Annotated in this window: 54 protein-coding genes and 1 riboswitch (1 of these 55 cut by a window edge); of the genes, 28 read left to right on the forward strand and 26 right to left on the reverse strand. The window is 52.7% G+C overall.

The annotated features are described in order from the left end of the window. Nucleotides 1-233, forward strand: a 233-nt coding sequence (locus ACFR81_RS04365) for a hypothetical protein (protein ID WP_377148652.1), incomplete at its 5' end; no start/stop codon positions are given. Nucleotides 234-493: 260 nt separating this feature from the next. Next, nucleotides 494-955 (forward strand): GyrI-like domain-containing protein, encoded by a 462-nt coding sequence (locus tag ACFR81_RS04370; RefSeq protein ID WP_343874647.1) that lies wholly within the window; start codon nt 494-496, stop codon nt 953-955. A gap of 36 nt (nt 956-991) precedes the next feature. Here the strand turns inward: ACFR81_RS04370 and ACFR81_RS04375 are convergent, their stop codons facing one another. Continuing rightward, nucleotides 992-1,243 carry a hypothetical protein gene (locus ACFR81_RS04375; RefSeq protein ID WP_151146111.1) on the reverse strand — a complete coding sequence of 84 codons (252 nt, stop codon included), beginning with the start codon at nt 1,241-1,243 and terminating at the stop codon, nt 992-994. A gap of 137 nt (nt 1,244-1,380) precedes the next feature. Here ACFR81_RS04375 and ACFR81_RS04380 point away from each other — a divergent pair, with 137 nt between their 5' ends. The 6 genes from ACFR81_RS04380 (at nt 1,381) to ACFR81_RS04405 (ending at nt 5,746) form a co-directional block, all read left to right on the forward strand. Further along, a complete protein-coding gene (locus tag ACFR81_RS04380; protein WP_343874651.1) occupies nt 1,381-1,605 on the forward strand; it encodes a helix-turn-helix domain-containing protein in 225 nt (74 codons plus the stop codon). A gap of 210 nt (nt 1,606-1,815) precedes the next feature. Further along, complete coding sequence (locus ACFR81_RS04385; protein WP_343874653.1) at nt 1,816-2,193, forward strand: hypothetical protein; 378 nt, start codon at nt 1,816-1,818, stop codon at nt 2,191-2,193. Between the two features lie 73 nt (nt 2,194-2,266). Next, on the forward strand, nt 2,267-2,893 hold the full coding sequence (locus ACFR81_RS04390; RefSeq protein WP_343874655.1) for a DJ-1/PfpI family protein: 627 nt from the start codon (nt 2,267-2,269) through the stop codon (nt 2,891-2,893). A 158-nt stretch (nt 2,894-3,051) separates the two neighbouring features. Then, the gene (locus ACFR81_RS04395; protein ID WP_343874657.1) at nt 3,052-4,428 is read left to right on the forward strand and encodes an NAD-dependent succinate-semialdehyde dehydrogenase; all 1,377 of its coding nucleotides are present in this window, start codon (nt 3,052-3,054) and stop codon (nt 4,426-4,428) included. Nucleotides 4,429-4,462: 34 nt separating this feature from the next. Next, nucleotides 4,463-5,236, forward strand: a complete 774-nt coding sequence (locus ACFR81_RS04400) for a nuclear transport factor 2 family protein (RefSeq protein WP_343874659.1) — start codon at nt 4,463-4,465, stop codon at nt 5,234-5,236. Nucleotides 5,237-5,464: 228 nt separating this feature from the next. After that, nucleotides 5,465-5,746 carry a VOC family protein gene (locus ACFR81_RS04405; protein ID WP_343874661.1) on the forward strand — a complete coding sequence of 94 codons (282 nt, stop codon included), beginning with the start codon at nt 5,465-5,467 and terminating at the stop codon, nt 5,744-5,746. A gap of 106 nt (nt 5,747-5,852) precedes the next feature. On the opposite strand, the gene ACFR81_RS04410 is transcribed toward ACFR81_RS04405, so the two are convergent. Next, nucleotides 5,853-10,745, reverse strand: a complete 4,893-nt coding sequence (locus tag ACFR81_RS04410; RefSeq protein WP_343874664.1) for an NAD-glutamate dehydrogenase — start codon at nt 10,743-10,745, stop codon at nt 5,853-5,855. Nucleotides 10,746-11,036: 291 nt separating this feature from the next. Continuing rightward, nucleotides 11,037-11,987: a ketopantoate reductase family protein gene (locus tag ACFR81_RS04415; protein ID WP_343874666.1), complete on the reverse strand. Its 951-nt coding sequence runs from the start codon at nt 11,985-11,987 to the stop codon at nt 11,037-11,039. A 292-nt stretch (nt 11,988-12,279) separates the two neighbouring features. Between ACFR81_RS04415 and ACFR81_RS04420 the strand changes: the two genes are divergently transcribed. Further along, nucleotides 12,280-14,319, forward strand: coding sequence for a GDSL-type esterase/lipase family protein (locus ACFR81_RS04420; protein WP_343874670.1), 2,040 nt, complete (start codon nt 12,280-12,282; stop codon nt 14,317-14,319). A gap of 81 nt (nt 14,320-14,400) precedes the next feature. Here ACFR81_RS04420 and ACFR81_RS04425 read toward each other — a convergent pair whose 3' ends face one another. The 5 genes from ACFR81_RS04425 to ACFR81_RS04445 form a co-directional block, all read right to left on the reverse strand. Then, on the reverse strand, nt 14,401-15,438 hold the full coding sequence (locus ACFR81_RS04425) for a glycosyltransferase family 2 protein (protein WP_343874673.1): 1,038 nt from the start codon (nt 15,436-15,438) through the stop codon (nt 14,401-14,403). Beyond that, a complete protein-coding gene (locus ACFR81_RS04430) occupies nt 15,435-16,742 on the reverse strand; it encodes a polysaccharide biosynthesis protein (protein WP_343874676.1) in 1,308 nt (435 codons plus the stop codon). Before ACFR81_RS04430 ends, ACFR81_RS04425 begins: the two co-directional genes overlap by 4 nt. Before the next feature lie 111 nt (nt 16,743-16,853). Beyond that, the gene (locus ACFR81_RS04435; protein WP_068167836.1) at nt 16,854-17,234 is read right to left on the reverse strand and encodes a DUF2304 domain-containing protein; all 381 of its coding nucleotides are present in this window, start codon (nt 17,232-17,234) and stop codon (nt 16,854-16,856) included. Beyond that, entirely contained in the window at nt 17,235-17,975 is a 741-nt protein-coding gene (locus ACFR81_RS04440; RefSeq protein ID WP_068167835.1) for a glycosyltransferase family 2 protein, read from the reverse strand. Nucleotides 17,976-18,075: 100 nt separating this feature from the next. Next, the gene (locus tag ACFR81_RS04445; RefSeq protein WP_343874682.1) at nt 18,076-20,187 is read right to left on the reverse strand and encodes a DUF6541 family protein; all 2,112 of its coding nucleotides are present in this window, start codon (nt 20,185-20,187) and stop codon (nt 18,076-18,078) included. A gap of 250 nt (nt 20,188-20,437) precedes the next feature. Between ACFR81_RS04445 and ACFR81_RS04450 the strand changes: the two genes are divergently transcribed. From ACFR81_RS04450 to ACFR81_RS04470, 5 genes are all read left to right on the forward strand, one after another. After that, complete coding sequence (locus ACFR81_RS04450) at nt 20,438-22,102, forward strand: alpha-keto acid decarboxylase family protein (protein WP_343874684.1); 1,665 nt, start codon at nt 20,438-20,440, stop codon at nt 22,100-22,102. Nucleotides 22,103-22,250: 148 nt separating this feature from the next. After that, nucleotides 22,251-23,123, forward strand: coding sequence for a low temperature requirement protein A (locus tag ACFR81_RS04455; RefSeq protein WP_343874685.1), 873 nt, complete (start codon nt 22,251-22,253; stop codon nt 23,121-23,123). A 126-nt stretch (nt 23,124-23,249) separates the two neighbouring features. After that, nucleotides 23,250-23,813 (forward strand): flavin reductase family protein, encoded by a 564-nt coding sequence (locus ACFR81_RS04460; protein ID WP_343874687.1) that lies wholly within the window; start codon nt 23,250-23,252, stop codon nt 23,811-23,813. Between the two features lie 16 nt (nt 23,814-23,829). Then, on the forward strand, nt 23,830-25,062 hold the full coding sequence (locus tag ACFR81_RS04465; protein ID WP_343874689.1) for an acetylornithine deacetylase: 1,233 nt from the start codon (nt 23,830-23,832) through the stop codon (nt 25,060-25,062). Between the two features lie 232 nt (nt 25,063-25,294). Continuing rightward, nucleotides 25,295-26,314: an MIP/aquaporin family protein gene (locus tag ACFR81_RS04470; RefSeq protein WP_343874691.1), complete on the forward strand. Its 1,020-nt coding sequence runs from the start codon at nt 25,295-25,297 to the stop codon at nt 26,312-26,314. A 5-nt stretch (nt 26,315-26,319) separates the two neighbouring features. On the opposite strand, the gene ACFR81_RS04475 is transcribed toward ACFR81_RS04470, so the two are convergent. The 3 genes from ACFR81_RS04475 to ACFR81_RS04485 form a co-directional block, all read right to left on the reverse strand. Next, nucleotides 26,320-26,946, reverse strand: a complete 627-nt coding sequence (locus ACFR81_RS04475) for a VanZ family protein (RefSeq protein ID WP_343874693.1) — start codon at nt 26,944-26,946, stop codon at nt 26,320-26,322. A gap of 54 nt (nt 26,947-27,000) precedes the next feature. Continuing rightward, nucleotides 27,001-28,176, reverse strand: coding sequence for an MFS transporter (locus tag ACFR81_RS04480; RefSeq protein WP_343874695.1), 1,176 nt, complete (start codon nt 28,174-28,176; stop codon nt 27,001-27,003). Between the two features lie 222 nt (nt 28,177-28,398). Further along, nucleotides 28,399-29,427: an ornithine cyclodeaminase gene (locus ACFR81_RS04485; RefSeq protein ID WP_068169737.1), complete on the reverse strand. Its 1,029-nt coding sequence runs from the start codon at nt 29,425-29,427 to the stop codon at nt 28,399-28,401. A gap of 141 nt (nt 29,428-29,568) precedes the next feature. On the opposite strand from ACFR81_RS04485, the gene ACFR81_RS04490 reads away from it, so the two are divergent. Continuing rightward, on the forward strand, nt 29,569-30,000 hold the full coding sequence (locus tag ACFR81_RS04490; protein ID WP_343874698.1) for an Lrp/AsnC family transcriptional regulator: 432 nt from the start codon (nt 29,569-29,571) through the stop codon (nt 29,998-30,000). Here the strand turns inward: ACFR81_RS04490 and ACFR81_RS04495 are convergent, their stop codons facing one another. The 4 genes from ACFR81_RS04495 to ACFR81_RS04510 form a co-directional block, all read right to left on the reverse strand. Next, nucleotides 30,001-31,551, reverse strand: coding sequence for an amino acid permease (locus ACFR81_RS04495; RefSeq protein ID WP_343874700.1), 1,551 nt, complete (start codon nt 31,549-31,551; stop codon nt 30,001-30,003). Nucleotides 31,552-31,710: 159 nt separating this feature from the next. Beyond that, on the reverse strand, nt 31,711-32,121 hold the full coding sequence (locus ACFR81_RS04500) for a hypothetical protein (RefSeq protein ID WP_343874702.1): 411 nt from the start codon (nt 32,119-32,121) through the stop codon (nt 31,711-31,713). 26 nt (nt 32,122-32,147) lie between these two features. Beyond that, a complete protein-coding gene (locus ACFR81_RS04505) occupies nt 32,148-32,540 on the reverse strand; it encodes a fluoride efflux transporter FluC (protein ID WP_343874704.1) in 393 nt (130 codons plus the stop codon). Next, nucleotides 32,537-32,971, reverse strand: a complete 435-nt coding sequence (locus ACFR81_RS04510; RefSeq protein WP_343874707.1) for a fluoride efflux transporter FluC — start codon at nt 32,969-32,971, stop codon at nt 32,537-32,539. The genes ACFR81_RS04505 and ACFR81_RS04510 overlap by 4 nt, the downstream gene beginning before the upstream one ends. 153 nt (nt 32,972-33,124) lie before the next feature. Here ACFR81_RS04510 and ACFR81_RS04515 point away from each other — a divergent pair, with 153 nt between their 5' ends. Continuing rightward, nucleotides 33,125-34,105, forward strand: a complete 981-nt coding sequence (locus tag ACFR81_RS04515) for a sugar-binding transcriptional regulator (RefSeq protein ID WP_343874709.1) — start codon at nt 33,125-33,127, stop codon at nt 34,103-34,105. A gap of 21 nt (nt 34,106-34,126) precedes the next feature. Here ACFR81_RS04515 and ACFR81_RS04520 read toward each other — a convergent pair whose 3' ends face one another. The 4 genes from ACFR81_RS04520 to ACFR81_RS04535 form a co-directional block, all read right to left on the reverse strand. Then, entirely contained in the window at nt 34,127-35,077 is a 951-nt protein-coding gene (locus tag ACFR81_RS04520) for a carboxylesterase family protein (protein ID WP_343874712.1), read from the reverse strand. 22 nt (nt 35,078-35,099) lie between these two features. After that, entirely contained in the window at nt 35,100-35,984 is an 885-nt protein-coding gene (locus tag ACFR81_RS04525) for an alpha/beta hydrolase (protein WP_343874714.1), read from the reverse strand. A 307-nt stretch (nt 35,985-36,291) separates the two neighbouring features. Next, nucleotides 36,292-37,800, reverse strand: a complete 1,509-nt coding sequence (locus ACFR81_RS04530) for a sensor histidine kinase (protein ID WP_343874716.1) — start codon at nt 37,798-37,800, stop codon at nt 36,292-36,294. A 1-nt stretch (nt 37,801) separates the two neighbouring features. Then, on the reverse strand, nt 37,802-38,545 hold the full coding sequence (locus ACFR81_RS04535; RefSeq protein WP_343874718.1) for a response regulator transcription factor: 744 nt from the start codon (nt 38,543-38,545) through the stop codon (nt 37,802-37,804). Between the two features lie 388 nt (nt 38,546-38,933). Next, nucleotides 38,934-39,030, forward strand: a riboswitch (SAM riboswitch). A gap of 94 nt (nt 39,031-39,124) precedes the next feature. Between ACFR81_RS04535 and ACFR81_RS04540 the strand changes: the two genes are divergently transcribed. Together ACFR81_RS04540 and metE are read left to right on the forward strand one after the other, a co-directional pair. Next, entirely contained in the window at nt 39,125-40,084 is a 960-nt protein-coding gene (locus ACFR81_RS04540) for a methylenetetrahydrofolate reductase (protein ID WP_343874721.1), read from the forward strand. A gap of 35 nt (nt 40,085-40,119) precedes the next feature. Further along, the gene (metE, locus tag ACFR81_RS04545; RefSeq protein WP_343874723.1) at nt 40,120-42,453 is read left to right on the forward strand and encodes a 5-methyltetrahydropteroyltriglutamate--homocysteine S-methyltransferase; all 2,334 of its coding nucleotides are present in this window, start codon (nt 40,120-40,122) and stop codon (nt 42,451-42,453) included. 365 nt (nt 42,454-42,818) lie between these two features. On the opposite strand, the gene brnQ is transcribed toward metE, so the two are convergent. Continuing rightward, the gene (gene brnQ / locus ACFR81_RS04550; RefSeq protein ID WP_190617549.1) at nt 42,819-44,189 is read right to left on the reverse strand and encodes a branched-chain amino acid transport system II carrier protein; all 1,371 of its coding nucleotides are present in this window, start codon (nt 44,187-44,189) and stop codon (nt 42,819-42,821) included. Between the two features lie 181 nt (nt 44,190-44,370). Between brnQ and ACFR81_RS04555 the strand changes: the two genes are divergently transcribed. From ACFR81_RS04555 to ACFR81_RS04585, 7 genes are all read left to right on the forward strand, one after another. Continuing rightward, nucleotides 44,371-45,228 carry a PRD domain-containing protein gene (locus tag ACFR81_RS04555; RefSeq protein WP_343874726.1) on the forward strand — a complete coding sequence of 286 codons (858 nt, stop codon included), beginning with the start codon at nt 44,371-44,373 and terminating at the stop codon, nt 45,226-45,228. A 297-nt stretch (nt 45,229-45,525) separates the two neighbouring features. Beyond that, the gene (locus ACFR81_RS04560) at nt 45,526-46,524 is read left to right on the forward strand and encodes a mannose/fructose/sorbose PTS transporter subunit IIA (protein ID WP_343874728.1); all 999 of its coding nucleotides are present in this window, start codon (nt 45,526-45,528) and stop codon (nt 46,522-46,524) included. After that, nucleotides 46,521-47,324, forward strand: a complete 804-nt coding sequence (locus tag ACFR81_RS04565) for a PTS mannose/fructose/sorbose transporter subunit IIC (protein WP_068169793.1) — start codon at nt 46,521-46,523, stop codon at nt 47,322-47,324. The genes ACFR81_RS04560 and ACFR81_RS04565 overlap by 4 nt, the downstream gene beginning before the upstream one ends. A 9-nt stretch (nt 47,325-47,333) precedes the next feature. Continuing rightward, the gene (locus ACFR81_RS04570; protein ID WP_083147174.1) at nt 47,334-48,227 is read left to right on the forward strand and encodes a PTS system mannose/fructose/sorbose family transporter subunit IID; all 894 of its coding nucleotides are present in this window, start codon (nt 47,334-47,336) and stop codon (nt 48,225-48,227) included. A 113-nt stretch (nt 48,228-48,340) separates the two neighbouring features. Continuing rightward, a complete protein-coding gene (locus ACFR81_RS04575) occupies nt 48,341-49,117 on the forward strand; it encodes an HAD-IIB family hydrolase (protein WP_145175894.1) in 777 nt (258 codons plus the stop codon). Further along, nucleotides 49,107-49,541: a hypothetical protein gene (locus tag ACFR81_RS04580; protein WP_083147175.1), complete on the forward strand. Its 435-nt coding sequence runs from the start codon at nt 49,107-49,109 to the stop codon at nt 49,539-49,541. Before ACFR81_RS04575 ends, ACFR81_RS04580 begins: the two co-directional genes overlap by 11 nt. Before the next feature lie 159 nt (nt 49,542-49,700). Then, on the forward strand, nt 49,701-51,434 hold the full coding sequence (locus ACFR81_RS04585; RefSeq protein WP_343874734.1) for a hypothetical protein: 1,734 nt from the start codon (nt 49,701-49,703) through the stop codon (nt 51,432-51,434). A 139-nt stretch (nt 51,435-51,573) separates the two neighbouring features. Here the strand turns inward: ACFR81_RS04585 and ACFR81_RS04590 are convergent, their stop codons facing one another. Next, entirely contained in the window at nt 51,574-51,975 is a 402-nt protein-coding gene (locus ACFR81_RS04590) for a hypothetical protein (RefSeq protein WP_343874736.1), read from the reverse strand. 32 nt (nt 51,976-52,007) lie between these two features. Further along, the gene (locus tag ACFR81_RS04595; RefSeq protein ID WP_145175906.1) at nt 52,008-52,430 is read right to left on the reverse strand and encodes an Ohr family peroxiredoxin; all 423 of its coding nucleotides are present in this window, start codon (nt 52,428-52,430) and stop codon (nt 52,008-52,010) included. A 218-nt stretch (nt 52,431-52,648) separates the two neighbouring features. Between ACFR81_RS04595 and ACFR81_RS04600 the strand changes: the two genes are divergently transcribed. From ACFR81_RS04600 to ACFR81_RS04610, 3 genes are all read left to right on the forward strand, one after another. After that, complete coding sequence (locus ACFR81_RS04600; RefSeq protein ID WP_343874808.1) at nt 52,649-53,785, forward strand: LLM class flavin-dependent oxidoreductase; 1,137 nt, start codon at nt 52,649-52,651, stop codon at nt 53,783-53,785. A 25-nt stretch (nt 53,786-53,810) separates the two neighbouring features. Further along, the gene (locus tag ACFR81_RS04605; RefSeq protein ID WP_343874740.1) at nt 53,811-54,572 is read left to right on the forward strand and encodes a CE1759 family FMN reductase; all 762 of its coding nucleotides are present in this window, start codon (nt 53,811-53,813) and stop codon (nt 54,570-54,572) included. A 207-nt stretch (nt 54,573-54,779) separates the two neighbouring features. After that, a complete protein-coding gene (locus ACFR81_RS04610; RefSeq protein ID WP_151147097.1) occupies nt 54,780-55,268 on the forward strand; it encodes a MarR family transcriptional regulator in 489 nt (162 codons plus the stop codon). Between the two features lie 77 nt (nt 55,269-55,345). On the opposite strand, the gene ACFR81_RS04615 is transcribed toward ACFR81_RS04610, so the two are convergent. The 4 genes from ACFR81_RS04615 to bioB all read right to left on the reverse strand — a co-directional run. After that, complete coding sequence (locus tag ACFR81_RS04615; RefSeq protein ID WP_145175915.1) at nt 55,346-55,693, reverse strand: ATPase; 348 nt, start codon at nt 55,691-55,693, stop codon at nt 55,346-55,348. 9 nt (nt 55,694-55,702) lie between these two features. After that, nucleotides 55,703-56,095: a hypothetical protein gene (locus tag ACFR81_RS04620; RefSeq protein ID WP_343874743.1), complete on the reverse strand. Its 393-nt coding sequence runs from the start codon at nt 56,093-56,095 to the stop codon at nt 55,703-55,705. 196 nt (nt 56,096-56,291) lie between these two features. Further along, the gene (locus ACFR81_RS04625) at nt 56,292-57,239 is read right to left on the reverse strand and encodes a serine hydrolase (protein ID WP_151147100.1); all 948 of its coding nucleotides are present in this window, start codon (nt 57,237-57,239) and stop codon (nt 56,292-56,294) included. 134 nt (nt 57,240-57,373) lie between these two features. After that, a protein-coding gene (bioB, locus tag ACFR81_RS04630; protein WP_343874747.1) for a biotin synthase BioB crosses the window boundary here: on the reverse strand, nt 57,374-57,671 show its 3' portion. 875 nt of this gene lie beyond the right edge of the window; 298 of the gene's 1,173 nt are visible here — the last part of the coding sequence; its start codon lies off the right edge, out of view — the gene reads right to left on this strand; it ends in the stop codon at nt 57,374-57,376.

Raw genomic sequence — 57,671 nt, forward strand, 5'->3', positions numbered from 1 at the left:
TGGGGCTGGCCACCCCAGTAAGACGCAGCAAAGCCCGCAGGATGCCTGCAGATGTGAAGGTGGTGAACAGGTTCATTAATTCACGCCGATCGGTGGTGGAGCGGGTTATCGCGCAGGTCAAGACGTGGCGGGTTTTGCATACAGGTTTCCGGCGGCCGCTGAGCGTGTATGGGCGGGTGTTTGCGGTGGTTCGGGGGTTGGTGTTTTATGCGGCTGGGAGGACTTTTGAATAAGCCTCATGTTCTTCATGAAAAGCATTTCTTGCAAATTTTTAGAAAAATATGAGAATTATCACCGTAAAGAAAATTACGTACAATGGATAACACTTTTAGAATCAAAACGGAATTTACAATAAAATTTGGTCAATTTTGAGGCGTTTTGGGCGTCAAAACGCCTCAAAATTGACCAAAGTTGTGTGCGGGCGCAGGAGCTCACGCGCGTGGCGGGTTTTCTGAGATGATTAATGCTCAACCCGCTCGTTTCAAGGAGTTTTATGTCTGATTTTGCCCGCGTGGAACACAAACCCGCTCTCGTCGTTGCCGGATTGCGAGAAACTGTCGATCAGTTTGAGGGCCGCGCCACTCTATGGACGAAGGTAGTTGACTCGACAACTTTAGCTGGCGCCAACGTTGCTCATGCCCAGCAAATAGCTATTATTTTTGGGGCTAATAAGAACCAGGAATTCGACTACATGGCGGGGCTGGTAGTCGATTCACGCGAGAGCGCCGGCAAGCTAGGACTCAACGCGGCGGAAGTTCCTGCCGGCGAATACGCGATTGTGGACGTGCGCGGCCCCGCTCCCCTGGCGTCGTCGACCGGACTGGAATACCTGGTGAGCACTTTCCTGCCCGAGCACGGACTCAAACCCAACGGCCCCGCCATGGAGATTTTCGGCCCCGGCGACACCGGCGCAGAGGATTATGCGATGCAGGTGTGGCTACCGGTGAAGGCATAGGGCTTATTGAGAAAATCGGTGGGAATGCTTCAACGATTACACCAACATTTCTCCCAGCGCGGCAATGAGCAACAGCGCGGGCACCGAAATCACCATGCAAAGCAGAGATGTTGAAAAGAGTCTTTCTTTCTTGTGGGGAGCGGCTAGAAAAGCAGCCAGACCAAACAAAACGACGAGCGCGCCAAAAGTAACCCAGGTTGTCGCAGGCGAAGCCGTACCGACAAAGGCGGTGTATACAAAGAGTGCTACCGCAAGGGCGAATACGGCTAGAGCGAGAGGTTGGCGCATAGCTCTCCTTCGTCGCAGGGGCTGGGACAGCCATTTTTGTCTTCTTTTCCTGTACGTGGTGTTTGACCATTCTCTAGCATATCGAAAATCGATATGCTTTAATCAGAATCAGAACATCCTAGGAAAAGGTTCCACACATGCCACCCGTTGAAGAACATCGGATTCGATGCCATCTTGAACATCTTCTGGAAGAGAAAGAGCTTACCCTTGTTGAGCTTTCCACTCTCGTTGGAATTTCGGTGGCCAATCTATCCATTTTGAAAAATAATCGAGCAAAAGCAGTCCGCTTTTCGACCCTCACCGCACTTTGTGAAGTATTGGAATGCACCCCGGGCGAGCTGTTCGGCTTAGATAAGGATTGATAAGGAAAATAACAATGAACGAACCTGCCCAGAGCTCATATCAACTCTCCCGAGCGGAGCTTTAAGTCTCCCCTCATCGGCTTTATTAGCCTTTCCATCCTTATCCCAATAACAGCCTTTCTCTACTGGCCTTACCCTTCACGAGAACCATTATGGGTCACTTCTTACGATATAGATAAAGCAGTTCGAACAACTCTCGATACTTCAGAGTTGCCGGGTCACATCCTCGCCCTGGCGTGGAGCTACCACCTTCTCCCCCTCGTCGTCGCAACTGCATTTTGCGTACTCATGGCACTGGTATGTGCAGCCTTCAACGAGCGGGCTCATTTCACACGCAAATCAATTAAATATTTCTCCTTTATTCGGTGGATTCTTATCATCGGACTTATCGCTTACTGGGCACTTGATTTTATTCTTGACTCGCAAATTCTCGCTATTTTCCAGAGCTATCCTCATGTCACCATCAATCAAGAATGGGCGAACGTTCCGTTCTTGAGCGGATTTCTGCTCCTCATGATTATCTATTTCATTGAAGGTGCACTACGCCGAGGCCTCGCTCTCCAAGAGGACGTCGACGCCACGATTTAGCTTCGGTATTTCGCTGCCGTCATCCAGGGCCAAACCCCTCAGATAGCCCAGCACTTTCTTATAAGCTGACCTCATGCGCATCTCCATCGTCCTTTTTCAGGGTTTCGAGCTCCTCGATGTATTTGGACCCGCTGAGCTTTTTGGTTTTGTTGAGGGCTGGCAGGTTGAGTATCTGGCACCCACTATTGAACCAGTAGAAAGTGCGCAAGGTGTGCGCGTGGTACCAGACCGAACATACGCAGACTTTCTCAGTCAGAAAACTCATTCCACCCAGTTGCTCATGGTTCCCGGCGGACGGGGCACACGCCCGCTTACCGCTAATACAGGCTTTCTCGCCTGGCTCAAGACTGCCAGCGCGCAAGTAGATATTGTGAGCTCAGTCTGCACAGGGGCCGCCCTCCTTGCTTGCACTGGAATTCTCAACGGCCACCGAGCTACCAGTAATAAACGCGCCTTCGAATGGGTCAAATCATGCGGTCACAATATCCAATGGGAGCGCTCTGCTCGATGGGTGCATGATGGCAACCTCTGGACATCCTCCGGTATTGCAGCTGGCATCGACATGGCTGCTGCACTCATCGCAGAGTTAGTGGGGGAAGATGAACGCGATCGCATCTGTAGTCGCGCAGAAATTGTAATTACAAAGAACTCCAAGGATGACCCATTTGCGGGGGAGCCTACCGCTCTCGCATACAGCTAGGAAAACAACACCCCTCACACCTTTTTACTTTGCACATTTTTCACCCTCTCTAAATGCGACCCCACGCGCGTAACTGCAAAAACTTTCCTTGACTCTGTGACTTACATCATAAATGATAAGAGTTAACCCTGTCACGTTAAGCGAATGGAGAGCCAAAGATGAAAACCTACCGTGTAGAGAACCCCACCACTGGAGAAGTCGCTGAGACCTTTGATTTCGCCACCGATGCAGACATAAAGGTAGCAGCCGAAACCGCCGATAAAGCCTTCAAAACCTGGCGTGAGACCCCTATCGAAGACCGGGCAAAGATTGTTACTCGCGTTGCAGAACTTTTCGAGGAACGCAAAGATAAGCTCGCTGAAATTATCTCTCTAGAAATGGGTAAGCCCCTTGCAGAGGGTGTAGAAGAAGCAGAGTTCTGCGCCGCTATCTTCAACTACTACGCTGACCACGGCCCCAAGTTCGCTGCAGATGAAGAAATCCCCGTTGAGATGGACGGCAAAGCCTACATCCAACGCCGTCCTGTGGGTGTGCTTCTGGGAATCATGCCCTGGAACTTTCCCTACTACCAGGTTGCCCGCTTTGCTGCGCCCAACCTAATGCTAGGCAATACGATTCTTTTGAAACACGCGGAGATTTGCCCGCGCTCGGCTCTAGCTATCCAAGACATCATGAAAGAAGCGGGTGTCCCCGAGGGCGTCTATAAAAATATTTTCGCTACCCATGACCAGATTGCAGACCTCATTGCTCACCCCGCCGTACGAGGAGTCTCGTTGACGGGTTCCGAACGCGCTGGTTCTGCTATTGCCGCTATAGCCGGTGAGAACCTCAAAAAGGTCGTCCTGGAGCTGGGCGGTTCTGACCCCTATATCATCCTTGATACCGCCGACGTTAAACAGGCAGCTAAAGATGCCTGGGCAACACGCATGTACAATACCGGGCAGGCATGTAATTCCAACAAGCGCATCATCGTGATGGAAGATATCTACGATGAGTTCGTAGATGAGCTCGTCAAACTTGCAGAAGCTATGAAACCCGGTAAACCGGCAGAGGCTTCGGAGACGGTTTTCACGCCACTTTCCTCTCGTTCAGCGGCAGAAAACCTCAAGGCCCAGATGGACAAGGCCGTAGAAGCGGGTGCCAACTTGCGCACCGGCGGCACCCTCCTCGACGAAAACTCCTCCTACTTCGCACCCGCGGTTATCACCGACATCCCCGTAGGCTCAGAAATCTACTACGAAGAGTTCTTCGGTCCAGTAGCTACCGTCTTCAAGGTTTCCTCTGATGAAGAAGCCGTTGAGCTTGCCAATAACTCCCAATATGGGTTGGGTGGTTGCGTCTTCAGCGAAGACGTCGCTCGCGCCGGAAAGGTGGGCCAGCAGCTCGAAGTGGGAATGGCGAATGTCAATACCTACGCCGCCGAAGGCGCAGAGGTACCTTTTGGCGGGGTCAAAAACTCCGGCTACGGCCGCGAACTTGGCCCGTATGGCATGGATGAGTTCGTCAACAAGCGGATGTATTTCGTAGCAGACTAGAACCTCTCGCCACACCAGAGTTAGGGAGAAAACAATGGCAGATATTGGTCAACTCGTTCTTGAAGCACATACCCGGCTATTTGATCAGCATGATACCTCGGTGTTGGATGAATATTTCGCTGAGGATTTTGTTGAGCATTCACCCCTGATTGCTGACGATGCCGCAGGTTTGCGAGCTTTCGTCGAAGACCTCGGTGAGAGCCTTAAGTACACCAACGCCCGGGTCATTACGGATACCGCGAATCATCTCGTAGCACTTCACGGACGGTTCGAAGGAATTGAGGAGACCCCATTTGTTGGCTTCGATATTTATCGGGTCCACGATGGAAAAATAGTGGAGCATTGGGACAACCTTGTTCCCGAGGCGGCGCCGAATCCAAGCGGACGAACCCAGCTCGATGGCACTACCGATCCTGGCGATGAAAGCCAGACTGAAGATAATCGTAAGACCGTAATAGAGTTCTTTACACGCACGCTCATCGGCGGCGACTATTCAGGTTTTATTGATTACACCCAGAACGATCGGTTTTTTCAGCACTCTCCCGATATTGCCGATGGCTCGCAAAATTGCGTGGATTTTCTCCGCAAAATCCGGGAGGACGGCGAAGGTCTTGTCTACGACCGGATTCATCGCACCGTTGCGCAGGGTCAGTTTGTTCTGACTCATTCCGAAGGAAGCATCGGCGGAGTAAGGCATTCATACTGCGAGCTGTGGCGCGTAGATAACGGAAAGATTGTTGAACTGTGGGACGCCATTGGAGAAGTTCCTGCTGATTCGGAAGCCCTGCATCAGCACGGTATTTTCTAAATTTCTCTAACATTTTAAGCGAAAACTGGTCTCGGAACATTTTGTTCTGAGACCAGTTTTATAAAAAGGGTCTTGTAGAAAGAACACCAAGAATGTAGAGGTGGCCTCTCACTCTGAACCCGTCGCATTGCACGCCAATAGATAAACTACGCCACCCTCTATCCTTCGTACATCTGGCTAATTTCTCGCTCAAACCGTTCGTAAAATGCGCCTCGGCGTAGCTTTTGCGTGGGAGTCACCAATGCGGCATCGGTAGCATCGATGGCCACCACCCTAAATTTCTTCACCTGCTCGCTCCGCGCCATTCAGCACATCGGCGTCACCGTTCCCGATCTCGACGCCGCCACCCAGTTCTTCAAAGATGGACTAGGCGCGAAGGTCGCCTACGATGGCCTCACCAAAGACGACGAACCTCGCCAGGGCACCGACGTCGAACGTCAGCTTGGTCTGCCCAGTGGAGCAGCGATTCATAAGCAGAGGTTCTTGGTTATTGGCGCTGGCCCAGGCTAAAGCATGGGTGCCTGAAAAGCGATAAGTCGCCCCCTCTGGGATGCAAGAAAGGGTCAACTTTCCGTCAAAAAGTTGACCCTTTCTTGCACCTCAACGTAGAGGAGAACTAGGAGACCGCTCCACGCAAGGCGCGCAACGCTACCGAGAGCACTGCCAGTCGGGGGCGCCCGTCCTCACCGGGGGCAGCCTCAGCAATCTGAGCCAGCGTGGAGTCCACACGTTCCATACGAACGGGGTGTTCATTGACCCAGGTAGTGAGAATACCGTCGGCCTCTTCGGCAGATGCGGGAGTACGCTCCACGTTCTGGTCGCGTACGACGGCGAGCGCCAAAGCAGCAGCAATCTCGTAGAGGTCATCTCTCAGCGCCGAGCGTGCCAGGGTTTCCCAGCGGTCGTTGCGCGGCAGGTGGGAGATAGAGGTGAGCAGCTCATCTACTCCAAAGCGGTCGTAGACCGAGAAGTAGATGTGCGCTACCTTATCGACGTCGAGGTCATTGGCAGCGGCTATGCGAGCTACGTCCATGAGAGCGAAGCCTTCAAAGCTACGAATCCAGATGACCAGGAGGTCCTCGGGGATTCCCCATTCTTCCGCCTGGGTGCGCAGTACGTTTAGACGTGCGCGAGACTCGTCGGAGAGGTACTGAGGCAGGTCGCGGCGGAGATCCCGCACCTGGGAGTATTTCTGGATGAGTTCCTCAATAGGAGTTCCCACCACAACCGAGCGCTCGGTAATGAACCAGCGGACCAGACGGTCAAGTACACGCTGCCAATCGCGGATGATGGACTGCCATGCTTCCAACGGAGTGGAGGCGGGCAGGTCGCGGTGCATCTGCGCGGCGTATCCGATGTCGAACAGTTCGCGGGAGACGATGAAGGCGCGGGCAATGGCGTCTACCCCTGCACCGGTTTCTTCCTGTGCGCGGAATACGTGGGTGATTCCGGCAGTTTCTACCAGCTCGTTAGCGACGCGTGTGCAAATAATTTCCTGACGCAGCGGGTGGGATTCCAGGTGCTCGCCGAATCGCTCCACTAGAGCTGGCGGGAAGTATTCGCGTAGAACGCCCTCTAGGTAGGGGTCATCGGCAAAGGTGGTTTTCTCTAGCTCTTCGGTGAGGTGAATCTTCACGTAGGCAGCAAGAACGGACAGCTCGGGGCTGGTGAGCGTGATGCCGGTTTGGGCATAACGTTCTTCAATTTCTTGGTCGCTGGGGATGAATTCCACCTCGCGCACTAGACCTGCGTTTTCTTCGAGGTCATGAATCAAACGGATGTAGGCGCTGACACCGGGGATAACGCCGTGGCGTTCTGCCTGTAGTAGCACGTTCTGCTTAATGTTGGTTTCGAGAACCTGATGCCCAACATCCTCGCGGTGCGATTCGATGAAGGCGGCGCGCTCGTTAGCATCAAGAAGTCCGCGAGAGACCAGGCGGTCCACGAGAATCTTAATGTTGACTTCGCGGTCAGAGGTTTCCACGCCGGCGGAGTTATCGATGGCGTCGGTGTTGAGAATGACACCGTTTTCTGCGGCTTCGATACGCCCCAGCTGGGTCATACCCAAGTTGCCGCCTTCGCCAATGATGGTGGCGCGAACGTCGGCACCGTTAATGCGCAGCGAGTCGTTTGCTTTGTCGCCAACCTGCTCGTTAGTTTCGGTGGATGCCTTGATATAGGTACCGATACCGCCGTTGTACAGCAAATCTACGGGTGCTTTGAGGATGGCGGAGAGCAAGTCTGCCGGAGCCAGCTCGGTCACCGATTCATCCAGGCCCAGCACTTCGCGTACCTGCGGGGTGATTTCGATGGACTTTGCTCGGCGGGAGTACACGCCACCACCCTCTGAAATGAGTTCGGGGTTGTAGTCTTGCCACGAGGAACGGGGCAGGTTGTAGAGGCGCACACGCTCATCGAAGGCCGCGGCGGCATCGGGGTTGGGGTCCAGGAAAATGTCGCGGTGGTCGAAGGCTGCAACCAGGCGCGCTACCTTCGAGCGCATCAGTCCGTTACCGAAGACGTCACCTGACATATCGCCAATACCGACGACGGTGAACGGGTCGGTCTGGTCATCACGGCCCAATTCTGCGAAGTGGCGTTTGACCGATTCCCAGGCACCGCGTGCGGTAATGCCCATTGCCTTGTGGTCGTAACCTACCGAACCACCGGATGCGAAAGCATCTCCTAGCCAGAAGCCAAATTCTTCGGAAATGGCGTTGGCGGTGTCTGAGAACGCTGCGGTTCCCTTATCGGCGGCAACCACCAGGTAGTAGTCGTCGCCGTCGCGGGCAATAATGCCCTCACGGCACACAACGGTTTCGCTTCCGTCTTCACCCACCGAGAGGTTATCGGTAACGGAAAGCAGCGAGCGGATGAAAATCTTATAAGACTCGCGGCCTTCGGTGATCCAAGCATCGCGGTCCTGTGCGGGGTCGGGGAGCTGCTTGGGGAAGAAGCCGCCCTTAGCGCCGGTGGGAATGATGACCGAGTTCTTCACCATCTGAGCTTTTACCAGGCCAAGAACTTCGGTGCGGAAATCTTCACGGCGGTCAGACCAGCGCAAACCGCCGCGAGCTACTGAACCGAAGCGCAGGTGAACACCCTCGACGCGCGGTGAGTACACAAAAATTTCGAACTTGGGTCGGGGCAACGGTGCAAAGTCGATTTCCTGAGGAGCTACCTTGATAGCCACACCGTAGTCGTTCAAGAAAGCGTTGGTGCGCAGAGTTGCCGCCATAACGGTTGCCATAGAACGCAAGAAGCGGTCGGCGTCCAGCGTAGGAATTTCCCCTAAAGCTTCCTGAATCTTTGCCGAAATATCCTGACGGGTGCTTTCACGCTCGTCCTCGGAGAGGTTCTTCTCGGGGTCAAAGCTGGTTGCAAAGAAGTCCACCAAAAGTCCGGTTACGGCGGGGTATGCCAGCAGGGTGTCCGACATAAATTCGGGGGTGAACCCGCGGCCCAACTGACCCAGGTAGTGGGTGTAGGTACGCAGAACCGCAACGTGCTTCCAGTCGAGCTTTTCGGCGAGCATCAACCGGTCGAGTGAATCTGACTCACGGCGCTGTTGTAGGTAAGCGTTCAGGGCATCCTCGTACACATCGGCTACTTCTGCGGGGTTGACGCCGGCGGGGAACTTCACGCCGAAGTCGTAGAGCAAGAAAGAGCGACCATCAGAAGGCTTGATTTCGTAAGGCTTCTGGTCAATAACGGTCAGACCCATATTTTGCATAACCGGGAGTAACTCGGTCAGAGTATGTGCCTGTGAGAGGTAGGTTTTGACGCGCGCGCCCTGTTCGTCCGTTGAAATGCGCACGGCAGCAGGCTTAGCGTCGTCGGTAGAGAGCGACTCAAAAATATCGATGTCTACAATCTGCTCATCCACGCTATAGTCAGCGCGGTAGGTTGCAGGCACAGCCTCAGACCAGGCGCTAGCACTCGCACGTCCTTCATCCCCAGGGTGAGCAGCTTCGAGTGCGGCAACAGTAGCCTCACCCCAAGAACGCACTGCACGCTGAAGGCGCTTCTCAATGTTGGCGGTATCCAGGTCAGGTAGCTCATGGGGGTGAGCCAGGCGCAAGCGGAAGAACAGGCGTGCCAGCGATGAGGTGGAGAGGCGAACCTCAAAGTCCTGGGAGTCTAGGTCAATTTCCTCGCGGAAAACCTGCTCAATACGCTGGCGAACACCGGTGTTGTAACGGTCGCGCGGCAAGAAAACGATAGCGGAAACAAAGCGGCCGAAATCGTCGGGACGCAAGAAAAGGCGGGTAGTGCGTCGCTCTTCCAAGCCCATGATTCCGCGGAAAATTTCGGTGAGCTTATCTACGTTTGTATGAAGTAGCTCGGTGCGCGGGTATGCCTCAATGATGCCCGTCAGGGTCTTGTCAGAGTGCGAACCAGGCTGGAAACCCAGACGACGGCGCACGATAGCTACGCGTTCACGCACCAGCGGGGTTTCGCTGGCAGGTAGGGAGTAAGCCTGCAAGGAGAACAGACCCAAAATAACGTATTCGCCAATCACGTTGCCCGAAGAATCGAAGTCGCGCACCCCAATGTAATCCAGGTACTCATGGCGGTGCACAGTGGAGCGAGAGTTCGCCTTGGTGATGTAAATAGGCTGGGGGTCATGGGCATTCTCTGCGGAGAAACCGGTCACGGTGAAGCTATTGGAATCTTCACCCGCCAGCACGCCCAGGCCGGTTCCGGGGCGGTCAGTCAAAGTAACCTCTGAGCCTGAGCCTCTCAGATCGCGCTCTTTCACTCCCATAAACAGGAAATTACCGCGGGCCAGCCAACGCAAGAATTCCTGCACACTTGCCACGCGGGAGGCTGGATCAACCTCAGAATTTAGGTAGCCGGAGTAGTGCTCCGCCCCACCCAAGGTGATGTCCTGAAGCGGCTCCAGACCCTCGGCAATTTCTAACACACGTTGCGCCATTGCCGTGCTGTCGTTGGCAGCAAGCTGAACATCGCTGAGGATGGTGTGGACGTCAGAAATCAACTGGGTTCGTTCATCGGGGTTGAGGTAGGACGCAAGGCGAACCGAAATCCAGGACTCGATTGTTAGTTGAGTGTTTGAATCTGCGCGCTGGGAGATGCGTAGGGAAGGAAGAGCTGCGGTATCACCCGACGCCACAGGCTGTTCAACGCCGGTGGGCTGGATGGAAACGAGCTCACCATCGACGGTGCGCTCCACAATGAAAATGGGGTGGTTGAGCGAGGAAATTCCGCCGTATTTAGCGGCAATCTCGGCGGTAATGGAGCTGACCAAGAAGCTCATGTCGTCCGTTGCGATGAGCAAAATGCTCTGTGAGCCGTCCTCCATGACGTCTACCAATGCTTCGCCGGGTGCGCGGCGCGACGCCAATTTACGGTGCGCACCTGCCAGCTTTTCTAGTTCTTCTTGCGAATAGCCCTGCAGTTCTTCTTCTGAAGTGTGGCGGTAGTACTGACCGATCCACTCATCATTGCCTGACCAGGTGAAATTTGCGCCGTCTTGAGCGTGCAAAATATGCCTCCGAGTAAAAGGTTACGGTCACGCCATTGTGACCCTGTGGTGGCGCGGTGAAAGCGCCGTCTCATATACCTTATCTGGTCGGGGAGAATACGTGAATCAAGCCACGGGCGGTTATTCAAAAGGTTGAGGATTCATCCAACGGGCACAGTAAGGGGAAGCCGACACATAAAAGTACACCATTAGTGCAAAAGTACAAGCTTGAGCATGTATTTTTGCGCTAACGGTGTATTTTTTGAGCAAGAGCCCCGAGTTATATTTACCTAGCTCTTTTTGCGGAAATTCTTAGTTTGTTGCTTCCACTGTTTTCGCTGTTCTGCCATTTCGCGCGATTTCCTCTCGGGCGAGTAGCACCCGATACATAAAGTTTTGAGTAGGGGCCTCAACTCCCACGGTGTGCGCCCGTCGGACTACTTCGCCGACTTGGTCTTCTAGTTCAGAAGGTCTACCCTCTGCGAGGTCCCGTTGCATAGAGGACGTTGTAGCTTCTTCAAATCCATCGGTATAGATCGCGAATATATCTGCAATATCGCTCTCAGTCACATTCACCCCGTGCGCGCGAGCCACCTGTGCACACTCGTCCATCGAATCGCGCACCATCTGCCGGGTACTTTCATGAGAGCGAGTCTGCCCCACAGATAGATTGGAAACAGCTCCTACCGCTCCATACGAAGAAATAAGCGCCAGCTTTTTCCACAGCGCCCGACGAATATCGTCAGTTCCCGTCAGGTCAATCGGAGTATTTTTAAACAGGGCGATAACGGTAGAAAGACCTTTTCCATTACGGGATACAAATTCTCCAGCTACCAATTTGGCTTCGTGCCCCAGGAGCTTGACAACGCCTGGGGCAGTTCGCTGGACAATCACCACGCAGGTACTCGCCACTATGGAAGACTCTTCCAAACATTCACTGGCGTTCTCTGGGGCAGTAATGCCATTCTGCACGGTAAGTATTGCCGCGCCAGAAGAAATTTTGCCGCGGAGGTCTTTGACTACATCGGAAATCTGCCAAGCTTTAGTTGCCAAGATAACCACGTCGACGTCGAGCGACTCAGGTACTTCGGTAAATATGCCGGAGAGAGCTACCACTTCGTTAGTCTGGTAGGGGCTCTGAAGAGTGAGTGTGGGTTCGCCCCATTCGCTCCTGGTTTTTAGATAGATTTCGTGCCCTGCTTGTGCGAGCCTGCCCGCGAAATACAGACCCATTGCGCCTGCACCATAGACAAGAACCTTCATGACTACTCCCTTGTAAGCGAAGAAATTCTGATGGTTGCATCTTATCTTTGCTTCTGAACAGACCGTACACCGCTACTGCAAAAGTACAAGCTTGAGCATGTATTTTTGCGCTAACGGTGTACTTTTCGGAGGAGCCTTTGCTGACTGTCTTCCTATTTTGAGAGGATCTACAGGAGGAGAAATATCCAGATTTTCGTCTTGTCTTTGCGCCCTGCGCTCTATTATTAGGAGTGAGTCGAGTCTATCTCTCTCACATATTTTTCCTTTTTGTTATCTAAGAAAGATCCCCCTTATGTATTCATCTGCTTTCTGGCGAAAAACCTCAGTTACTGCAGCCCTTGCTTGCACGGTAGCAGCACCCCTTTTCGTATCCCCCGCGTTCGCTGCCCCTCAGCCGAGACCCACCCAATCTGTTCCTACTCAACCATCCGCTGCGGAAAGCGTCCCCGCCGATGTGAGCGGTTACGACGGTGAAGTTCCCACCCACAGTAACGAAAATATAGAGGCGGACCGCATTCAGGTTTCAGCGGCGGCAGCAGCCGACCCTATCGCTGACATGGATAAAGTAGCCAGTAACTGGGGTTTTGGTACCGCGGTCTCCGCGAATATCGGCATCGGTAGCGGATACTGGGTGAAGTTCTTTCAGCAGGGAACCGTAGTATATTCGCCGGGCAAGGGTTCTGTTCCCATGGCGAACGAAGTGTACCAGCGATGGATTCATGAGACGCGCGATGGCTGGGGCCAGCCTCTTTACTCCGAGCGAAGTGACCGGGGCATTAAGACCTATTTCTCTAACGGCGCGTACGTTTTAGACACCAATTCAGGGCTTATCATGCGCGCTGATCAGCACATTGACGCCGGTGACATTCTGACGATTGGTGATTCCCAGGTATGGAGAGACTCGTGGGTAGGTAAAGGCATCAGAGATGCGGGATACACCCCATGGTTCTACCGCTGCGGTGGCACCGGCATGGTTGCTTCACGACCAGATACTGGCTGTCGTAAAGACTACGCAGACGGTACTTATACCTATTCCAATGGAACCCCGACCCCTATCAGCGGAGACATTAACTACTTCAAGGGCGTTGTAGAAAACCGGTGGTTACTACCCGATGGCGCTCCTCGGGCGATCTATATTCAAGGATCAGGTAACGATGCCGGAAAATCATTTGCAGAAGTAAGTTCTAACGCGCGCCAAATCGTTCAGAAGCTCAGAAAAGCTTATCCCGGGACTCAAATCATTTTGACTGACCCGCTTTCGCAGAACATCCCTGACCATGCGGCACGAGCTGCACTGGCAGAAAATTTGCGCAAGTTTGCTCAGGAAGAAAACCTCACTTTTATTTCATATAAGTATTGGGTCAGTGACTATCAGGTTCAAGGTGGTCTCGAAGATGCACTACATTTTGCCGATAAGAATCAGTACCTCCTCGCCCCGCATGTGAGAGACTCCCTGCAGGCGGCTCTTCGCGGCTTTACGTTGAAGGGTGGAGTAGGTCAATTCCATGCAGATAACTTGGGAACTTCGCGTTTTGGTGTGCCGGTATCTAATGAAATCGCTTTACAGGATGGCGGGGTCTATCAGGCTTTTTCTAACCGCTACAGCATCTATTGGACGCCGCGCGAAGGCGCTCATTCCGTCAAGTTCTCGGGGGCGCTCGGGCAGGCGTATAAGAATGCCGGTTACGAGCGCACCTCGGGTTACCCCTATATGGAGGAAACCTCTATCCCAGACGGAGCGATGCAAAAATTCCGCGACGCTAACGGCCAGGTAAGTGCTTTCTACTGGTCACCTGCTTTTGGTGCGTACAAGGTGTGGGAGGGTGGCGCTATTGGTAGCCGGTTCACTCGCGACGGCGGAACTGCAACCTATGGCTTCCCCACCGAAAACGAGACAGCATTCGAAAATGGCACCCGTCAAGTTTTCAACCTCAACGGTAAAGAAACCCGCATGTACTGGGCACCTAATACTGGGGTGCATGGCATGAATGGGAATGGTTCTATTTTCAAGAAGTGGGTTTCTTTGGGGCACGCTCCGAACATGGGTTTCCCGGTCACCGAAGAGATTTCCGCAGGTAATGGCGGCGCCGTCCAGTACACTCGCACTGCCGATAACCGCGAATTTGGTTTCTTCTGGTCAGCGAGCACTGGCACGCACGTCATGAATTCTAAGGGCGCTCTTTACTACCATTTCATCAACAACGGATATACCTCTACTTTTGGTTACCCGGTTGAAGATGAGCATGTGGAAACCGACGGGCGTATCCACGTGAAATTCAGCAAGGGCCAGGAATTGACCTGGAGTGCTTCGGAAGGCGTGCGGGTGCACTAATCGTTCTCTAGTGCGTTGAGGTGCAAAAAAGGGTCAACTTTTCATCAAAAGTTGACCCTTTTTGCACCTCAACAAGGGGATTTACGTGGTTGAACGACGCGCGGTAATTTTGTTCAGCAACCTGGTCACATGGGCAGTGTTACGCACCAAACCCATATCCAATGCCAATAAGAACTGTGGAATAACCTGCGATAACGCCGAGTTAATATTCACTTTTTGCACCCCGGCGTCAATGTATTTATTTTTGCGCCATGAAGAACCAAACCGCTGTTTAAGCGTGCGCAGAATGCGGTCGTAATCGGCAGTAGTGGCATCTGCAAAACCAATGAGGCGATAGGATTGCCCCACTCCCAGATGCTCAAGCATGAGATACTGTAGTTCGTCTTTGTAGCTGTGGGCTCGATCGCCAAATTTTTCCCAGAGAAAATCTAGCGCAGGATAGATATCAAAAATAGCTGATTTGCTGGAATTCATAATCGAATTATTGACATCGATAACGTAGTTATACACGTAATCTCGCACCACATAGATGGTGTTCGATAGTGAAGTCACGTAGGGCATCAGCGCAAGGTCTTCGTAGATGCGTCCAACGGGAAAACGGTTTCCTTCGTAGAGCTCTGCTTTGTGAATGCGCGTCCACGATGCAGGCTTTGAGAGGATCAGACGACGGCGCGCCTCTTCTTCGCCGAGCTGGTCAAATTCGGGGCAAATATCGAGCTTTTTTACTAATGCCCCGGTGGCATCGACCAGGTTGATATTGAAAAATATTGAGTCCGCCCCGCTTTTCATACCGGGTAAGACTTTTTCTAAATAGGTGAGTTCCCAGGTGTCATCAGGATCCAGGAAAGTCACATATTCACTGTCTTTAACCAAGTCAAGACCGGAATTACGGGCTACTGACACTCCCCCGTTTTCTTGCGAGTGAACTTCAAGCCAGGGGTAGTTCTGCTCATATTCGCGCAGAATCTGGGCAGTGCCGTCCGTCGAACCATCGTCAATACACAGAACCCGTAACTTAACCTGATCCAGAGCGGTCTGGTGAACCACGCTTTCCAGGCAATCACGCACATGCTTTTGCATGTTATAAATTGCCAAAATAACAGTAAGATCGTACCTCATAGGGATTCCTTAGATAAGGGGCGAGCGGGAGCGATAGCAAGCCCAGCAGTGTGGATAATAATCCCCGCCAAGGGTCCAGCAAGCAATGCCACGATGGATCGATCAATGATGCTAAACGGAGTGAAAAGCATAGCAATTGCAACGATGGCAGTGGCACCCCACCCTGCAAAGTAGAGCTTGTGATGGTTGGACGCCAACGTGGCGGTACCGGTAAGAACAACTACCGCCATGAAAGCAGACGCGAAAGTAAGTGCACCGAGTTCAAACCCGGTGAGAATTCCACCCTGTTTAGGATAAAGCAAGCTGAAGAGGAAGGGACCAACAAGGTAGGCAGCAATTGCTCCTATCACTCCAATTCCCAGGAGAACGCCTGCTGGTTTCATAAGTGCTGCTAGCGGGCGGTGTTGCTGTTTGAGAAAGGCTGAGATGGCCACGCCCTGAAACATTTGCAGGGGGATCATAATAGGTGCGCGAGTCAAGCTGATTGCCGTGATGGTAGCTGCCAACAACGCGATTTCTTCTGCAGATTCAATATGACCGGTGGTCCATTTGAGGAGAACCGGGAAACCGGTGACCATGATGGCGTAGGCGGTAGAAGTCAGAATCGCCCACGCCATTTTCTGACTAGCTCCACTGAACGAATCATGGATACGAGCGCGCCCTAGAATCGGGCGGTAGCGTGGGAAAAAGGCTAAGAGAAAAATCCACAAAGTAACCGGGGCAATCGCGGCAAATTGAAATCCCCATAAGGTTCCGGCGAAGAGGGCGACCGCACCGGTAAGAACCAGACGCAGAACCGACTCGGTGCCGCCGAGCCATGCAAAAACAGACCAGTTCTTTGTGCCAGCCGCTGTACCTACCACTGCAACGTGGCATGCGTAGAGCACAGCACCGACACCAATAACTAGAACAGAGGCAAAGAAATCTTTACCCAGAACCTTTTCACCCCAGAGAAAGGACGTGCCTACTAAAAGCACCGCAATACATCCACCCAGAAAAGCGGCAACGGGAAGAACACGAACTGTTTGAGGCAACTTTGTCGCAACTACCGCAGAAGATTCAGCTCTAGCACCCGTGGCGCGCGTGACCTCCTGCTGAATACCCAAGATGGCACCGAAGACACCAAACATAAGTGACCAGAATAGAAGGAACTGCGAATAAGCTGCTTCGGTCAACACACGGGACACAATAATCGTTACGACGAAAACCGCAGCAGCCCCAATAATAGAGGACGCTGTGATTCCCAAGGACTGCCCTCGGGTAATAACCTGTTCCCCTGGTTCAGCTACAGGATTCTCGCTCATCTTTTCTTCCCCTTTTTCATAGGCATATAACCCTTTTTCCCTAGCTATTATTCGCAAAAAGAGCTGTTATGTTTGCCGGAGGCTAACATAACAGCTCTTTTGAATATCCTGCTAAGGTCGTTGCTGTTCTCTATTTTCCAGCTGACGAACCCGATTAGTTAACTGCTCTACCAGAAGATCATTGATAGCCGCTTTTTCTGCCAAGATACGGGTGTCTTCCCCCATCTTGGACAGCGCCTGTGTGAGGTGCAAAGCTACGCCAATGAGCATAATAATCGCTAGCAGGAATAGCAGGTTTACAGGAGTTTCAATCCCCACGGCATCCGCTAGCCAATCAAGAAGCTTGGGGAAAATAACCAGAATAATGATGATAAAAGAAATAATCAGCCACAAAGCCGCATATTTCTCTTTCATTTTCTGATTACGAACCTGCACAAGAACCATCACGACAAGAATGATGGTCAAAATCAAGAAAAATAGGTTTGCCACCATTTAGGAATCCTTTACCGTACTCTTTTTACGAGTCATCGAGATAGCGAAAGAAAAGATTGAACGGACAAGATAAACGGCAGACTTCCAAGGGTTAGAGGAAGGCGTGCCTGCTTGACGTTCACGCATCTCTACAGGAACCTGCTTCACGGTAAGACCGGCACGAATCGCCATGACGCACGCGTCAATGCAGTCCCCGAGGTACTCTGCGGGGAGGTGCTCACAGTACTGGGCGATAGCTCGGCGGTTAGCAGCGCGGAAACCGCTGGTTGCGTCGGTAAATTTTTTACCCGAGATAGAGCTAAACATCCATGCCAGAAGAACCATTGCCCATTTACGAGGGCCCTTCACCGTGTAGTTATCGGCTTCAGCGAAACGTGAACCAATAGAGATATCGACGTCGTCTAAACCAGCAAGGACAGTACGGATACCCTTGGGGTCGTGCTGACCGTCTGCATCTACCTGAATCGCACGGTCATAATCCATCATGCGCGCGTATTTATAGCCAGTTCGCAGAGCACCGCCAATCCCCATGTTGTAGGGAAGATCAATCACCAAAGCGCCAGCTTCACGAGCGATAGCAGAAGTGTTATCCGAAGATCCGTCGTTAACCACCAAGAGGTCAACTTCGGGCATCATACGGAATAGCTCAGTAATAGTACCGCCAATAACCTCTTCTTCATTCCATGCGGGCATGATGATGAGGGTGCGCGGTTCACCGTGAGCTACGGATGAAACTTGCATAGGAATGGTGCTCTCCATCTGTACAAAGTTACGGGGTTTAACCTGTGAGAAATTGTTTCTTTAGTGTAACAGTTGAGTCTATAAAGACTCCGCATGTTCCTTATTCGCAGGCAGTGATCTCGTAGAGACCTACATTTCCTGATTTATAGACCTCTTTGAAGCCGGGGGTGTCTTTGATTCCCATCAGACCGGCGTAACGAATGGAGTGATCTGCATTCAAGATTTCCTGAGTACCAAAATCTACAACGTACTTGGCATCCAAGCTCTCTAGAGCTGGGCACACTGCGGAGTTACTTTGCCAATCTTTGAGGTGGAGATCCACCATATCGGTCTGGGGCGTATCTACAAAGTTCGTATGGTACGCATTTACTTCTCGCCCGCTCACGGCATAAGTCAAGGCTGCGCCCGTCCATGGTTGCACAATAACGGCGTCTCCTTCTGGCACATAGTCATCAATATGATCTAGCACGTTATATTCATCAGGAGTAAGCAAAGCGGAGTCCGCTTCCGGCGCATACGTCCAGAAGGTATCGTGAATATATTTTTCGAGCGGTTTAGCTGTTTGACCACCCCAGATGAGCACGCCGGTAAGAAGGACCGCTAATACCAATGACGCCACCGTAGGGGTATGAGACGAGCGCAAAGTATCGCCTACAGCAACGGATGAGGAACCGCGGCGGCGGAAAGAAGCGATTGCGGATTCCAACCATGTAGATGAGCTAACCCACCGTGTGAGGAAATCAATCCCCAGCGCGCCCAAAGGAATCATCAGCATAGGAAGCATGGCGGCGATCCGGTAAGCATCGTGATACCACACGCCTACTACCCAGTCCCGGCCTTCATCCCAGGTGAGATAGCGTGCTGCCATGTAGAACCAGCAGAGCACTCCGAAAGAGCCAAGTAGCCAGAGAGACCGGTTACGGGTTCTTATCAAGGCATAAATTCCACATGCCATCAAAATCGTAACGAACCACAGCGAGGGCCAGCCCATAATGCCGTTAGTGATGAATTCACCGAATGACTGCGACTGAGAAGCTGAGGGCTCCCATCCACCTGATTCTTTGGGAGGTCGGACAATACCCCACAGGTAACTAATAAGCCAAAGGATGCCCGCAATTCCAGCAATCTGAAGAATCACCATAATCCAAGACGTAAGACCTTGAACGGCGGCTTTAAGCTGAAGGAGACCGCGGGTAACAAAAATGGGGATGAGTAGAACAAGTAGCGACATCATCGCATTGGGGTGAGCAATAGCGATGCCGAGCGCGATAAATAGTCCCAAGAAAATGGTCTGGGTCACGGTCATGCGGGTCTTCATAGCCAACCGGAACATCTGCGCCACAACGGCAAGCCCAACCGGGGTTATTGAGAGGGCAAGCAAGTTAGGGTAAAGCACCCCAAAATTCAGCAGGAGGTAGGGGAAGGCCACAAACGCTGCTGCGAGAGGTCCAAGCGCGAGAATACCGAATTTATTGAGATTCAAGGTGTGGCGTGCAAAGAAGATCAGGCTGATAGGCCAGATGACGGCGCCTATCAATACGACCAATGCATTGGTTACTACCGGAATTGAGACGCCGGTTGCCATAAACATGAGCGACCCAAGGTCATGCCAGGCTGCAGGATAGAAATCCGGGGTCTCGTTGCCGGAAGTCATGGAGGCTATAAAAAGGGAAGAACCATTGCCGTGATCGACAACGTAGCGGAGAGCGTTGAGGTGGAAATTCGCATCGTAGGTCTGCGAAATCCACTCTGGCCGACCCACTGAGTTCGTTACATTCCTTGCCAGCAATATAGCACCGATTGCGAAGCTCACCCAGTAGAGAGCCTGTTCACGGGAGAACCAGCGAGATTCCGCCAGCGGAGAGAGTGAAGAATCGGCCGCGCGGCTCGCAACTGCACCATGTGAATCGGAGTATGCAACCGGCTGATCCGAATGACGGCGTCGCCCGCCCAGCGCGTAGACTCCCCTCTGAATCAGGAAGCCCAGCAGAGCAATCAGAGCGGCGAAAGCAAACGGAACCCAGAGAGCCCACCGCACACCCATCATCGGCGCGACAATCGCACTAATAGCGACCATAGCGACAGAAAGAGCAGGAGCGATACCAAACGCGTCAATACCTCGCATTTTGAGAGCGGCAGCCACCATTAAACCGGGGATAAAAACCACCAGAAGCCCCACCAAAAAGGGCGCGGTAATAGCCAGCCAACTCATAGGAATCCTCCACTATAAGGGTTTTGCCCTCAAATGTTATTTATTCTGCAGTCTTACCAGTGTAACCGGCAGACCTGAGAGGTTCCGGGCGTTAATGTCTCCACACGCACCCGTTATGGCTCACAATGCAGACCCATTTTGCGCTAAGTGACTAGGGTTACAATCTGCCGTACTATGTGGGATGGACGCTACAGGCGCAAAAATACGCGAACTGCCCGGGCGGGCTCGGGCTTGATAGACAAAGGACATTATGACTTACAACGTTGGCAATTATCTTCTTGATCGCCTTGTAGAACTCGGTGCTACCGAAATCTTCGGCGTACCTGGCGACTTCAACCTGCACTTTCTGGACGACGTCCTCGCCCACCAAAATCTCGAATGGGTAGGCAACGCTAACGAACTCAACGCTGGTTACGCCGCTGATGGTTACGCGCGCGTACGCGGCATCGCCGCCATCTGCACCACCTATGGCGTGGGTGAGCTCTCGGCAATCAACGCAACCGCTGGCTCTTATGCAGAAAACGTGCCGGTTATCCATATCGTGGGCGCCCCAGGCACTTCCTCGCAGCAGCAGCACGGACGTATGCACCACACCCTGGGCGACGGCGATTTCATGCACTTTGTTCGCATGGCACGCGAGGTCAATTACTCGGTAGCGGTTCTTGACCGCGCTACCGCAACCAACGATATTGACCGCGTTCTGCGCGAGGCTGTACTTCACCGCAAGCCCGGTTATCTGATGCTCCCCGTCGACGTAGCTCGCACTCCCGCGACCGCGCCATCGGCACCGCTGGATGTCACCACCCGCCTCTCTGCGCAGGACGTCGAAGAGGACTTCCGAGTAGCAGCAACCGAGTTCCTCAAGGGCAAGAAGACCGCTGTGCTTGCCGATATTATGACTGAACGCCTCGACGCCGTCGAAGAACTCAATGACTTTGTGACCAGCACAAACTTCCCCTTTGCCTCTATTCTTTGGGGCAAAGCAATGCTCGATGAAACCCTGCCTAACTACGCTGGCATCTACATCGGCGCACTCTCCGAGGAAACCACCCGAAAGGTAGTGGAAGAAGCTGAAGTTCTCATCAGCTCCGGCGTGGAGTTCACCGACACCACCTCGGCACACTACTCCCACCAGATTGATCCTGCCCGCGTCATCGATTTGGGTGCCCGCGGTGCAACCATTGCAGGTAAGGTTTTTGCGCCCTTGGCTATGGCAGATGCCCTGCGCGTCCTCAAGGCCGCCGCAGCCGAAGCTGGCGCCGTCGCCATGGATTTCGCGGGCTCTGAAGCCGACATCCAGCTACCTGAAGTCTCTGACTCGCCGCTGAAGCAGGATGAGCTCTGGGCACTTCTGCCCGCCCACCTCGACGCCCACAACACCGTGGTTGCAGATATGGGCACCTCGTTCTTCGGCATGGCTAACCAGAAGTTCCCCGAAGATTCCCGCTTCATCGGCATGCCATTGTGGGGTTCAATTGGCTACTCCATCCCCGCACTACTTGGCGCGGCAATGGCAGACCGTGATTCCCGCGGGGTCTTGCTCGTTGGTGACGGTTCGGCGCAGCTCACTATCCAGGAACTCGGAACCATTATCCGAGAAGGTATCAACCCGGTGATGTTCGTCATCAACAATGACGGCTACACCATTGAGCGTTCCATTCACGGCCCCGAGGCAAAGTACAACGACATCACCGCCTACAACTGGCAGCAGATTCCTGTAGGCTTTGGCGCCACCGGGGAGAACTCTGTCATTCTTCGCGCAACAACCTCCCGCGAACTGGTGGATGCGTGCAAGGTCGCCGGTGAGACTCGTGACAAGCTCGTCTTCATTGAGGTAGTGACCGATAAGGACGACATGCCTCAACTTCTGCGCGACTTCGGCGCGCACGTCGAAAAGATGCACAAAAGCGCATAGCGCCAGGCACCCTTAACTTTGGTCAATTTTTGCGCGATATGAGTCCCATATCGCGTAGAAATTGACCAAAGTTTTAAAACGCCCTCTAGACTAGGGAATAGTCTTTGTTGAGACCCTTTATTTGAGGGCCAATTTGGGGGATTCCCCATTGAGTAACACAGCATCTCGTTTCGGGCTTACGCCCATGCGACCCCGCCATCCCCACGAGCCGCACCGCGCTACTAGCTCACTTGAGCTCTTCTTCGACCTCGTGTTCGTCATCGCGGTAGGCGGCGCCGCGTCCAGCTTCCATCACGCCCTCACCGGAGACCATGTGCAACACGGCGTCGTAGGGTTCATTGTTATGTTCTTTAGCATCTGGTGGGCGTGGGTGAACTTCACCTGGTTCGCAACCTCTTTCGACTGCGATGACTGGTTGTATCGAGTCCTAACCATCTTCCAAATGGGTGGTGTTATTGTTTTCTCCACCGGTATTCCCGCGGGGTTCGACGGCGATTTTCGCATAGTAGTTGCCGGTTATGTGATTATGCGTATCTGTATGGCAACCCAGTGGTTCCGTGCTGGGCTCACCAACCCCGAATACCGTGCCACCGCTTTCCGCTACGGCTGGGGAATTCTCGCAGTACAGGTGTTGTGGGTTCTGCGCCTCATCTTTATTGCCGATAGCGCCCTAGGTCTGCCTACCTTTATTCTGCTGGGGCTCGCTGAGATTGCAGTTCCAATTTTTGCTGAACAGAAAAAGCTCACTCCGTGGCCCCCTCACCACAATGCGATTACCTCATTCCGAAGCTCCCTCACCTACGGCTACGTTCACTATTTTGTATTCGCCAGTGCCGCCGCTTTCGCTGCGGGTATCGAACTGCTGGTGGACGTCGAAACCGGCCGCTCCCACCTCACTGAGCGAGGCGCTGCCCTTGTTTACTTTGACGTCCTTATCCCTTTTCCTGCGGTATGGACGACGTGCGTGCTGATCGCCATCGTGGCGATACTGGTGGCGCGAAACAAGTCGGTCGACACATAGCATTACGCCCTCTACCGTAATAATCCAAGTCTGATTACACAAAACGCAATATCATGGCGCGCGGCAGGGTCTGCGTTCTAGGGTTTATTTAAGGTAAAGCCACATTGCAGCCGCAAGGAGTTAGTTTTGGCGCAGAAAACCACAGGTTCCCCCGCAGAGACGGTAGTTCTCGATTCGGAAAACGAGCCGTCAAAATCAGACTCGGAACTGTTCAAAGAGACATTCGGCGCTCAAGCAGCAGGCGTTGCGATTGTTACTGCCCAGGGGGTTACCGGCGAGCCGGCGGGGTTGACCATTTCGTCGTTGTCGTCTGTTTCTGCCGATCCGCCAATGGTTGCTTTTTCCTTCCAAAACCGCACCGGGTCGGCGGCAAAGATTGTAGATTCACCGTCGTTTCTAATTCACCTTATCAGCGGTGAAAACGTAGATATTGCCAAGAAGTTTGCCACCAGCAACTATCCTAAATTTGAGGACGAAACCACCTGGGGGTGGCTCCTTACCGGTGAACCCCTGGTGCACGGAATTAACCGCGTGTTCCGCGTTGAGCCGGTGTCGCGGGTAGATGCTGATCCTGCCGTCGTCTTCATCGCCCGCGTGACCGAATTTGTGCAGCATAATACCGATGAAATCACCCCGGTGGTTTATCACGCACGGAAGTTTCACCAGCTTGGTGACCACTACGTGATTTAGATTTTGAAAGGATCTTATGAGCGACCTTCCCGCTTCTTTTCCCTGGATTGAGAAACTTGTAGCCCTACCTACCGTGGCAACTACCCCTAACGATGAACTTCTGGCGGTAGTGAGCGAAGAATTTAAAAAGTACGGTTTTGAACCAACACTGACTTATTCAGACGACGGTGAGCGCGCCAACCTTTTCGTCACCATTCCCGCCGCGGATGGTTCAACCGATGGCGGACTGATAATTTCTGGGCATACCGACGTGGTTCCGGTAAAAGGTCAGCAATGGGATACTGACCCCTTTGAGGCGACTGTGAAGGGCGATAAAATCTTTGGTCGCGGCGTTGCAGACATGAAGTCTTATATCGCTGTTGCGCTGTGGATACTCCCCCGCTTTGCCGAAGCTAAATTGAAGAAACCTCTGCATTTTGCTTTTACCTACGATGAGGAAATTGGTTGTGTGGGTGCTCCTCGAATGATTGAGGAATTCCGAGGGCGCGGCATCAAACCCGATTTTGCGATAGTGGGCGAGCCTTCTTCCATGCGAGTTATTGCCGCACATAAGGGTGCGCATCGAGGGGTTGCTACGTTCCACGGTGTGGCAAAGCATGGTTCGTTGGCGTCGCACGGCGTCAATGCTTCGGCGTCTGCCGCCGAGTTTGTGGTGTTCCTCGAAGAACTTTCGGACGAATGGCTAGAGAACGGCCCCTTCGATGAAGGTTTTGTAACCCCATCTTCTACTATTGGCGGCAATGTAATTGACGCTGGCTTGCAGTACAACATTGTGGGTGAGGACGCGCGGGTGGAGTACGATTTCCGCACCATTCCGCAGATGTCTACTGAGAGCGTGGTGGAGCGTGTGGAGAAGCATCTCTTTGAGGTGATTTTGCCTCGTTTGCAGTGGCGGGCTGAACGCGCTGAGAAGCTTGCGGGTGCTGAGCCTGGTTCGCTCAAAGATCAGGTGAAAGTCACCCATGAGCTACTAGCTGCTGTGCCCGGGTTGAATACTCAAGAGGGCGACGAAATTTTGACGCTCGGTGCTGAGCTTATCGGCAAACCCGAGTCGGTGGAGGAACCTCTGGTTAAGGTTACCTACGGCACCGAGGGCGGTCAGTACCATCAGGCAGGTATCCCTGCTGTGATTATCGGCCCCGGCGATATTGCGCAGGCGCATACGGCTAATGAGTGGGTTGAGCTGAGCCAGATTGAGGAGTGCGAGCGCTTTATGGAGCGAGTGTTGAAGTGGGCGAAGGGCGAATAAGCCCGACGCCGCACCCCAGCGGTGGTGTTAGGCCTGGTAGACGGAACATATTTAAAAGCGTCGTTCATCACACTTTTAAGAAAAATCTTTGTAAGCTCGCATAGGTGCATTTTGACCCTTTCAAACACACCTTGCACCGGGTTTACTTTCAGGCTTTGATTAACACATAAACACAACTGAAGCCACACATTTACACATTCAGTAAGTGGCTCCCGCCGGAAGGTTTAGCCCCGTGTACACCATTAGCCCCTACCTCGCAGAGTTCCTTGGAACCATGATTATGGTTCTCATCGGGTGCGGCTCCATTGCCACCGTAGAACTCCGCCGCTCTAAAGGCCACGGCGACAACTTCTTTACCATCGCCTTCGGCTGGGGCTTCGCCGTCGCATTCGGCGTCTACGCCTCCCACGCCTACTCCGGTGGTCACCTCAACCCGGCAGTAACGCTAGGGCTCGCAGTATATGGAGAATTCGACTGGGCAATGGTCCCCGGTTATATGATCGCTCAACTGGGCGGAGCGATGGCAGGTGCCCTCTTCGTTTGGCTCAATTACCTTCCCCATTGGAAAGCTACCGCTGATTCAAAAATCAAACTTGGTGTTTTCTCTACCGTGCCCGCTATTCACAACTACTTCACCAACGCTCTTTCGGAAATCATTGGTACTTTTATGTTGGTTTTCTCCGCTCTGTATGTGGGAGTGAACTTCACCCCGACACTTGAAGGTTCTGCGCTAACCCTCAACCTCAATCACGTGCTCAAGCCCCTGGCGTACGGCTTCATGGTTGCAGTACTGGTCGTTGGCCTCGGCGGACAAACCGGGTATGCGCTGAACCCCGCCCGCGACCTAGGCCCGCGCATCATGCACGCCCTATTACCCATTAGCGGCAAGGGTTCATCTCGCTGGTATTACTGCTGGGTTCCTATTTGTGCACCTTTTGCCGGCGGTTCCATGGCAGGTGCTTTCTTCCAGCTCTACTACCACGGTCGAGTTACACCCTTCCTCTTTATTACATCGGGGTTCGCGCTGCTCGTCCTGCTCTTTGGCTGGTGGGCGAACCAGCACATGTACATCTCCCGTTCGGCGGAGATTATCCCTGAGCCTGAAAATACTGAAGCGACGGCGGCGTCGGCAGCGGCAACCTACATGCCCACCGGATCAATTCCAGTAGTTGAAGGTAGCCCTCTGATGCCAGCCCCCACCAAAGCACGCGTCAATGTGCAGACTGGGCGCGGATACTCGGACAAAGAATAGCTGCGCTATCTGGGCCGAGATTCTCTCTTATTTTGAGGGGAAGACTTTGGGCGGAAACGCATATATGCCTCTACCAATAGCCAGCCAATCATGGCGCCGAGGGTATTAGTAATCATGTCGTCGACGTCGAAGGTGCGGTAGCGGCAGGGGTAAATACCCCAGATGCCCGTGAGCTGGGTAAGTTCAATGAGTAAGGTTGCGGCGAAACTGCTCAGCAGTGTTGCGCGGAAATTCATCTTATATACTGCACGGGCTATAAATCCCCAGGGCACAAAGAGAAGCACGTTCAGGTAGATTTGCACGAACCACCACGTAGCGAACCTCAGGACGCCGCGACCCTCCGTATTACGCAAAGCGAATTCCACACTCCACCCGGGAAAGAAACGCGGGTAATTAAGGTCTGTTCCGCATTGAAAAGTTTGCGGATCAGGCAGGGGCAAAAACGTAAATGAAATAATACCTACCGCATAAAGCAACACGATGGGCATAATAATGATGCGCCGGCCAGGAATTTTTCCATAGTGTTTGCGGTATATCAGGGCGGCAAGAGGTAGAGCAATCACGGCAATAATCAGCCATATAGTGATTGCTTGAATCAGAATGGGAGTCCCCCAGCTGACCATGAAATGCATTGTTCCCCTAGTGGGCGCGTAAGTATGAGCGACGACCGTCCGAGCGTCCCCAGTTTACCCCACAGATGAGGGAGAGGGGTCTGTTTTCTTTTTCATTCCCCAGATTAGCGCTCCTGCCACGAGGGTTGCGACTCCTCCGAGAGTAAAGAGACGCTCCATACTGAGATTGGTCAGCGCAAGCCCGTTGAGCATCGACCCGGCGGTCTGTCCTACCGCGATTGTAGCGAAAAGGATACCAGTTGCCGCACCTACAGCACGGGGCCACGATTGACGGCCGAGTTCAATCGTCAAACCGGTAACCACGGTATAAAACGCCCCAAACAATGCGCCCGAAAGAACAGCGAAAACCACATTGGAACATAGCGGTAGGCAAAGAATTGAAAGGCCAAGAATTACCGAACAAAGGGTCCATGAAAGTTTTAATCCCATTCTTGATGCCACATCACCCGCTAACGCGCCACCAATTCCTGCCACCCCGATAGCGCCCCAGAACAGTAGAGACTGAAAATCGCTCAGACCGCCTTGCTCCTCAGCTAATGCGCGCCCGTAGGTCCAGTAGACGGAGCTTCCTGCACCCATCAAAATCGTCAACAGAATTGGAAAGAGAAGGGCACGCCATTCGCCCCGGGCTTCGTCGCTCGAACCGCCTGCCGCCGTCGCAGGTGAGGAAGTTTTGAGTCTCAAAAACCATAAACACACCACGCAGGCTAAAACCGCAGCCACCACAAAGACGAGCCTCCAACTGGAAACTGCCAGCAATATGCCGGTAGAAATTGCAACACCAATTCCCGTACCCGCATTGGCAATCGACTGCGCACGAGCCTCTTGGGCAGGGGAAATTTCTTGCGCCAACCTATAAGCGATAGCTCCCGAGGTGAAACCTGCGGCAGCTCCAGCCACACCAATTCCGCTCATAAATAAGGGGGCAGACGACGACATCGCCACCATCAGAGTTCCAACTGTTGCGGTAAGAAGCACCAGAAGAACACTTGTTTTCCATCGACCGCTATTCAAAAGCCGGCTACTTACGAAGCAAGCAAGCACATAGGTCAGAAAGCTAAGCGATGACGCTAGACCAATTTCAGCACTCGTGGCTACCTGATCTTCTACGATGCGCGGGGTACTCAGCCCCAGAGCAAAGCGCGCCATTCCATAGGAGACTGCCACTACTGATGCTCCCGCAACCACCAGACGGCGTTGGTCTGAGGGCATCTGTTCTGTATCGCGCATCGTTACCTTATGTCGTCGTGAAAATAATATGCAGGCTTACTTCTTTAAGAGTACCCCATCCCCCCCCCCCCGAAATATCAGAAAAGTAAACGAGCTACTATTTCGAGACGGTATCTCGTTTACTTTTCTGGTACCTCATACGAGGTACTCCGTTAAAGCAGATTGCCCCGGCCATCACATGATGACCGGGGAAATCTCTAGCTCAAGGCTCAGCTAAAAGTTTTAGCCTACGGGAGAGTTCACCTTGACGAGTGAGAACAAGTCGCGGGGATCCTCAGGCTCAGCCACAAGGTCAATGAACTGCTGAAGGTCAGAGTCCTTAGTTGCATCTGAGCAGTAGCGCAAAGCAGAGAAGTCAGAGATAGCGAAGCCAACGGAGTCAAACAGGGTGATTTCTTCATCCGAGCTACGTCCAGTTGCCGCGCCGGTGAGGACCTGCCAGAACTCGGTGACGGGGAAGTCTTCGTCCTTCTGCTGAATCTCACCCTCGATGCGAGTCTGCGGTGGGAATTCTACAAAGACGGTGGAGCGATCAAGGATAGCGCCGTCAAGTTCGGTCTTGCCGGGGCAGTCACCGCCGACAGCGTTCAGGTGCACGCCGGGCTTTACCTGGTGGTCGGAAAGAATGGTATTCTGTGCCTTGTCTGCGGTGCAGGTGGTAATGATATCGGCATCGAGAACAGCGTCATCTACCGATTCAGCCACGCGGATATTGAAGCCAAGGGGCTCCATGTTGCGGCGGAACTTCTCGATAGAGGCAGGCTCAATATCGTAGATAGTGATGTCTTCAATACCCAAGAGTGCGCGGAAACCAAGCGCCTGGAATTCAGACTGAGAACCTGCGCCAATCATCGCCATCCGCTTGGAGTTAGGGCGAGCTAGGTATTTAGCAACAAGAGCCGACGCCGCAGCTGTACGAAGAGCAGTCAGCAGAGTCATTTCCGCAAGGAAAACAGGATAGCCGTTATCTACGTCTGCGAGCAAACCAAACGCGGTGACGGTCTGGAATCCACGAGCAGGGTTAGACGGGTGACCGTTGACGTACTTGAAAGAGTAAATCTCATGGTCAGAGGTGGGCATTAATTCAATAACACCGAAAGGGGTGTGGCTTGCCACGCGGGGAATCTTATCGAAACTTTCCCATCGCTTAAAGTCATCTTCAATGTACTTGGCCATTCCGCCAATAATATTTTCAACGCCATCGCGCTGAATCCAGTGAGCCATGCTCGATACGTCAACAAACTGGGTCATGTGTTTTCCTCTCAAAACTCGTTGCACCGGGAAGGAGGCAGAATTTAAGTTTATGGCCAAAAATGTAAAGTCAACATAGGCAGGTTAAGTTAATTTGCATCGAAAATGAACAAAGTGCTAAGTGACAGTTATTATATTGTCATGATTGAGCTCACTGTCTTGGAACATAAACTGATTACGCTTCTTCGTGAAAATAGTCGCACCTCGGTTTCAGCCCTTGCTGAGGAGTTGCATGTTTCTCGTGCGACCGTCACCAAGACAATGGCGCGCCTGGAAAACAATGAAACTATTCTCGGCTACACGGTTCGCACGCATAAGAGCCAAGCAGCAGGTCTCCTTCATGCCACTAGCTGTATTGAGGTGGAGAATCGGACCACCCGTTATGCCATCGCTCAACTTAAAGGAATCCCCGAAATTCGAGCTATTCACACCACTAACGGGGCATGGGATCTCATTGCCGAACTTGAATGTAAAGATTTGCTCGATTTTGACCGTGTGTTACGCAAAATAAGAGAGGTGCAGGGAGTCAGCAATTCGCAAACCTCCCTGCACCTCAATTCAGTAGAGTGCTAGTTATTCACTCTCGTGAAATTCATTGTGTACTCGGGGGGTTTGGGTATGAACTGAATCCGAGCCAGGTGTACGCGCAATGACGGGGAACTCGCCTGTGTAGCCTTCGCGAACTGCGGCAACCTCATAGACACGCTGACGTACGAGGAACCATCCGCCCCATAGAAGGGGAATCACTACCAAGAGTGAGATTAAGGTCCATGTTCCTACCGGGTAATCAAAAGCAATAAGAACCATTACAAGAACGATAAAGACGATAACCGCCCAGTCACTGAACTTACCGCCAGGAGCCCGGTAGCTGGGTCGGCTATAGCGGCCCTCTTTCACCAAGCTCAAGAATTTCTGGTGAGCCAGCACAATAGCTGCCCAGCTTGCCATGGTGCCGATAGCTGCAATGTTTAAAACAATTTCGAATGCCTGCGCCGGCACAAAGAAGTTGAGTGCCACACCAAAGAGTGCCACCACTGCGGTCAACAAAATACCAGCGACGGGGACACCGCCCTTGGACATCTTTGCTGCAAACCGAGGAGCTGAGCCTGCCACAGCCATCGAGTGAAGAATGCGCCCGGTGGAGTACATTCCAGCATTCATAGAGGAGGCTGCCGCAGTAATAACAACTAGCTGCATGATGGGTGCCGCATACTCAAAGCCAACTGATTCGAAGAAGGTCACAAAAGGAGATTCATCAGCGGTGTATTGATTGTAAGGAAGAAGCAAGCACAGAAGGATAACGGATCCCACGTAGAACACGGCGATACGCAGAACTACCGTGTTGATAGCACGAGGGATAACGCGCTCTACATCTTGCGCTTCACCAGAGGTGGTGCCCACCAGCTCAATACCTGCGTAGGCGAAGACAACACCCTGAACCACAATTACCGCTGCTAGCAAGCCGTTAGGAAGCATACCGCCAGCCTGGGAAATCAACGAGAAACCAGTGGGTTCGCCAGTGGGGCTGCCAAAGATGAGGAAGCAGATACCCACAATCATAAAGATGACGAGCGCGGCGACTTTAATGAGAGCGAACCAGAATTCCATTTCGCCAAAAACCTTAACGGAAACCAGATTCAAGGAAACTACTGCTAACACCACGATAAGCGCTACAACCCACTGCGGAATCGAAGCAATGAACTCGCTATACTGCCCAAACCAAGCAATATAGATAGCAATTGCCGTGGCATCAGCTACCGCGGTCATTGCCCAGTTAAGCCAGTACAGCCAACCCGAAACATAGGCGGCTTTTTCGCCATAAAATTCGCGGGTATAGGAAACGAAAGAGCCCGAAGAGGGTCGGTGAAGAATAAGCTCCCCCAGGGCACGCAGAATGAGGTATCCAAAGAAACCACAGATTGCGTAAATGATAGCTAGAGATGGGCCTGCATTTTCAAGGCGACCACCCGTACCCAAAAAAAGACCGGTACCAATAGCGGAGCCAATGGCAATCATCTGAATCTGGCGTGGTCTGAGACCTTTTTGGAAACCTTCTTGCTCATGAGCAAAAGGATCCGGAGGGATACTGCCCTCTACAGAATTCAGCGAAGAATTAGGAGACATCAGGGAACCCCAATCGAACGGCGTGCGCAGGTGCGCAGGGACTTTGGACTTAATTCAAGTTGTTGATCCCCGGTGCAAATGGTCACAACTTTTAGTCAGGCTACTTAGAACTATAACCTGCGGCTCCCTAAAAATGTAGTTTATATCTCATTTTTAATCTTAGACGAGAGACTGTATAGCCCCCTCAATCTCGCTAATAAGCCGCTCCATCGTAGAAATAAAGTATTTTTCTGCGACCGTCTGTCCCTGTTGTAGTAAAGACAATGCTGAGTTTTCAAAAGGGGTAGCATTCAGATTCGCACCGGTGAAAACGCCAAAGGACGAACCTGAATGCGCAGATTCCTTTTCCTTCTCTCGCGTGAGCACAAACCCGTACTGGGTTGATTCGGACCAGCTGATATTCAACACATAGGTGAGCGAGCCATCCTCAGCTACTTGACGCCAGGTGAGGTCGGCGTCGTCCAAATATTCGCCGTCAATTTCAAGCCCTCCCTCATATTCCAGCTCCCAACCGTGCTTGCGGGCGAGTTGAAAGGCGGTTTCTTTGATGCCGGTCTGTTGCTTTTTCATGGGCTTAAGCCTACCGGGCAAAGAAGCTATGCGGTCAGGCCCATTCCCAGCGCAGCCGCGACAATACAGAGAATCGCCTGGGCGAGCCAAGCAAAGATAAACACCCCCGGACGACGAGCGGAGGCGGCAGTTACGGCATCGACCATCGCAGTGGAGAACGTGGTGAAGCCACCCAAAAAGCCAGTGCCAGCAAGAAGAACAAACGTGTGGACGATGTCGTCGCCAAATAAACCGGCAAGCATCCCGGTTGCACCAGTGAGAGCACCCAGGAGAAAAGAGCCGGTGAAATTTATCAGGAATGTACCCAGAGGTACTCGTTGCCCGAGGGTAGTTTTCTTCGCCGCGCCGTCGAGAGTGAATCGGAGCCATGCACCAGCTCCACCGCTGATAAATACGCCGAGGAAAAGGAGGAAATTCATAAGCCCTCCCCTACTTTTTTGATAGCCAAAGACACTCCACGACGTCGTGCGGCGGCAGATCCCAGTCTCGTTCCTAGCAAGCAGACAAGAAGTCCTAGGAGTAGCGTCGTCCCGCTGTAAAACCAAAAAATCTGTGGGTTTTCAGAGAGCAAGCCCACCGACTGCACCGAGAGTGCCGAATAGGTGGTGAAGCCGCCCATGAAACCGGTTCCGAGGAACAAACGGGCAATTTTTCGGCCTCCTTGTTCTGCGCCTAGACCCGTTAAAAAAGCGAGCAAAAAGCCGAGGCAGAAAGCACCCAAGACGTTGATTGCCCACGTCATCTGAATAACCGTGAAAGGTAAACCCAGGGTCAGTAGCCAACGTATGCTTGCGCCCAAGCCGCCGCCCAAAAACACGAGCAATCCTGGAGGAAATTTCTGACTTTTCACCCTCCTAATTTATCCTATGTTTCCTCTTCCCTAACCTGCAGGTTCGGACAAAATTGTGCTGGGTGACATCCTTACCCATAAACTCAATACATAGACTTTTCATCATGAGATTTCGATGGCTACATCATTCGGGGCAGAGAGAAACGAGAGAACATGACACCTTCACCGCAGCGTCTGCACCGTTCAAACACCTCTGACGAGCGCGAACGCGTGAGCCTGCTCTTGAAGGTAGCGCGCATGTACTACGAAGAGGGCGCCACGCAGGCGCAAATCGCTAAGCACGTGGGTTACTCTCGCCCCACCGTGTCCCGGCTTCTGACCGAGGCACGTGAGGAAGGTGTGGTTCACATCCGCATCACCCACCCGCTAGAGCGAGCGATGTCCATAGAGAAAGCACTTGCTGAAAAGTTTGGGCTTATCGGAGCCCGAATTGCTGAGTCTAAGGACCTTGGAAATCTTACCCAAAACGTAGCGCGATGCGCCGCCGACTACCTCATCGAGACCTCTCCTGAAGATTCCGTGATTACCGTTTCCAACGGGTTCGCAGTGAACGCCACCATCGAGGCGATGCCGCGTATGAACTGGCTGACTTCCCGCGTGATTCAGGCGATCGGATCGGTCAGCAACGAAGAAGTACAGGTTGACGCATCGGAAACCTGCCGCCGTCTTGCCGGTCAACTCGGCGGGCGCCATATTGCGCTGCCCGCTCCTTTGGTGGTTTCCGCTCCGGAGGTTGCCTATTCGCTCATTCAGAGCCAGCAAGTCGCAGGGATTCTGCACTACGCAGCGACCGCTGACACTGCCCTGGTAGGTATCGGAACTATTGAGGACCGGAAAAAGGGTTACATTTTTGACGGCTACGTCGAAGAAGAAACCAGCGCCATTCTTCAACGTGATGGCGCAGTAGGGCACATTTGCGGTCACCACTTCAACGCCCAGGGTGAGCATATTGTGACGCCCCTTTGTGCCCGCACCATTGGCATTAATCTTAAGCAGATTAGGCGGCTGCCGCGCGTTGTCGGTGTTGCCTGGGGTGAGCATAAGCTCGATGCCATCCGTGGGGCTCTGCGGGGCAAGTTGGTATCGGTGCTGATTACGGACCGGGCGACGGCGGAAGCGCTGCTCGAAGACTAAAATCTTAGGGCTCTCCCCTAGCTACGCAAACTCAATTCGCGCACGCCCAGCCAACTCGGAACGAATCACTCCCGAGCGGGCAAACTCTGCCCAGATGGCGCGCAAAGCCCGTCCTTGCTCCGCCCGTTCGTTCGGGTAGGAGCCCGCGAGTAACTTATCGCCGCCCCAGCAGGAGTTTTCAAATAAAAGAGCAAGCTCGGTACAGTGCGCCGAGTAGTGGTAGTTCAGCGGATGCCCCACCCGCAACACATAGGAAGTGGCGTTTCCGCCAGCGGCTCGATGACGACGCACAAATCGGCGGGCGGGCTCAATATACATCTCCCACGAGCCCTTTCCCACCAATGACTCAGCAACCTTCCGCGCCATTTTCCCCAGGTATTTCGGCGGTTGAGGCACAAAATATGCCGATTCGCGCATATTAGCACCTATAAGAACATCTACCCGTTGAGCAATCTTTTTCCATGCATCTTCCACCTGCTCAACATTCGGCAAAGGATAGTGCCCGTCCAACAAACCAAGGTTGGCAGGGCGCTCTTTCGAGCCACCCAAAAACCCCAGCAGACCTAGCCGGTAAGTCACCGGAACCACCACAACCTGCTCGTCTGCCACCAAGCGAACAGGGTTATAGCGTGCGCCGTCGCCGCTACCCACCACGTACGAGCCGCCATGAAAATAGACCATGACCGGCAACTTTTCAGAGGGTGCAACATCGGCAGGAAACACTATAGAGAGATTCTGGCACTCCTCGCTCATCAGTACCGACTGACGAATATCCCCGTCCTTACCACGCAAAAACTGTGGCGCAGCTGGGGCAGGAGAATCTGCTACAAAAGGATCTCCAAAGTCAGCTAGACGAACTGAATGGGGATAACGAAAACGCTCGGCACGCGCATAGGGAATACCTGAAGCGCGCACTACAGCGCCGTCTTCCACCGCTAAAAGAGTACCCACTGGAGTCTCAACGGGGCGCATTCCTAAATCCTTCAACATACAACTAGGCGGCGAACTGCTTGCCAATTTCACGGTAGGCAGCGCGTGCTTCTGGCATGAGTCGAGCCCCCATGTATCCATGAAAAGCGCGCGGCGCTAAGGTCAGGCTCACGGGCGAGCCAGCACCGACGGCAAGATTGGCAAAGTTGCGAACGTCGGGATACATGATGTCTCGTTTACCCTGGTAAATGTGGGTTTTCGGAAGGTTTTCTACCGACCCGAAAATAGGGCTGACGCGCGGATCCCGCACTCCCCACGAACCACTCCAGCGGCGTCCAGCTTCAATGAGCGACGGGCGGTTAAGTACCGGATCTTTAATGCCATGAATTTCGGGGTTGGAAAGCGTGAGATCGAGCCAGGGATAAAAAAGCAACACATTATCGGGGAGAACCAACCCGCGATCGCGGCGGCTCATCACGTATGCCTGAGCCAATCCGCCACCTGCACAGTCACCGGCAACGATTATTTTTCCACCGGTTTCTCGGGCGCTTTTGAGGGCATGGGCGAAGGCGCCGTCGAGTAATGGGTAGGCGTCTTTAGCGCTGTGGTGGGGAGCCAATTGATACATCGGTACCAAAGCAGAGGCGCAGGTTTCTTTCATCAACCGGTCAATGATGCCCCAGTGCATCATGGTGAGAGGTCTTTTGTATTCCCCGCCATGAATATATACCAGTACGTTGGCGCATTTTTCGTTTTCGGGGTCGAGAAAAACTACGCGCGAATCATCCACCTGCCGGTAGTACGCCCCATAGCGGTCATACATAGTAGCCGGCAACTCGGCAGGCTTGGCATTGTGGGTAATGGTCCGAACTGCGTTCCGGGAAGCATCAGAGGTCATACGGTTAATAAGGGAAAGCGCACCAACCGCTGTACGCATGCTGAGCGACATATCGCGCCACCTTTGTTATCAAATCGTTACCTTACACAGTAAGGGGTATTTGCTTCACCAGGGGTGCAAAATTCACCAATAAGGGGGAGAAAGTAAAAATCAGCCCTGAGAAGGAGAGTATAAGGAAAGACAAAACCCCGGAATTACACCAAAATTTCACCTCTACATACATGACGGGGCAAGTAGTACTTATCTCATGGATGTATTCATAAAATTTACTTAATATTGGCGTAACAAGCCCAAATAGGGGTGGTGAGCGGAAGAGTTTGCTGATTCTGGGCTGGGGTTAACGAACGCGTCCTAACCCCTACGCCAGTGGCAGCAGGACCTGAAAGACGGTTTCCCCCGGGCGAGATTGCACGTCAATACTGCCGCCATGTGCCTCAACGATGGCACGTACAATCGGCAACCCTAATCCTGTGGTTCCGGCGTCCCCGGGCCGCGCGACGTCGGAGCGTGTAAATCGGTCAAAAATTTTATCGATAAATTTAGGATCGATCCCCTCGCCATCATCGCTAATTCTTATCTCAGCAAACCCGCCCTCGGCAAAACCTAGAGACGCCGTTACATGCGTTCCCTCGGCGGTATGTTTGCGTGCGTTAGAGAGCAGGTTCGAAATAACTTGCTGAAGTTGGTTGCGGTCGCCGCGAACTTCTACCGGATCGTCTGGAATATCGAGAGTCCAGCGATGATTGGGGGCAGCTACCTGCATATCGAAGGTGCTTTCAGCGAGCATTTCCGAGAGATCTACCGCCTCAAAGACCGGCTGCTTGCCTTCATCGAGACGAGCGAGCAACAAGAGATCCTCTACCAAGCGGCTCATTCGTGCAGTCTGTGATTCGATGCGATTCACCGACTGCTCCCCCGAATCGCTCAGGTTTTCGGTCCACCGCAGAAGGTCCGAGTACCCCTTAATGGCAGCGAGCGGAGTGCGCAGTTCGTGGGAAGCATCGGCAATAAATGCGCGCATCTGGTTTTCAGTTTTCTCCCGTGCCTGCAGGGCAGACTGTACGTTCCCCAGCATTTGGTTTAGCGCGAATCCCACCGCGCCTACCTCTGAGCGGGGGTTCGAGTCCCACGGCTGCACACGGTCGGCGCGAGAAAGCACCTGCGACTCCAAGTCTGCCTGCGCGACGCCGGCAGCAACTGCCGAGACACGCTCTAGGGGGCGCATCGTCCGGCGGATAATCCATGAGCCGAGCAGACCAGCTATAACCATTACCGCCAGCGACCCACCTGCCATCACGGCAACTAAGGTGGCCAACGTATTATTCATGTCTTTGAGTGGGATGCCTGTGACCACCACGGTCTGGGGCTGATTGGGAAGCGCGTGAGCTTCTACCAGGTAGTTCCCTACTTCGAGATCAACTTTTTGGGCGGTAGCTTCTGCCGGGACATCTTTCAACTGCGCAACGTCTGCTTCAGAAAGACTTTGTAAATCGCCCGAGCTATCCAAAACTCCTGAGAATCCCACATTCCCGTTATTTACGCAGACGGTGAGGGTCCCTGCGCTTTGGCCGGGTGCGTTGAGCGGCGAGCTACTAGCGGACGTCTCGCATACGTTTTGCGCGCCTTCCGCATTTGCACCGTCCACCCCACCCGCGCCGCCGTTGCGCACAGGGGCGTCCTCGGGCTTAAAAATCATGGCGCGGCGCGACGTCTGATCTAACCGCTCGCTCACCTGCGATTCTAAGGAATTCTTGATAGTGAGAAAACTGCTGAGCCCGATAATCAGGCAGGCAACGCCCAACATTCCCACTAATATAGCCGTCAAAATAGTGCGCAGGCGAGGCGCAGATGCGAAAGACGAGTTCACGCTAGTTAACCGGCTTAATCACGTAACCAGCACCGCGAACCGTATGAATCATAGGTTCTCGACCTGCATCAATTTTCTTGCGCAAGTAGGAGATATAGAGCTCCACAATGTTCGCTTGACCGCCAAAATCGTAGTTCCACACGTTATCGAGAATCTGAGATTTTGAGACCACTCGCTTAGGGTTTTCCATGAGATAGCGCAACAGGTCGAACTGCGTTGCCGTGAGTGAGATGTCTTCTCCACCGCGGGTCACTTCACGGGTATCCTGATTCAGCACGAGATCGCCGACGACCAGCTCGGCGTCGTCTGCTGCCACAACGCCTGAACGCTGTACGAGGCGGTGAAGGCGAATCATGACCTCCTCCATCGAGAAAGGCTTGGTCACGTAATCATCGGCGCCAGCGCCGAGTCCTTCGATGCGGTCGTCAACCGAGTCTTTAGCGGTGAGAAAAAGACAGGGCACCTGCGGGTAAAGTTTCCGCACGCGGCTCAGTAATTCGATGCCGTCGAATCCGGGCATCATAATGTCCAGCACCAGAACATCGGGACGCCACTCGCGTGCTACTGCGAGCGCATCAGGGCCGTTTCCTGCCGATTTAACATCCCACCCAATCATGCGCAAACCTACGCTGACTAACTCTTCGAGCATGGCTTCGTCGTCGACGACGAGCGCGCGGATGGGCGTACCATCTACGTGTTCGAGGGTGGGGAGGTTTTTGGCGATTTCGTGTGCTCTGCTGCTCATGTGTATAAGCCTAGCGTTTGAGAGTGTTATGGAGCTGGTGTTTTGCTTGTTTCTGGGTCTTACAAAGTAACTGCATGCCGGGGGCATAGGTTAAACACAGGAAAGCGGAACAACTCGGCTGAGAACACGCGATTTGCCGATACCTGGCGTAGCGTCGGCAAGCAATCCCTCTCGTCTGCTTCGCTAGCGCTCAGGAAGGCGATTCACGCCAGACCCAGCCAGCTTTCCTCCCGCTACGCCAGGTTCTCGACTTATAGCTCGTCCTCACCCTGCTTTCACATAACTTAATATGACGCTACCTAGACATATTCACTACACGAAGTTACATAGGCACATCTAGGCGTTTTCGCTTGTGAGCCCGTGATGCGCCCATTTATATTGATTCTGTTATCTATCAAGAGCGGCCGAGAGATCTGGCTCTACGACGCTGCAGCAACCTCGCCCGAGCAATCGGGAGAAGGTGCTCCCGCCAGGACCGATAGAAGAATTAGCTTTCTGCTTTTCCATACGTTCGTTCCTCCCCTATAAAGGGGTGGGCGTGTATCTATCGGGCGAATCCATCGAAAGGAAATGCCCTCTATGGCACCTCATACGGCTCTGTCTTATGAGCTTTACCCTCCACGGTCTGTGGAAAGTCGTGACTCTTTGTTGCAAACCATTGACGAGCTTTCGGCTACTTCCCCTGACTATGTTTCGGTGACTTATTCCGGTACTGCCGAGCGTAAGCAACAGACTCTCGCTTTGCTTGATTATCTGGTGCACGAAACCAAGCTGACTCCGTTGGCGCATTTGACGTGCGTGGGGCATTCAGTGGGGGAACTGGAACACGCTGTGCGCCTCATTGTGGGTTTAGGCGTGCGGGGCTTGTTGGCTTTGCGCGGTGATATTCCGGCGGGGGTTTCCCCTGATGCTCTGGAGCTTCCGTTTGCGCGCTACTTAGTGGAGCTTATTCGCCGGGTGGAACGTGAAGATTTTGCGCATTTTGCCGGTGGAAAGCTGTCGATTGGGGTGGCTGCTTATCCGCAGAAGCACCCGGAGTCGGTATCGCTTCTTCAAGATATTGAGATTTTGCTGGCTAAGCAACGTGCGGGTGCTGATTTTGCTATCACGCAGGTTTACTTTGATAACGCTCGTTTTCAGGGACTGTTGGATGCGGCGCAGACTGCCGGGGTGAATTTGCCTATTATTCCGGGCATTATGCCGGTGACGTCGTTGCGCCGTCTCATTCGGCTGTGCGAGTTGGCGGGGTTGGCTATTCCGCTGGATCTTGCCAGTGCGTTAGAGAATGCCGATAACAAGGTGGAGCGCCACAAGATTGGGGTGGAGTATGCGTTGCATCAGTGTAAAGCAGCGCTAGATTCTGGTGCCAGTGGTTTGCATTTTTACACTTTCAACGAGCACCGCGCCGTCCTCGATGTGCTGGAGCATCTCGATATCGCTCCCTATACGTCGCGCTATTTTAGTCCTCTGAAATCTTCTCAGCCGTCGCATTTTTCTACGTCAGACGCCGAATACGCGTCCGTGTCTGCTTCCGCTTAACACTTTTTCATTATCTTCCTGAAAGGTCACTTTTCATGTCAGTCCAGAATTTTCCTGCAGCAACTATGGTTGGTTACCCTCGCATTGGTCGCCACCGCGAACTTAAGAAAGCAGTGGAGGCTTTTTGGAAGGGGACTGCGAACCGCAGTGAGCTAGATGCGCAGGTGGCTGAGGTTCAAAAAGTTAACCTTGCCCGCCTCACCGAACTCGGTTTGAACGCTGACTACGCGATTCCGGCGTCGTTCTCTCACTACGATCAGGTACTCGATACGCTTCGTTTGGTCAACGCGGTTCCTTCCCGTTTTGCCGATGCCCTGGATGAGCGCGGCATCCTACCGTTGGAGGGGTATTTCGACTTGGCGCGTGGCACCCAGGATCAGCCTGCGTTGGAAATGACTAAGTGGTTTGACACGAACTACCACTACCTTGTGCCCGAGGTTGGGGCGCAGACTTCGTTTGAGTTGAATCCTGAGGAGTTGTTCGCTCAGCTTGATATTGCTGAGGAGCAGGGCGTGCGTGTGCGCCCGCAGATTGTAGGTCCGATTACTTTTTTGGCGTTGGCGAAAGCTGAGGACGGCACAGCACCAGACTTCGAGCCTCTTTCTCGTCTCGACGATTTGCTGGCGGTTTATGAGGAGCTTCTGACTCAGCTCACCGAGAGGGGTATGCAATGGGTACAGTTCGATGAGCCTGCACTGGTGGCGGACCATCAGCACATTGACGCCGCCCGTCTGTCCGAATTGGTGTCTAGTACCTACGGTCGTTTGAGCGCGCACTCGCGGCGTCCTGCACTGTTTGTCACTTCCCCCTACGGTGATTTAGCGCAGAACCTTGAACCGCTAGCGCAGTCGGGAATTGAGGCTTTGCATGTGGATAGTGTTTCTGCCGATTACAGTGACCGTCTGCAGCAACTTGCAGAGCAGAACGGTCTGCATCTGGTGGTAGGCGCCGTCAGCGGTCGTAATATTTGGCGTACGGATTTGCGGCAAACGCTGAAGGAACTTGAGGGGTTGAAGGGTATCTCTATCGCTACTTCAACCTCCCTACAACACGTTCCCCATGACCTGAATTTAGAAGAAAGTCTGCGCGAAGACCTCAAAAGCTGGTTGGCTTTTGCCGACCAGAAGGTAGTCGAGGTGCTTACCCTAGCGCGGGCAGTGTTGGAGGGTGAAGATGCTGTTGCGGCAGAGATAGCTACCGCTTCAGATGCCCTTGCCCAGCGCGAGAAGTCCGAGGGTGTTCGAGTTCAAGCTATCCGGGAGCGTGTCCAAGAAGTCACCGCGCAGAGCGGTGCTTTTGAGCGCCCGACCGCAAGCGAGCGCCAGCAAGCTCAGGCTTTCCTGAATCTCCCGCAGATTCCTACCACCACTATCGGCTCTTTTCCGCAGACTTCTGACATTCGCAAGCAACGCGCGGCGTTCCGGGCGGGCACTATCACCGAAAGTGAGTTTGACGGTTTCTTGCGCGAGGAGATTGCCTCGGTTATCGCGTTGCAAGAGGAAATTGGGCTAGATGTACTGGTTCACGGCGAGGCAGAACGTAACGATATGGTGCAGTACTTCGCAGAGAATTTTGAGGGTTTTGATACCACGGTGCATGGCTGGGTGCAGTCCTACGGTTCGCGTTGCACTCGTCCTTCTATTTTGTGGGGCGACGTCAAGCGCAGCGGCGAAGGGTTGGAAGGTTCGGCATTCACCGTTCCGTGGATTTCCTACGCAGATTCGCTCACCGAAAAACCGGTGAAAGGTATGTTGACCGGCCCGGTGACTATTCTGGCGTGGTCTTTTGTACGGGACGATCAGCCGCGGGTTGAGACCGCCCATCAGGTAGCGCTGGCATTGGCGGATGAAATCGCTGACTTGGAAAAAGCAGGAATCAAGATTATTCAGGTAGATGAGCCGGCGCTCCGTGAACTTTTGCCCCTCCGCGCGGCAGAGCAACCGGAGTACCTGAAATGGTCAGTAGGGTCGTTCCGTCTAGCTACCTCACAGGTGGCTGACTCTACTCAGATTCATACCCACCTGTGCTATTCAGAATTCAATGAGGTCTTTGAAGCGATTGACGGTTTGAATGCAGATGTCACTTCCATTGAGGCGGCACGTTCTCGCTTGGAACTGCTTGAGGATCTCCCGGCAACTTTCGACCGGGGCATCGGCCCGGGCGTCTGGGATATTCATTCTCCGCGCGTCCCATCGGTGGAGGAAATCCGCAGTTTGCTCGAACAGGCAGTAGACAGCGTTGCGCCCGACCACCTCTGGAGTAACCCAGATTGCGGATTGAAGACGCGCGGATACGAAGAAACCCGCGCCTCACTAGTGAATTTGGTGGAGGCCACGCGAGCTGTTCGGGAGCAAGTGGCAAAGAAATAAAGAACCTCAGAAAGCTAAAGATTATAAATAATAATCTTTTCATACAGACGCTTAACTAATACATTTTTTAGAAAAAATACCTTTTAGGGTTACCAATGGGTATAAATCAAATAATTTTCTAATAAAACTTGTACCTTCAAGTGTTCTAGAGGTATAGTTATCACGTTGTTTACTACTACACTCGAAAGGGTGTATGCGAGACAAAGAACTGCTGAGATTACTCGCAGTTCACCTTAGACGGGCTCATGTCGGTGGTTGTGGTTCCCCCCGGCATGAGCCTCTCTTCTTTAACTTTGAGCGCATATCAAGCGACCCCGGCAGAAAACTCTGCTGGGGCCGCTTGGTTTTAATAGGGTAAGAAAACTTTAGATGGTCGTATTCTTCACGTCTTTTTCAGGAGATTTCTTGACAGCATCCACGATATATCCGATCACAGCCGCTGCCACAGTGGGAACTATCCAGCCGAGGTCGAGCTCGTGACCGGGTGTCCAACCAATCAGCGGCTCAATGACCGAGCTACCCCAGCCCACCGAGTTGAGCGTGGCAAGAGCTGCCCAGATTACCGATACGACTAGCGCAAAGCGGAAGGTGTATTCCAGGCGCTTACCCAAGGGCTTATCAAGCACAGGCTCCAGCAGGGTCAGCGCAATCAAAGTAATAGCTGAGGGGTAGAGGAACCCGAGAATCGGACCGGCGATAGCCAAAACCGTTGCTAGGCCCATGATGGAGACCGAGAAAGAAATCAGCGTAAACACGATCAACCAACGGCGGTAAGTAATCTTGGGGAACAGCCGCTCAAAGAATTCTGAAGTGGAACTCAGTAGCCCGACGGCGGTGGTCAAGCAGGCAAGAACAACAATCAGTCCGAGGATGAATAGACCTGGAGTGCCCAGGGTCTGCTGCGCCGCAGAAGAAAGCAACGCTGCGCCGTCCTCATAACCCTGCCCATTTTCAATGGAGTGGCCAATCCAAGCCAGACCAATGTAAATCAAAGCAAGAAGCAAGCCGGCGATCAGTGCTGAATAGGTAATGCCCTTGGTCAGACCGTTTTCTTTAGTGAGGCCCTTGAACTGAAGGGATGAAATCAGAATGATGCCGAATGCAAGACCAGCCAGCGAGTCCATAGTGAAGTACCCCTGCAGGAAGCCGCTGACCAAAGGTGCGCCCTGATACTCCTCAATAGCGGGCGCGGGAGTGCCATGCAACTTGAAGAAAGAAACAATAACCAGCAGGAACAGAAGAATAACGAGCGCCGGAGTCAGGTACTTCCCCAGAGTGTCCACGATATTGCTGGGGTTCAGGCAAATTGCCAAAGAGATAGCAAAGAAAACCAATGAATAAATCACAAGCGCCAGCTGGCTATCGATACCGAAAACCGGCGTAATGAACAGCGCGTAGCTCACGGTGGCAGTACGGGGAACCGCGTAGAACGCACCGATTGCTAAGTAGACCAGAACTGGAAAGAGGAAAGCGAACACTTTTCCACCGCGGCTAGCGAGCGCGGTCAGGTCTGAACCACTGCGCACGAGCGCAAAGATAGCGAGGAGGGGCAGTGCTACACCCGTGACCAGAAAGCCAATGAGAGCGGGGGCAAAATTCTCCCCCGACTGTGCGCCGAGCATCGGCGGGAAGATCAGGTTACCGGCGCCGAAGAACATAGAGAACAGCATCAGAGCTGTAACGACGATGATTCCCCCAAACCCTGCTTTTTGGGTGGACGGCGGGACTACACTCATATTTTTCTCTTCTCTAGTGTGTGATGCACCAAATGATGAAACATAAAAACGACTCCGACCATGCTATTAGAAACGAGTGCCATAAGCTCCCCTTGTACAAATAATGAGACATCTATAAAGGACTCCCTGGACTAAACTAGAAGTTTAAGGGCGTTAGTTTAAAGGAGAAAGTGAGGGCTCGTTGCGTATTTCCCGCATCTATAACAACAACGTGGCTCTAGCTACTACTTTCTCCGGTGAGCAAACCGTAGTCATTGGGCGGGGTCTCGCCTTTGGCAAGCGTAAAGGGGACATGGTTGACCCTTCACGGGTTGAACAGACTTTTGTGCCCGAGAAGGGCGAGTCCGAGGAACGGCTCACCTGGTCCCTTTCAGAGATTCCCTCTGATATTCTGGCGATTGCTATCGAATTAGAGTCGCGGGTTAAAGAAAGCGGCAATTTCTCCATTTCTCATTCGTTCGTCATTCCTCTAGCCGATCACCTGAACTTTGCAATGATTCGCGCCCGCGAAGGAGTCACCGTGGAATATCCGCTGGCGCTGGAGGTTTCCCAGCTCTACCCGCGGGAAGTGGAATTTGGGCAGAACGCGCTGGCACTCGTCGGCGAAAAAACAGGCGCGACTCTGCCTGCCGGTGAAGCAATCCCGCTGGCGTTGCACCTGGTGAACTCGCAATTTGCTGTCACCGACATGTCGCAGACCTACCGGATGACCGAAATCTTCACGCAGATTTTTGATCTTATTTCTTCGGTGTATGGCGGCTCTATCGACCAATCGTCTATGAGCGCAGCACGTTTTGTAGCCCACCTGCGCTACCTCTTTGTGCGCACCGAAAAAGGCGGTTCGGGACCTTTTCAGGACGCCGGTTCTGCCACGCTGCTAGAGGCGGTCAAGACGTCGTATCCCCGCGCATTCAGATGCGCCCAGAAGGTTTATCTTTTGCTGGAGATGCAGCTCAATCAAGAGCTAACCCAAGATGAGCTGACCTATCTAACCATTCATATTGCTCGTTTGGCGAAGGATTTCTCGCTCGCTGAGTAGGTTGAGTTTAGCTGAGAGATATAAGCCAGCTAAGCACAGCAGTAAGGTGAACTGGCTGGGTCTGGCATGAATCGTCTTTGCGAGCGCTAGCGAGCCAGACGAGAAGGTTAGTTCACCGTTGCTGTGCTTAGTTGGTCTCTTATAAATCTTTCAAATAAACATCGGTAAGTTGAGGTCAAATAATTTTTAAGGGAAAGACTTGCTCTAGAAAGAATCGAGCTGCCGTTCACGCGAGTAAATTATAGGTTGAGTCACACTCACGCATTCAGTTAAAAACCACAGCTGAGAGGACCACCGATGGTCTCTATCATCGTGGCAACCCATGGAGAAGCGGCAGCGCCCCTCCTTGCCACAGCCAAAATGATTCTCGGAGATTTTTCTAACGTCACCCCGGTTACCTTTATGCCGGGTGAAGGTCCAGAAGATCTCATCGAGAAATATGAACGCATTGTTCAAGCTCAACCTGCAGACGAAGGCGTTTTGCTTCTCGTCGATCTTTTTGGTGGAAGCCCCTATAACGCCGCTGCACGATTCGCCGCCGAGCGTGAGAACACCGACGTCGTTTCGGGAGTCAATGTTCCCATGCTGATTGAGGTAATTAGTGCAACCGGCCGAAAGAACGCCACCGTGGAGTCTCTTTCCGCAAAGGCAGTCAAAGCGGGAACCAAGGGTATTCGTAGTTTCCAGCAGATTATGAACCCGCCAACTAATCCCGCTCAGGCGTCTGCAGATACGTCAGCACCGAGCGCGCTCGCTGCCCCCGCTCCCACGCCGTCCGCCAATGCGGTTCCCGGCGGGCACATGAACGTCACGTTCTTGCGCATCGACTCCCGCCTGATTCACGGGCAGGTTGCCGGTAGCTGGGTCAACGACGTCGCGCCGCAAACTCTGATTGCTGCCTCAGATTCCGCCGCTCAAGACAAGTTGCGGAAGACTCTGCTGTTGCAGGTTGCTCCCTCACACGTGAAAACCAACGTGCTCGATATTGCCAAGACCGGCAGAGTCTACAACAACCCTAAGTACACGGGCATGAAAACCATGATTGTGGTGGAAAGCCCCCAAGACGTTCTGCGCCTGCTTGATGAGGGCGTGGAAGTCAATGAAATTAACGTAGGCGGCGTGACGTTCAAAACCGGCATGAAGCAGATTTCGGAAGCTGTATATGCCTCAGACGAAGACATTGCCGCCTACCAAGAACTTGCCCATCGCGGCATCAAAATGGTGATCCAACAGGTACCTAATAGCTCGCGAGAAGACATGATGAAGAAACTCAAAGAGAAAGGCCTGCTCTCATGAGCCCTCTCGAATTTATTTTGGTCATTCTCGTGGCGTTGGTCTGCGGTATGGCTTCGGTTCTGGATGAGCGCCAGTTCCACCGCCCGATTGTTGCCTGTACCCTCATGGGGCTGGTTTTGGGCGATTTGCAGACCGGCATTATCCTCGGCGGTAGCCTCGAACTCATTGCTTTGGGCTGGATGAACGTAGGTGCGGCTATGGCGCCCGACGCCGCGCTGGCATCAACCATTGCAGCATTGGTTGTTATCGAAGGCCACCAGTCCATTGGCGAAGGTATTGCTCTGGCAGTTCCTTTGGCAGCAGCCGGTCAGGTACTCACCATTTTCGTGCGAACCATCACCGTGTTCTTCCAGCACCAGGCAGACAGATTTGCTGCGAATGCTAACTTCAGAGGCGTAGAGCTCATGCACATCTCTGGTCTTGCCCTGCAGGGCCTGCGCGTGGCTATCCCCACCGCCGCCGTCGCTGCAGTTGCCGGAACCCATATTGTGCAGACCTGGCTCGACGCCATTCCCGAAGTCATTACCGGGGGCCTCCAAGTCGCTGGTGGCTTCATCGTGGTGGTTGGTTACGCCATGGTCATCAACATGATGCGCGCTAAAGCACTCATGCCCTTCTTCTTCCTCGGCTTTGTGCTGGCAGCATTCATTCCCGACCTCAACCTGGTCGGTTTGGGCATCATGGGCGCATGTCTTGCGGTCATCTACGTCCAGCTCAACCCCGCATTCCACGATTCTATTGTTGCTCCGGCACCGGCAACCGCTGGCGCTCCCAACGATCTCGATAACGAACTCGAGTAGGAGAACACCATGACTGTTGAAAATACTCAGCCCGCTAGCGTTGCCGCTACCGAAATTGACCCTACCCACCCCGAGCACCCGGCTTTACAGCTCACCAAACGTGACTACGCTTCCACGTATGTGCGCTCCACTTTCCTACTGGGCTCCTTTAACTTCGAGCGCATGCAGGCAATCGGCTTTGCTGTCTCCATGATTCCGGCAATCAAGCGTTTCTACACCACGAAAGAAGACCAGGCGGCGGCACTGAGTCGCCACCTTGAGTTCTTCAATACCCAGCCCTGGATTGCGTCCCCCATTCTCGGCGTAACAGCCGCTATGGAACGCCAAAAGGCTGCCGGCGAAGACATTGATGAAGCTGCTATCACCAACGTAAAAGTTGGCCTCATGGGACCGCTGGCAGGTGTTGGCGATCCGATTTTTTGGGGTACTGCGCGTCCAGTTCTTGCTGCCCTAGGTGCTTCTATCGCTCTCTCAGGCAATATTCTTGGACCCCTACTCTTCTTCTTTGGACTCATGATTATCCGCATGGTAACCCGCTGGTACGGCTTCAAGATTGGCTACGAAAAGGGCGTTGAAATTGTCTCTGAGGTAGGGGGTAATACACTGCGTCGATTCACGCAGATAGCGTCCATTGTTGGTCTGTTTGTGATGGGCTCGCTGGTCTCCAAATGGACTTCCATCAACGTGCCCTTCCAGCTGTCGAGCTATACCGACCAAACGGGCAAAGAAGTTACCACCACGGTTCAGTCGATTCTGGATTCGCTTCTACCCGGCATGCTCGCTCTGCTACTGACCTTCTTGTGCATGTGGTTGTTGCGTAAAAAGGTCAATGCCATCTGGATTATCTTCGGCATGTTTGCCGTGGGCATCCTGGGCTACTGGCTCGGCATCCTGGCACCGTAGACTGGAAACAGCAATGGCCTGAAAGTTTGGTCAATTTTTGAGTATTTTGAGTGTCAAAACGCCCAAAAATTGACCAAACTTTCCAGAGAACCACTTCAATTGGAGAGGAACCCATGCAGAAGCTCATGTCATTCGATCTTGACGGCACGCTCGTCTTCAACCGCGAAATTGAAGAGGCGAATATCGGGGCAATCCGCAAGTGGCAGGACGCCGGACATCTTGCCGTATGCAATACGGGCAAGAGTATTTTTGCCACCAAGGTAGCGCTTGAACCTTACGACATAGCGTTTGATTACTTTGTTCTCTACACCGGTGCTGTTATTTGCGATCGAGATTTCAATATTCTAGAAAAGAAAACGCTCCCACTGAGCATTGTGCAGAAGGTCTATGAACGGCTGTCTGCCATGGATAATGTGGCTGTTTTTGCCACAACTCTTGACCAAGATTTTGAACTGGTGAATCGGGTAGGCGGCGTTTCTAATATTCTGCCGGCTTTCGAATCTCTGGATCCGCAGTATATTCCTCAGCATGAATATGTGGGTGTTCCCATTTGGTCACCCGACCCTAACGTGCGCGCAGAGATTTTTGAGTGGATCCTCGATGAATTCGGGAGCGAACTCGACTGTCACCGTAACCTGGACTTCCTCGATATTGTGCCCAAGAACAGTACTAAGGGCTCCGGATTAGAGGTGCTCCTAGAACAGCAGTTTGCGCACAACCACCCCGAAGTTTTCACTATTGGCGACTCATGGAATGACCTTGAAATGCACCGCATGGCAGACCACGCGGCGTCATTCTCTTATTCCCCTGAGGACGTCCGCGCTGCCACCGAACATGTAGTAGAGAAAACCTACGAGTTTATTGACCGGGTGCTCCTTGATGAACAGTAAACCCGACGCGCAGAAGCCCACTTTTAAGGAAACTTTTATCCAGGTGGGGCAGCGCACCCTCGATAAGGACCGCCAGAATGAAGGGGTATTCATTGTGTCGGTTGCGCCTATCGTGACCGGGTTAATGGTGGTTGCCGCGCTGTTGTATGTCTGGACGCACGGCTGGGGCACGCTCGTGGCATTGGTGTGTGCGCTGATTGTGATGTGGGGGCGCTGGGTTTTACAACGTCAGGCGGCGAAAGATTTTCATGATCTTTATACGTCGAAAGAAGGCTTTGAGAAAACCGGAAAGCCCGAATATTTGGAGTTCATTCGATTGCGTTCTGAGCAAATGTTGCGAGATAACAAGGCGTTGACGAGCGCAGCCAAGGCTGAAGTGCGGTCACTGTTGGCTTATGCGAGGGAGAAGGAAAGTGCGCGTTAACTCCGCGCATAAGTAGTTGAATTTCGTAGCTCCTTAAGGGGACATCCTTCTGATTCGTCACAGATGTACAAAAAATCCCCGAAAAGTTTCCTAGGTTTAGAGATAAAAGCCCCTTTATGAGGGGGTAAACACCCACTCGCACCAGGAGACGCACCCCACATGAAACCCCTCAAAAAACTCAGCACCACCCTCATCACCGCCACCATGCTCATCAGCGCAGCACCAGGCATCGCCCACGCCGCTGAAACCAGCATCTACATGAACCCCAACGCCGGCATTACCAAATACTGGCAAACCAACCCCACCACATTCGGTCAACCCCTCACCAAAGAAAACTGCGTCAAAGGCAAAGGCTGTGAACAGCTCTTCGAAAACGGTCTTATCACCTGGAACACCCGCAACGGCGTCAAAGCCCTCACCGGAGCCGACAAAGCTAAAGCCTTCGAAAACGCCGGCGGCATCGCAAAGTTCGGTGCCCTAGAAGGGGATTCCTGGAACAACACCTACTGCGGCCCTATCGTGACTACTTGGGACGGCACCACCCGCCACCTAGTCGTCGTCGCAGACTCGGCTAAGTCTAAAGCAGGATCTTCCATTGACCTCAATTCGACTGAAGGTATTCAGTGGAAGAAGGATCGTGCGACTTCCGGTAAGTGCTTTGACGCTGTTCCAGAAACTCCTGCAGAGCCTACCGATCCCACACAGCTGGATTGGTCCAAGGCAACCTACGTTGAAAAAAACCAGGCTTTGGTGTTGATGACTGATACCACCGCGTATGTGATTGCTGCTGATGCCAACGGTACCCCTAAGGCTGGTGCTACTGCTTTTGAGGTGCCTTTCATTAAGGTTCGAGGAATCGACGCACTCTATTCCGAGATGGGCTACCCCATTGCTGCTCCCGTGACACACGGCACGGTGACTACTCAAGAATTTTCTGGCGGTACTTACACCTTTGACACTGCAAAGATTAGCTCCTACGACGGCAAGCCGATGTACCCCACCACCTCCATCAACATTGAAGGCGCTAAGGTTCTAGCTAAAGAATCACCGTGGTATACGTTCACTGGTAATTTTCAGCAAATCAATGACCATCTGTATGTAGAAGATATAGGAGATACTCTCTTCGTCTTCAACTCTAACGATGGCCAGGCAACAGAGATGTCTCAGGCTCTCTTTGACGAATACGTTAAGAATCCTGAATTCTTCGGCAAGTTAGGCGTTTACTACTACAACCGTGAAAGTGGTTACACGTCTAACACTTTCCACCCTTCCGAAGGAACAACCTTGGAAGTAAACCCTTCGTACACCGCTTCTTTTAAATACGTACTACGCAATGATGCGGATCTAAAGATTCTCAAGCAGGGTTACATCGACCATGAACCTGCATGGGATTTGCAGGATCCTGCCACAGTGGATTGGTCCAAAGCAACCTACACTGACTACCCCGGTTTACCCGGTGAAGAAGGGGGCGCTCTTTACGTACAAGACCACAACACCTGGATTATCATCAAGGCGAATGCAGACCATACCCCCGTTGCAGGAGCCAAGGCGGTTCGTTCTCAATGGCTAGGAACCTCAGCGTTGGGGCAAGACCGTGGAACCTGGACCCAGTCAACCGAGTGGGAACACGGTGACTGGAACGGATACCCAGAAGAGACTGCCACCCTCGGTGTACCTGTGGCTGAGGCTGAAACCGTAGTGGAAAATGGCGTGACCTATCAAACCCAGCGCTTCGAGCACGGCTCTATCAAGTGGGAAGTTCCTTCAAGCCGTCTGGCCACACAAACTGAAGAGGTGAAGAACGCCGTCATTTCTTTGGACGCCGACGCCAAAGAAACTCTCGAGCAATGGTGGATTGCCAACGTAGATTGGTACAAGCCTCAGGCTAACTAACGTCAATTAAGGGTTAGTCCCTTTTTGGTTCACTTTCGAAAACACACGAACTGCCCAAATATACAGCTAAGAAGCATGTATTTTGGGCAGTTCGTGTGTTTTTGAAGAAGAACTCAAGGCTGTGGAAGCCCTCAAGCGTTTAGTGTGCCTCGGGATGGGCGGCGTACCACTGATTTACAGCAGCTTGAGCGTCGGCGTCAAGAGAAATAACGGCATCTGCGGCACTAGGAGCCAATCGGTTGGTAGTAGCTTCCCACTTGATAGAACCGTGCTCAAACTTCTGCACCTGGTAAGTTACCTCGTTCTCTACCACCGTTTCAGCTTCAGCAACCGGAACACCCAGGGCAGCGATTTCTGAGGGGTATCCGTTCCAACTGCCGTGAGCCCATTGGGTTGATTGAGTCCACGTGCCTCGGCCCTGCTCCAATGCGGAAGTCCCTAACCATTCAGAACGAACCGCTGTGGCTCCTGCAACGGGGGTGTGGTCTGCATTCGCCTTGATAATAACCCCAGGTGTTGTGGTCTTGTACGTAAAGAGCACCGCCTTCTTCGTCAGGCAAGCCAGCTCCGCACTTACTCCTCCACCACGTTCACGATGACGTCGATATTTCCGCGAGTTGCTCGCGAATAGGGGCACATTTCGTGCGCTTCCACCGCAGCTTCGCGGGCGAGGTCCATTTCCACATAGGGTAGCGATACGTCAATGAGAACCGAAAGTGCAAAAAAGTCTTCGGAATCGATTCCAAAGTTGATGCGCGCCTGCACCGAGGACGCCGTGGCATCGAGCTTTCGGCGCTCAGCTACAAGTTTGACTGCCTGATGAAAACAGGTGGCGTACCCCAGGGCGAAAAGTTGCTCAGGGTTGGCACCCTCACCGGTTCCCCCGAGTTCTTTGGCCAAACTCATCTCTATTTCTAGGGTGCCGTCGGTGAGGTAGGCTCGCCCATCGCGGGCTGCTCCTACAGAACGAGCCTCAGTGCTGTATTTAATGTCCATTACGGTTTCCTCACCGTTTTCATCACTTATAAACCTTTCTTCCAGGATACGAATTAAAAGCTTTCATTTTGAAATTCTCGGATGAGTTGTTCAAAAATGACGATTTTTTGCACCCTACCTTCCTAATACTTTCGAAATCAATACTTTATATAGAAAGTATTTAGACATAGGATAAAGACATACACGAAGACCATACAATCCTAAGGAACATCATGAACATGCAGTTCGGAATCTTCACCGTTACCGATATCACCCGCGACCCCACCACCGGCAAAACCCCTACAGAATACGAACGTCAGAAAAACATCGTCGAGATGGCAAAACACGCCGAAGAGGTAGGACTAGACGTTTTTGCCGTCGGGCAACACCACAACCCGCCCTTTATCGCCTCCTCCCCCACCACCACGCTTGCCTACATTGCAGCGCAGACTGAAAAAATCCTGCTCTCTACCTCAACCACACTCATCACCACCACAGACCCAGTGCGTATTGCTGAAGACTACGGCACCCTTCAGCATCTCACCGATGGTCGCATGGATCTCATGCTGGGTCGCGGCAACACCGGCCCCGTCTACCCCTGGTTCGGTAAAGACATCCGCCAAGGCGTCAACCTCGCCATCGAAAATTACAACCTGCTCTACCGCCTCTGGCATGAAGAGCGAGTGAACTGGGAGGGCCACTTCCGTACCCCGCTCAACGGCTTTACTGTTACCCCTCAGCCGCTGGACGACGTCGCCCCCTTCGTATGGCACGGCTCCATCCGCACTCCCGAAATCGCTGAACAGGCCGCCTACTACGGCGACGGCTTCTTTCACAACAACATCTTCTGGAACAAAGAGCACACCGAGCAGATGATTAACCTCTACCGCGAGCGCTACGAGCACTATGGTCATGGCAAGGCTGAGGAGGCATACGTCGGCTTGGGCGGTCAGGTGTTTATGAATAAGAATTCTCAGGATGCGGTGCGTAAATTCCGCCCCTATTTTGACAATGCTCCGGTATATGGTGGCGGACCTTCACTGGAAGAGTTCACTGAACAGACCCCGTTGACCGTGGGTTCACCGCAGCAGGTGATTGAGAAGACTCTCTCATTCCGCGAGTATGCCGGTGATTACCAGCGCCAGCTTTTCCTCATGGATCATGCAGGGTTGCCACAGAAGGAAGTTCTCAAGCAACTCGATATGCTCGGCGAAGAGGTCGTTCCGGTTTTGCGCGAGGAGTTTGCTAAAAACCGCCCGGCAAATGTTCCTGATGCTCCTACTCACCAGCTGATGGTGGAGCGCGCCCGCGCAGGTAAGACTCCCATTGCTGGGGGCGGACATGATGCACCTGCCAACCAGCCTTCCAAAAACTAGTTGAATCTATGATGAGGAGTTCATCATGAAACCCTTAAAAATCCTCACGATTACCGCAGGCCTGTCTGAACCGTCATCCACCGCTTTACTGGGTGAACAGCTCAGCGATGCAACCCAGGAGAGTTTGGATATATTGGGCATCTCAGCCAAGTTCACATCGATTCACTTACGCAGTCTTGCCAAAGACATCACTAACCATTACCTCACTGGCTTTCCTATGGGTGAGCTTGCTACAGCGCTGGATGCTCTCACCGAGGCAGATGCGGTCATTACCGTCACCCCTACCTTCAAAGCTACTTACACCGGGCTTTTCAAGAGTTTCTGGGATCTGGTGGACGACGAGGCGATGGTCGGCAAACCAGTTTTAGTTGCCGCGACGGGTGGCACCGCGCGTCATTCCCTGATGATTGATACTGCACTGCGCCCGCTTTTTGGCTATTTCAAAGCTCATGTGGTGCCGACCGGGGTATTTGCTGCGACCGACGATTTTGGTTCTGATACGTCTTTGCAGGGCAGAATCAATCGCGCGGGAGCAGAGTTAGCCCAGATGTTGGCATGGAAATTAGGTTCGCAGACGGCTCTGACTAAAGAGGGTACATCAGAGATAGAAACAGCCCCGGTTGACCCCGCATCAGAGGAAATTTTTGATGATCTAGACGGGGTGAATAGTGGTGACTTCTTTGGGATTGCCGTGGAGAAACAGCCCCGTCAGGAGCACAAACACAAATCACCAGGATTGAAAGAGCTTACTGTTACTCCGTTTGAGCAACTTCTCAAGAATCTCTAATCCGAACCAATAAGGAGGGTGAGTTTCGTCTAGTAATGGGGATTGCCCCCGCCCTCTGGTTGCATATACAACCCTAATTTGAGAACATTCTAGATGAATCAAATGACTACACCTGTCTATAAATCGGCAAGGTGTAGTTGTTGAATAGGTTTGTTAACCACTCAAATGACGGGATAGCCATCTATTCCAGGAGGGCTAAAAGCACCCATGTCGAACTCACATTCTTCCCCTCGTGCTGAATTCCCCTCTACGAATTCAGATCTTTGGCACCTGTACGTTCAAACATATAGCGGCATCGCCTCATACCTCGATAAAGTTCTGCGTAAACAGGCGAACATCAAGCTCGATGATTTCAACATTCTCACAGTGCTCACTCAAGGCGGTATTCAGAGTGATCCGCCGCAGGTGGTGCGCATGGGAGAAATCGCTGCAGACTTAAGCGTTTCCCCTTCCCGCCTGACGTATCAGATTGAGCGTCTCATTCACCTCGGCTGGGTTGACCGCATACCGGTAAAAGAGGACCGACGAGGCAAAGGCGTATTCATTACCGATGCAGGATACAAGCACTACATGAATGCGCGAGCTATTCATACCGATCTCATGGATACCGTGGTCATGGCTGGTCTCAACGCTAAAGAGGCTAATGCCCTTGCCTCGGCGTTGAAACATATGCGCCAATCCGTTCAATTCGACTAAGGTCGCCACGTTTTTATACAGCAAAGACCCCCTCACTGCGAGGGGGTCTTTGCTGTTTTACCTCAGAGGTAGATACCCTAAGACTTTTTCTGCGGAAACACCCGGTAGGAATCAGTGACTTTTCCGCTGGGAGTAACTGAATTATTTATCGTCCGCTCTGCAGAGGGTTCTTCTGCGGCGTCGTGTTCAATAACGTTTCCGTGGTGCTCCTGCGCCGAAGCTTTAGGTACGGTGCCCACGCGTTGTGCCTGATGCAGATACTCTCGATTAGCCAAGACCACCAGGGCTAAAGCATTCAGCGCTAGACCAACAATGAAAATCATCCAGCCGACGACCATAAAGCGGGAACCGGCAAGAATCCCACCCACAATCAACGCAGCGATAGAAACGAGGTAGGCAGGAGAAAGGAGAAACTTAGTTTTCACGGTGCTTCCCTATCTGTTACGGGGGCGGGGTGCACGGTTACGGAAAATCTTCTCCTCCGATTCAGGAGCAGACGACGCCGCGACAGAAGAAACTACTGGCTGCGCCTCGGTGTCTTCTTCTGGTTCGTAGGCGTATTCTTCCACGGTTTCTTCTTCAAATTCTTGGGATGCACGGCGTGAGGCAGCAGGGCGATGCTGTTCAGTAATCATTGCCGGCAGTGGGCCACCTTTGGCGCGTTGAATAGAGACCATGCTGGCAAAGACATTGAGACCCAACGCAATAAGTAGAATGAGCCATCCCAGAACAGTGAGTACTGTTGAAGTCGCGCCAATCATGAGCGCAGCTACAAAAATCGCTACCAGGGAAGTGATAAACGCAGGGGATAAATCTTTGGTGTTCATTGTTCCTTGAGTGTTGGTATCTATGGGAGGGACCCGATATACACGGTGTAAAAATGCAAGTTTTACATCATTTATTTTTCATTGAAGCTTCACCTCAATATTCCCTCAAAGACATATAGAGTTGAAAATAGACGCTTTTCTCAGTCTAAGCTATGTTCCTGGCAGTTTCTTGAATACCTTCTGAGAGCGAATAAATTCATTCCGCCAGGAGGCGCATAGCGGTTTCAACCGCTTTACTGGCCAGGTGTTGCCCTTCTTCTTGCGCTTTAAATCCAAAGACCATCACCGAAAGAGCAAAGGTCTTATCGCGATAAAGAACCACACCGTCAGAATTGATATACCACTTACCCAAATCATTTGGTAGCCACCCATTTTTGCAGAGAACCTTTTGGGCGACTTCCAAGTCGGTGGAATCTGCGCCAGCGCCTTGCAGTTTTCCGAGCACGCCCACGCCCCAGCCCTGCGAGGCAGAGTCTGAGGCAGTCATTGCTTCTCGCAAAATCTGCATATCTTCGCTACCTATCCAGTTCACGCCCTCATACACGGCGCGAGAGATTTTCAGGTGATCTTCGGTGCCGGTGAGATTAGCGCCCCATCCAGCATCGGCCCGCGTCTGATTTATTCCTAGCCGGTTATAAGTGGTATTTACTTCTCCGGCACGATTTTCGTCAGTATCTGCAAGGGAACCAAAGACGGCTGCTGTGGCGTCGTTATCAGAGAACCCAATACTTGCCTTCACTGCTTTTCGTAAATCTTCAGAAAGAGCACGCCCTCGGGCGAATGCCTGCCGCATAGCACTCAGCGCCAGTGGCACTTTCACCGTTGAAGCTTCATACCCGCGATACTCGGGAGTGAACACAAAGGTTTTCTGATCCGCATAGTTGTAGAGACTCAGTGAAAGGTTTTCAGCCCCCGCATCCTGCTGCAAAGTCCACAGAGCTTCTGCAAGATCTTGATAAGACCCCCGCGGATTTCTCTGCTCACCCTGTTCCTCTCGTACATAAGCCGAATATTCAGGGGTCAGCATCGAACATCCCGCCATTGCAAACGATAAACCACCTGCTCCCATCAGGGTCACTAAATGACGCCGGGTAAGCATAGCGTTTGGAGAGTTGCTAAGAATGGGGTGTGCGGGTGCGTTCATAGGAAAAATTTATCAGGTAAAAAAGATACGGCGCATAAACCCAATAGCCTAAAAATGAAAGACGACCCCATTGGAACAACCTATGATTACTAAAATAATCTGTAGGTTGCCTCACTAGAAACGATGGGAAAGGTTTAGGCATTAGGCGCAACATCGGTCCCTGCTCCTCGTTTTCGCGGAACAGGTAATGAAGAAAACTCCCCTTGACCCCCGCACCCTCCAGACGAACTACATGGTGCCGTTCCACATGAGTTATTGCTAGCTACCGACTCCAGCTTTTTCTCACGCAGAATCGCTTCATGCTCCGCTACGAGATTCCTATCTTCGGCACCAAGTACTACAAACCCACCATCCTGAATCATCTTCAAATCATCCAGCGCAGACTGCCCTTCGGATGTCAGATAGTCCCCCAAGAACAACGAATTCACCACA

Source organism: Rothia amarae (assembly GCF_042677725.1).
In the GTDB taxonomy this organism is placed as follows: Bacteria; Actinomycetota; Actinomycetes; order Actinomycetales; family Micrococcaceae; genus Rothia; species Rothia amarae.

Bases quoted from the DNA above. Each gene is read 5' to 3' on its own strand.
- ACFR81_RS04370 (WP_343874647.1), top strand. From the start codon at position 494: ATGTCTGATTTTGCCCGCGTGGAACACAAACCCGCTCTCGTCGTTGCC.
- ACFR81_RS04375 (WP_151146111.1), bottom strand. From the start codon at position 1,243: ATGCGCCAACCTCTCGCTCTAGCCGTATTCGCCCTTGCGGTAGCACTC.
- ACFR81_RS04380 (WP_343874651.1), top strand. From the start codon at position 1,381: ATGCCACCCGTTGAAGAACATCGGATTCGATGCCATCTTGAACATCTT.
- ACFR81_RS04390 (WP_343874655.1), top strand. From the start codon at position 2,267: ATGCGCATCTCCATCGTCCTTTTTCAGGGTTTCGAGCTCCTCGATGTA.
- ACFR81_RS04395 (WP_343874657.1), top strand. From the start codon at position 3,052: ATGAAAACCTACCGTGTAGAGAACCCCACCACTGGAGAAGTCGCTGAG.
- ACFR81_RS04400 (WP_343874659.1), top strand. From the start codon at position 4,463: ATGGCAGATATTGGTCAACTCGTTCTTGAAGCACATACCCGGCTATTT.
- ACFR81_RS04415 (WP_343874666.1), bottom strand. From the start codon at position 11,987: ATGAAGGTTCTTGTCTATGGTGCAGGCGCAATGGGTCTGTATTTCGCG.
- ACFR81_RS04420 (WP_343874670.1), top strand. From the start codon at position 12,280: ATGTATTCATCTGCTTTCTGGCGAAAAACCTCAGTTACTGCAGCCCTT.
- ACFR81_RS04425 (WP_343874673.1), bottom strand. From the start codon at position 15,438: ATGAGGTACGATCTTACTGTTATTTTGGCAATTTATAACATGCAAAAG.
- ACFR81_RS04430 (WP_343874676.1), bottom strand. From the start codon at position 16,742: ATGAGCGAGAATCCTGTAGCTGAACCAGGGGAACAGGTTATTACCCGA.
- ACFR81_RS04435 (WP_068167836.1), bottom strand. From the start codon at position 17,234: ATGGTGGCAAACCTATTTTTCTTGATTTTGACCATCATTCTTGTCGTG.
- ACFR81_RS04440 (WP_068167835.1), bottom strand. From the start codon at position 17,975: ATGCAAGTTTCATCCGTAGCTCACGGTGAACCGCGCACCCTCATCATC.
- ACFR81_RS04445 (WP_343874682.1), bottom strand. From the start codon at position 20,187: ATGAGTTGGCTGGCTATTACCGCGCCCTTTTTGGTGGGGCTTCTGGTG.
- ACFR81_RS04450 (WP_343874684.1), top strand. From the start codon at position 20,438: ATGACTTACAACGTTGGCAATTATCTTCTTGATCGCCTTGTAGAACTC.
- ACFR81_RS04465 (WP_343874689.1), top strand. From the start codon at position 23,830: ATGAGCGACCTTCCCGCTTCTTTTCCCTGGATTGAGAAACTTGTAGCC.
- ACFR81_RS04475 (WP_343874693.1), bottom strand. From the start codon at position 26,946: ATGCATTTCATGGTCAGCTGGGGGACTCCCATTCTGATTCAAGCAATC.
- ACFR81_RS04480 (WP_343874695.1), bottom strand. From the start codon at position 28,176: ATGCGCGATACAGAACAGATGCCCTCAGACCAACGCCGTCTGGTGGTT.
- ACFR81_RS04485 (WP_068169737.1), bottom strand. From the start codon at position 29,427: ATGACCCAGTTTGTTGACGTATCGAGCATGGCTCACTGGATTCAGCGC.
- ACFR81_RS04490 (WP_343874698.1), top strand. From the start codon at position 29,569: ATGATTGAGCTCACTGTCTTGGAACATAAACTGATTACGCTTCTTCGT.
- ACFR81_RS04495 (WP_343874700.1), bottom strand. From the start codon at position 31,551: ATGTCTCCTAATTCTTCGCTGAATTCTGTAGAGGGCAGTATCCCTCCG.
- ACFR81_RS04500 (WP_343874702.1), bottom strand. From the start codon at position 32,121: ATGAAAAAGCAACAGACCGGCATCAAAGAAACCGCCTTTCAACTCGCC.
- ACFR81_RS04505 (WP_343874704.1), bottom strand. From the start codon at position 32,540: ATGAATTTCCTCCTTTTCCTCGGCGTATTTATCAGCGGTGGAGCTGGT.
- ACFR81_RS04515 (WP_343874709.1), top strand. From the start codon at position 33,125: ATGACACCTTCACCGCAGCGTCTGCACCGTTCAAACACCTCTGACGAG.
- ACFR81_RS04520 (WP_343874712.1), bottom strand. From the start codon at position 35,077: ATGCGCCCCGTTGAGACTCCAGTGGGTACTCTTTTAGCGGTGGAAGAC.
- ACFR81_RS04525 (WP_343874714.1), bottom strand. From the start codon at position 35,984: ATGTCGCTCAGCATGCGTACAGCGGTTGGTGCGCTTTCCCTTATTAAC.
- ACFR81_RS04535 (WP_343874718.1), bottom strand. From the start codon at position 38,545: ATGAGCAGCAGAGCACACGAAATCGCCAAAAACCTCCCCACCCTCGAA.
- ACFR81_RS04540 (WP_343874721.1), top strand. From the start codon at position 39,125: ATGGCACCTCATACGGCTCTGTCTTATGAGCTTTACCCTCCACGGTCT.
- metE (WP_343874723.1), top strand. From the start codon at position 40,120: ATGTCAGTCCAGAATTTTCCTGCAGCAACTATGGTTGGTTACCCTCGC.
- brnQ (WP_190617549.1), bottom strand. From the start codon at position 44,189: ATGAGTGTAGTCCCGCCGTCCACCCAAAAAGCAGGGTTTGGGGGAATC.
- ACFR81_RS04560 (WP_343874728.1), top strand. From the start codon at position 45,526: ATGGTCTCTATCATCGTGGCAACCCATGGAGAAGCGGCAGCGCCCCTC.
- ACFR81_RS04565 (WP_068169793.1), top strand. From the start codon at position 46,521: ATGAGCCCTCTCGAATTTATTTTGGTCATTCTCGTGGCGTTGGTCTGC.
- ACFR81_RS04570 (WP_083147174.1), top strand. From the start codon at position 47,334: ATGACTGTTGAAAATACTCAGCCCGCTAGCGTTGCCGCTACCGAAATT.
- ACFR81_RS04575 (WP_145175894.1), top strand. From the start codon at position 48,341: ATGCAGAAGCTCATGTCATTCGATCTTGACGGCACGCTCGTCTTCAAC.
- ACFR81_RS04580 (WP_083147175.1), top strand. From the start codon at position 49,107: ATGAACAGTAAACCCGACGCGCAGAAGCCCACTTTTAAGGAAACTTTT.
- ACFR81_RS04585 (WP_343874734.1), top strand. From the start codon at position 49,701: ATGAAACCCCTCAAAAAACTCAGCACCACCCTCATCACCGCCACCATG.
- ACFR81_RS04595 (WP_145175906.1), bottom strand. From the start codon at position 52,430: ATGGACATTAAATACAGCACTGAGGCTCGTTCTGTAGGAGCAGCCCGC.
- ACFR81_RS04600 (WP_343874808.1), top strand. From the start codon at position 52,649: ATGCAGTTCGGAATCTTCACCGTTACCGATATCACCCGCGACCCCACC.
- ACFR81_RS04605 (WP_343874740.1), top strand. From the start codon at position 53,811: ATGAAACCCTTAAAAATCCTCACGATTACCGCAGGCCTGTCTGAACCG.
- ACFR81_RS04610 (WP_151147097.1), top strand. From the start codon at position 54,780: ATGTCGAACTCACATTCTTCCCCTCGTGCTGAATTCCCCTCTACGAAT.
- ACFR81_RS04620 (WP_343874743.1), bottom strand. From the start codon at position 56,095: ATGAACACCAAAGATTTATCCCCTGCGTTTATCACTTCCCTGGTAGCG.
- ACFR81_RS04625 (WP_151147100.1), bottom strand. From the start codon at position 57,239: ATGAACGCACCCGCACACCCCATTCTTAGCAACTCTCCAAACGCTATG.